We start from the raw sequence: 55778 nt of genomic DNA, 5'->3' as shown, positions 1-55778 counted from the left end.
GGGCGCCGAACAAACAGGTGAAGAGGCTCAGGCGCAGCAGCGCCGGATGCCAGAAGAAGCGGTACAGATCAAACCCGGACAGAAACCGGTCGAGCGCCCAGGCCACTGCCGCAGCGATGAAAAACATCAGGGTCATGGTCGGCATGTACACGCCGTGGAAAGCGATTTCACGAGGCATGGTCAGGTCCTTGCGGGGCAGCGAGCGCTGCCAGCGGTGATTGCGGGTCGAGCAACGAGGTACGGATGAAATGCAGGTAACTCTTCACCCGACGCAGGGCCGAGGTGTCGAAGTGCGGGGCGAAGGGTTCGTCAGTGGCCTGGACGCGGCTGATGGCGTGGTCGACCGCCACCAGACTGCGCTCCAGATTGCTTTGACTCGGTTGCAGAAACAGCCGCACCAATGAACGTCCCATCACCCGGATCGCCTGTCGCCATGGTTGAGATTCGGCATAGGCCGGGTGCACCGGGAGCATCGCCTGTTCCTTGCGCAACTCGATGATCGCGTGGCCGACTTCCAGCACCACGAACATCCAGCGCAGCAGATCGCGTTGCACCTGAGGCTGCCCGGCGGCCAGACCATACGCCTGATGCACCAGATCACGGGTGCTGCTTTCAAAACTCGACGCCAGTCCCTTGAGTTTGCCGCTGATGGCGAACACCACTTGCCCGCGCAAGTCCTGCTCCAGACGCCGCCACAACCAGCGACTGTTGGGCGGCAGAATGATTGCCCCCGCCGCCGCGCACACCAGCATGCCCATGACCATGGCGGTGTAGTCGTTGATGAAGGTGTAGGGGTTGTAGACCGTCAGGTTATCCGGCACCGAACCGGTGCTGAAAAAGATCAGCAAACCCAGGCCGACACCGGCGTACTGCGGCCGTGAGGTGAGGAATGAACCGAGCACGATCACCGGCGCCAGCATCACGCACAACAGTGGGAAACCGTCGATCCGCGGGAAGATGAAAAACATCTCGACGAAGCCGATCAGCGCACCGAGCAACGTCCCGCAGGCCATCTGGAACGCCATGCGTTTGGGGTTTGGCGTGGCCGCCGAGAGACCGACCGTGGCGGCAGCGATCAAGGTCATGGTCGCGCCGCTCGGCCACGCAGTGGCGACCCAGTAACTGCCCAGCACAATCAGAATGAACGAGGCCCGAATGCCCGCCGCGGTCGACGCCAGCCAGTTGGTTTTCGGGGTGTAGGGCTCATCCCATTGCTCGCGTTCGTGGCGGTGCTCGGCCAGCGACGCGTGGGTCTGTGCATAACTGTGCACGTCGTCGACGAAGCGGTAGAGCAACTCGTATGCGGTGTGGAAATCCAGCTGCTCGGCGTCGCTCGGTTCGCTCTTCTGAAAACTCGCCCGCAAGCTGCGCACCCGCGCCGGCAGCCCTTCTTTATAGGCGGCCAATTGCGCTGCCAGACGCGCTGCGTCGGCATGCGTCAGCGCGCGACCCGAGAAGCCATCGAGCACTTCGGCCAGGTCCTGCAATCCAGGTTTGATCGCCGCCACTACCTGTTCGGTGCCACTGCTGCGCAAGCGTTCGAGCAATTGGTGCAAGGCGTTGAACCGGGTGGTGATGCCCATGAATTCGCTGTTCAGCCGACTGAGCCGACCATTGCGCCGACGCATGTGCGGGTCTTCGAACACGGTGACGCTGCGCAAGCCTTCCAGGCCCACGGCTTCGGCGATAAACCGCACGTTGCCGGCTTCGAAAGCCTCGCGTTGGCTGCGCCCGCGCAAGCCATCGGTCACAAACAGCGCAAACACTCCGAAGCGCTGATACAAGGCGTTGCGCATTGCGGCACTGGCGGTTTGCGGGAGAATCGCGGCGCTGACCAGGGTCGAGCAGAGAATCCCCAGGGAGATTTCCAGCACCCGCCAGACCGCCGCCATGAACGCGCCGTCCGGGTGCGCCAGCGCCGGCAAGCCGACCATCGCTGCGGTGTAGCCGGCGAGCACAAAACCATAGGCGCGGAAGTTGCGATAACGCGCCGCGCCGGCCGTGCAGATGCCGACCCAGATCGCCAAAGCACCGAGGAACAGTTCGGTGTTCTGCGCGAACAAGGCTATCAGCGCGACCATCACCGCCGAGCCGGCCAACGTGCCGAGGAAGCGATAAAAGCTCTTGGCGAACACCTGACCGCTCTGCGGTTGCATGACGATGAACACGGTGATCATCGCCGTGCGCGGTTGCGGCAGTTCCAGGCGCATGGCCAGCCAGAGGGTCAGGAACGCGGCGATCAGCACCTTGAAGATGTAGACCCAGGTCACGCCGTCACTGCGTGCCCAATCGAAAAAACCCCGGCGCCATTCAAGGGAATACAGCCAGCGCAAAGGTGCGGGCAAGGGAGTCATGAAATCCTGCTCAGTGAAATTAAGTCCAGACTCAGGACCTGTGGGAGCGAGCCTGCTCGCGAAGGCAGTGTGTCAGGCGACATGGATGCTGACTGATACTCCCTCTTCGCGAGCAGGCTCGCTCCCACAGGGTTTGCGTTCAATTCACGATGCTCATGAGAAGAGCCGGGGTTTTCGGTGCCTGGACTTTGCTGTCGGGCGGCACATCGTTACCCGCACCGAGCCCGCCGCCAAGGGCGGTGACCAGTTCGGCATGGGCACTCAAACGCGCGGCCTGAACCTGTTGTTGCACTTGCTGCTGCTTGAACAGCAGGCTCTGGGCATTCAGCACGTTGAGGTAATCGGTGAGCCCGCGCTGGTAGGCGATCATCGCGATGTCGTAGGTTTTCTGCGCTGCGGCCACCGACTCGGCAGCAAAGGCTTGCTGCTTGTCCATGGACTCGCGGCGGATCAACTGGTCGGAGATGCTCTTGAGCGCATTGACCAGGGTCTGGTTGTACTTGGCCACGGCAATGTCATAGCCGGCCGAGGCTTCGCCCAGTTCCGAGCGCAAACGCCCACCGTCGAAGATCGGCAGGGAGATCGCCGGCCCGACGTTGTAGTTGAGCTTCTTGCCGGTCAGGAACTCCAGCGCCCCGCCGCCGGTCGCCATGTAACCGAGGCTGCCGACCAGATCGACGTTGGGGTAGAAACCGGCGTGCGCCACGTCGATCCCGCGCGCCTGGGCCGCGACTTGCCAGCGACTGGCGACCACGTCCGGGCGTTGGCCGAGTAATTGCGCCGGCAACGCCGAAGGCAGTTTCAGTGCAGCGCCCAGAGACAGCGTCGGACGCTGCAAGCGTGCACCCTCCCCCGGGCCTTTTCCTGCCAGCGCGGCGAGTTGATTGCGGCTTAGGGCAATTTCTTCGTCCAGTGCGTCCAGTTGCCGATGAGTTTCGGGCAGCGGGGTTTGTGCCTGGCTGACTTCGAAATGAGTGCCGATGCCGCCGTCCAGACGCTTTTGCGCGAGGTCGAGAATCTGCTGTTGCTGCTTGAGGGTCGCGGTCACGATGTCCCGTTGCGCGTAATGCAGCGACAACTGGATGTAGGCGCGCACCACATTGTTCTGCAATTCAAGCTGAGCCATGCGCGCTTCGGCGGCGCTAATGTGGGCCATGTCGACGGCGCGTTCGGTAGCATTGCTTTCGCGGCCCCAAAGGTCGAGGGCGTAGCTGAAACCGAGCGCGGCGTTGTTGTCCCAGGTGGTGGTGTTGGCCAGCTCACCCGGACCGTAGAACTGGTCGGTCGGCCAGTTATGGTGCTTGAGCGTGGACTGGCCATTGACCTGCAACGACTCGGCCGACTCGGCAACACCGGCCATGGACTTGGCCTGACGCACACGGGCAGCGGCCATGGCCATGCTCGGGCTGCCTTGCACGGCGAGGTCGACCCAGTGATTGAGTTGCGGGTCGCCATAGACCTGCCACCACTGCGCAGTGGGCCAGTGAGCGTCTTTGGCGGCGCTTTGAATGGCCTCGTCGGTGGCCAATGTATTGGCGTCGAATGCGTTGCCCTGTGGGGCAATACCTCCGGTTCCGATGCAGCCGCTGATTGCTAACGATAAAGCCCAAACACTGAGAGTCTTCAGCTCTCTGCTGATGCGACGCGGCACTGCTGCAAATTCCTGGAAATAGGGGGAGGCACGAGGTCTTGTAGACACTGACTTATCTGTGGGAGCGAGCCTGCTCGCGATGCAAACAACTCGGTGCATCAGGTACACCACACCGATGCCATCGCGAGCGGGCTCGCTCCCACACATTGGTAACGGCGCAATTCTAGGGGGCGGCCCCAATGGCGATAAGCCGGGAATCCTGTGAATCTTTGTTACCGTTCACGAGATAATCCCTTGGTCGGGGTCACAGCATTCCGTAACTTCGTGTCACAATTTGTCATCGCACCCGAGAGCACCCCATGGACACTTTGCAAAACATGCGCGCCTTCAGCTGTGTCGCCGAAGCCGGCAGCTTCACTGCCGCTGCCGTGCAGCTGGATACCACGACGGCCAACGTCTCGCGCGCGGTCTCCAACCTGGAAGCCCACCTGCAAACCCGTTTGCTCAACCGCACCACCCGTCGCATCGCCCTGACCGAGGCCGGTAAACGTTATTTGCTGCGCTGCGAGCAGATCCTCGCCTATGTCGAGGAAGCCGAAGCCGAGGCCAGCGATGCCCATGCGCGCCCGGCCGGGCAACTCAAGGTGCACACCATGACCGGAATCGGTCAGCACTTCGTGATCGATGCCATCGCTCGCTATCGCAAGTCCCATCCGGACGTGACCTTCGACCTGACCATGGCCAACCGCGTACCGGATTTGCTGGACGAGGGTTACGACGTATCGATCGTGCTGGCCAGCGAACTGCCGGACTCGGGTTTCGTTTCGCAACGGCTGGGCATCACCTACAGCATCGTTTGTGCATCGCCGGCCTACGTGAAGGCCAACGGCTGCGCGCAGAAGCCCAGCGACCTGCTGAACCATGCCTGCCTGCGTCTGGTCAGCCCGGTGATTCCGCTGGAGAAATGGCTGTTCGATGGCCCGGAAGGCCAGGAAATGGTCACCATCAACAGCTCGCCGTTTCTGGTGAACTCCGCCGACGCGATGAAAACCGCGATCATCAGCGGCATGGGCGTCGGTGTGCTGCCCGTCTACGCGGCCATCGAAGGCCTGCGCAACGGTAGCCTGGTGCGAGTCATGCCCAACTACCGCTCGCAAGAGCTGAACCTGTACGCCATCTACCCGTCGCGCCAGTACCTGGATGCGAAGATCAAGACCTGGGTCGAGTACCTGCGCGGCTCGCTGCCGGAGATTCTCGCGGCGCATCAGGCGGAATTGGCGGCGTATGAGTTGAGCGGGAGCCTGGGTGGGGCACGGTTGGCCAATTGACAACACCTGACTTGATCGTTCCCACGCTCTGCGTGGGAATGCAGCCCGTGACGCTCCGCGTCACTGGACGCGGAGCGTCCCTAGAGGCATTCCCACGCGGGAGCGTGGGAACGATCACAGGTCTCGCGTAAACGTTGTCAGGAATGTTAGCGTGCTTGGCATTCTCCTCCGCCTGACGAGCCTTCCTGCGATGAAAAAGACCGTACTTGCCTTCAGCCGTGTCTCGCCCGAAATGGTCGAGTTCTTGCGACACGACTTCGATGTGATCGTGCCCAACCCCAAGCTGGGTGACATCAATGCACAGTTCAACGAAGCCCTGCCCCACGCTCACGGCTTGATCGGCGTTGGTCGCAAGCTCGGTCGGGCCCAATTGGAGAACGCCAGCAAACTCGAAGTGGTGTCCAGTGTCTCGGTCGGCTACGACAACTACGACCTGGCCTACTTCAACGAACGCGGGATCATGCTCACCAACACCCCGGACGTGCTGACCGAAAGCACCGCCGACCTGGCCTTTGCCTTGCTGATGAGTAGTGCCCGACGCGTCGCCGAGCTGGACGCCTGGACCAAGGCCGGGCAATGGCAGGCCACGGTCGGCGCGCCGCTGTTTGGTTGCGACGTGCATGGCAAGACCCTGGGCATCGTCGGCATGGGCAACATTGGAGCAGCCATCGCCCGACGCGGTCGTCTGGGCTTCAACATGCCGATTCTGTACAGCGGCAACAGCCGCAAAGCCAACCTCGAACAGGAACTCGGCGCGCAGTTTCGCAGCCTTGATCAGTTGCTGGCCGAAGCCGATTTCGTCTGCCTGGTGGTGCCGCTCAGCGACAAGACCCGGCACCTGATCAGCCACCGCGAACTGGCGCTGATGAAGCCGAGCGCGATTCTGGTGAATATTTCCCGTGGCCCGGTGGTCGATGAACCGGCGCTGATCGAGGCCTTGCAAAACAACCGGATTCGCGGGGCGGGACTGGATGTCTACGAGAAGGAACCGCTGGTCGAGTCGCCGCTGTTCCAGCTGAAGAACGCCGTGACCTTGCCGCACATCGGTTCGGCCACCCATGAAACCCGCGAAGCCATGGCCCACCGCGCCTTGGCCAACCTGCGCAGCGCGTTGCTGGGCGAGCGGCCGCAGGATCTGGTGAATCCGCAGGTGTGGAAGGGTTGATAGAAACAGGGCGCGTTCTAGCTGAACGCGTCCTGTCCCCCGTTACGACAACGCATCACGTCATTCGATGACATCAAAGTACTTGAAATTAGACGGTGTCGTTTCATTCACGAAGTACAGTGCAAATGCCGTTTCGCCAATCAATCGTTTGATCGTGTCTTCAGGCACCAGCGCCTCGACGTTCTTCTCTTCGTTCAGCGTAAATTGGTCTTCATAATCGACAATTCCGGGGGTAGCACTCCCCAGATAAAAAAGGACTGTGTCGCCGGGCTTGAATTCGTCATAACCAAGCTCCACCCAAAGGCCATCCTTCGAAACACGCGCATGACTCAATTTGCCATTAGCATCCAGCAACTTGATAACTGGCGCCGGCGGCAAAGCCTCGCTCGAATGATCCTGATTATTTAAAGATTTACGAATATTCGCGATGATTGCAGTTTGAGCTTTATTCATGGTAACTCCACCCCAGGTATTATCGAGACACCCTCCAGAATCCAGACCACGCTAAACAGAACACACCCAGGTGTCTACTGTCACATCTGACAGTAGACAAACCTGAAATAACAGTGGCCACCCGAGCCCTCAAACTACGACAGGACACAACTTGCAATTCAGTCCCCTGCCTGTCATTTTTTTTGCGTTATAAACTCCTGCCCGGACAGCCTGCACAGTGCAGGCCCCGGATGTGGAGAGTACGCGACATGATAAATTTCACGACGGCCTGCCTGATCAGGCGCAGTAAGTTGGCCCTGGTTTTAATGGCGGGAGGATTTGGTCTGCTTATTGTATTCAGCAATGTGACTGACTACGCCTCCAACTACGAATTTGTTGGGCATATCCTCAGCATGGACACGACCCGCCCCAACGAAGCCCTGCGCTATCGCGCCATCACTTCCCCCATGCTGCACCATAGAATCTACTGGATGATCATCACCCTGGAGACAACCTACACCGCCTGTTGTTTATTGGGGGCCTATCAGCTTTACACAAAACTCAATGCGCCACGCAAGGAATTCCACGAGGCAAAAAAATACGGAATTGTCGGTTTGATGATCGGCATCTTCGTGTATTACTTCTGCATACAAGTGATCGCCAATGAATGGTTCGACATGGACACTTCCGCAGAATGGAATGCCATGGCATGGACCCGAAGCATTATCGGCTACATGATGACGGCGCTTATTTATCTGTCACTGAAAACCGATAATTAACAACCGCCGCCTGTATGAACCTGATCAAGCAAAGTGCAACTTGATCGATCACGCCAACTTGCCACTTCCTACGGCCACCCGCGCCTTGGGTTTGCGAAACACCAACACGTTACCCAACATGACCAGCACCAACCCGGCCAAAGCCGGTGTAGTCCATTGATAGCCTTCGGCAAAGGCCGACACGTTCAAAGCCACTACCGGGAACAGCACCGTGCAATACGCCGCACGTTCAGGGCCCATGCGCCCGACCAGGGTCAGGTACGCAGTGAAACCAATCACCGAGCCCGGAATCACCAGATACAACAACGAGCCGATGTAACGAGTATTCCATTCAATGTCGAAGGGAATACCTTTGACCAGGCAGTACATCGACAGCATCGCGGCGCCATAGGCCATGCCCCAGGCATTGGTGGTCAGCGGCTTGAGGCCGGCTTTCTGTTGCAGGCTCGAGAGCATGTTGCCGGCCGAGAAACACAGTGTGCCCAGCAGCGCCAGACCCAGGCCAAGCAAGGTTTGCGGGCTGGCGGTATGGCCGACCAGTTCCGGCCAGAACAACAAGCCCAGCCCGATCAACCCCAGCGCGCCGCCCATCAGCACATTGCGGGCCACTTTCTGACCGAAGAACACCCGTGCATTCAGCGCATTCCACAGCGTGGCGGTGGAGAACACCACGGCGACCAGACCGCTGGGAATCCACTGGCTGGCGGTGAGGAAGCACATGAAATTGATGCAGAACAAGCACAACCCCTGGGCCAGGCAGATCAGATGACCGCGCCGGTTCATCACTTGCAGGCGTCGGCTGAGCAGTAACATCACGAACAGCACCAGCGATGCCAGGCCGAAGCGATAAACGATCGACACCGGAATCGCCACCACCCCCAGTTGCAATTTCAAGGCGATCCAGGTGGTGCCCCAGATCAGCACCGTTAGCAGGTATAGCGAGAGATTCATATCGGCAACTCCTGAAGATGGCCTTCAGTCTGTTCCCGAGGCAGGCCGTGCGCTTGCATAAACTTGCGCTTTTGTCAGGCGACGGGCTGGCAGCGTCGAGGTGACGGAGTAGGATGCAAGGCGTTGGAGAGAGCCGATCATGCCCGCACTGGAAACCCTGCAAGTCTTTCAAGCCCTCAACCGCTCGCCGAATGCTCGCCTTGAGCACAGCGCCGAGCTCGGTGACGGCATGGCTGCAGCCTTGTGGAGCAACCATCACGACGCCCAGGACTATGAAGCGCCCGGTCATCACACCCTCTCCTGCTACATCGCCGGTGGCACCGGGACCTTTCGCCGCGAACAGCCCGGCACCAAAGGCGGCCCGGACAAACTCTGCATCCTGCCCGCCGAGCACCAGTCGGCCTGGGTGATCAACGGTGAAATCCGTCTGGCTCACCTGTACTTCAGCCCCGAGCAATTTGCCCTCGGCTGCATCACCCTGCTCGACCGTGAACCGCGTGAACTGCAATTGCAGGAAAGCACCTTTCTCGAAGACCCGGTGCAAGCCCGACGTTTCCGTCAGTTGATTGAATTGAACTGGGACGAGCCCGGCGAACGCCTGCTGACCAGCAGCCTCGCGCATGAAATGCTCAGCCACACGTTGCTCAGCCAGGTCGGCCTGCGCCAGGGTTTGCGCCTCAAGGGTGGGCTGGCGGCACATCAGCGTCGACAGCTGATCGAGTACATCGACCAGCAATTGGCCGAACCGATCAGCCTCGGTCAGTTGGCCGGCTTGTGCGCCTTGTCGGAGTACCACTTCGCACGGATGTTTCGCGAAAGCTTCGGCCTGCCGCCGCATCAGTACCTGTTGGCCCGCCGCCTGACTCACGCCCGACATTTGCTGCGCAGCACCTCACAGCCGCTTGGGGAGATTGCCCTCGCCTGCGGCTTTGCCAGCGCCAGCCATTTCACCAACCGCTTTCGTCAGGCCATGAACGGCACGCCCGGCGAATACCGCCAGGCGTTTTTGCGGTAACACTGCCTCCACGCAATGCCCCTACGGAGCCAAGGTAGTGACCGAGAAGGTGTTGGCGTGAAACAGCGGATCCGGCTTGGGTTGTGCCTTGCTCGGCGCAGGCTGGGTGAAGTCCATCGCTGGCAGGTAAACCTTTTTGCTCAGCGGATCGAAGGCCATGTTGTAAGCCATCGGCAACGTGCTGACGCTGGCCTGCGCCTGGTAATGATCGGCGTCGAGCTGCTGGAAGAGGCTCAGGTTGGCATCAACTCCGCTGGGGATCAGCAATCGTCGATTGTCCGCATCATAGACCAGGGCGTTGACGTCGCGGGTGATCGGCAGACGGGCCTTCAACGCACCGCTCTGAAGATCGGCGACGACCAGTTGCGGTTTTTCGCCTCGGCACGCAATGAACAAGCGTCCGCGCTCGGCATCCTGCGCCAGGGCACTGGGTCGCGCGCAGCCGTCGAATTGCCAGGTGTCGAGGACTTCAAAACTGCTCGCCGAGAAACGAGCGACCTTGCCCTCATCACGCATTGGCAGGAAGAAACTGCCGTCGCCCTTGACCAGCAACGGATCGATTTTCTTTACGTCCAGTTCATGCGCGACGGTGATGCGCTCCTGCTTCGGATCGAACACAAACAAGGTCGAACGATCAGCACGCCGGCCGCTGACGATAATCACCTGACCCGTGCGCGGTTCATACACCGCGCTGTTGAGGTTGCTCTGGGCCACCGGGATACGCTTGAGCAGTTTGAGTGTGGATAACTCGACCACGCCCAGGCTGCCGTCGGTGTTGAGCACAAACACCCGGTTCAATGTCGGCACGAACACCACGCCGTTGGCGCCCGCTGAGTCGTCGATGGTTTTCAGCAGACGTTGCTGCTCGACATCGAACACGCTCAGGCCGTTTTCCCGGCGGGCCAGAAACAGATAAGGCCGCGTCGGGTCGAGGGCGACAAAACCCCAGCTGTCTCCCGAGCCGGGCAAGCTCACCTGCTGCTCGCGATGGTAAACCCGGGCATCCGGTTCCGGCGTGGCAAACGCCGCGCCGTTGAATGCCAGCGCCAAAACAGCAATCTTCAAGGCTTTCATCAGAACTCCAGGGTGCTGGACAGCGAGATCTGGCGCGAATCGCCCATCGACACAAAGAACCGGCTGACGGCCGAGGTGTAGTAGGTGCGGTCGAAGAGGTTTTTCACGTTGAGCTGGAACTTGACCTTCTGCCCGTCGAGTTTGGTGTCGTAGGTGGCGAAGGCATCGGCCACCGTGTAGCTCGGCAGGTCGAAGTCGTTCACCGCGTTACCGGCCCGCTCGCCGACATACCGGGCGCCCGCGCCCATCCGCAACTGGTCGCCACCGACGATGCTGCCGAAGTCATAGACCGCCGACAGTGAGCCGGTATTTTTCGCCACGTTTTGCAGTCGCTTGCCTTTGTAGGTAGGGTCTTCGGTGACCTCGGCGTCGGTGTAGGCGTAGCTGCCGATCATGCTCCAGCGCTCGCTCAACTGACCGGTCAGGTCCACTTCCAGGCCACGGGAACGCACTTCTCCGGCCGCACTATAGGTGGTGACCAGCGGGTTCTCGGAGTTGGCCACCAGCACGTTGCGTTTCTTGATGTCGAACAGCGCAATATTGCCGGTCACGCGGCCCGGAATGTCGAGCTTGGCGCCCAGCTCCCACGACTTGGCTTCTTCCGGTGCGAAGCTGCCATCAAGCACGACCGTACTGCCACTCAATGGCGCGATGGTCGAGTTCGGTTTGAAGGATTCGGTGTAGCTGCCGTAAAACGACAGCTCATCGGTATAGCGATACACCAGGCCGGCGCGCGGCACCCACTTCTGGCCGTTGCTGTCGGTGTTGGCCTTGAACGGACGACCCTTGCCGGCGTACTGGTCATACTCCTGGAAGCGTCCTCCGGCCACCAGAATCCACTGGTCGTTCAGGTGGATCGAGTCCTGTAGAAAGACCGAATCGCTGCGCAGCAGATCGGTCTGATTGCTGTCCGCAGCGCTGACCGTGGTGCCCGCCACTTCACGACCGTAGACCGGGTCCAGATAGCTGAAGGACGGGAACAGGCTCTTCTGCCGGATCAGGTCGGCGCGGTAGATCTTGCGGTATTCGTCATCCACGCCGAACACCAGATCGTGTTGCATGCCGGCCACATCGACCTTGCCTTCGAGGCTGGCGGTGGTGAAGCGGTCGGTGGTCAGGGCGCCCTTGGTGCCATCCATGCTGCGGGTCAGCGTGCCTTTTTCCGGGTCGATGGCGGTGATACGAACCTGGCTGGCGTCGTAGGTTTCGCGGTTCCAGCTGTAGCCGAAGTGGGCTTTCCAGTTGTCATTGAGCTCGTGGTCGGCTTCGAAATGGTACAGGTCCGAACGGCCTTCCATATTGTTGAACGACTCGTCGAGACGACGGCCACGCGGGATGTCCAACGGATGATTGGTACGCGGGTCAATGGCCGTGCCACGGTCGAACGGTGCGAGGAACTCGCGGTGCTCGTAGGCGAACAACAGCTTGGTGCTCTCGCCGAACCAGGCCAGGGACGGCGCGACCAACGTCTCGCGATGCGTGCCGAAATTGCGCCAGTAGTCTTCATCTTCGTGGTCCAGCACCATTCGGTAGGCCAAACCGGAGTCGCCCAGTGGCCCGGTGCTGTCGAGGCTGCCACCGCTGCCGTTCTTGCCGTTGCCATAGCTCGAGCCACGCACGGTCAAGGCGTTGTATTGCGTCAGTTCGGGCTTTTTGCTGACCGTGTTCACCACGCCGCCCGGGTCCTGAATGCCGTAGAGCAACGAGGCCGGCCCCTTCAAGACTTCAACCCGATCCACCGAGGCGTTCAGGCCACGGCCCTGCACGATTGGCATGCCGTCGCGCATGATCGAGCCGTTGCGGTTGTCACCGAACCCGCGAGTCATCACCGAATCCTGAGTGCTGCCCAGCGTGTTGCCCTGGGTAATGCCGCTGACATTGGCCAGCGCATCGTCCAGATTGCGCGGCACCTGGTCACGCAGCACTTGGGCCGGGACCACGTTGATGGTCTGGGGGATTTCCTGGAGCGAGACCGATGAACGTGCCACTGAGGTGGTGGACGGCGGCTGATAGCTCATCGGTTGCTCAACCGCCGAGGTGATGGTAGTCGCGCCGAGATTCAGCGCGCCTTCAGTGGGCTGTGGTTCAAGGGCCAGGGTATGGGCGTCGGTCTGGCGAAAGGTAAAACCGGACTTGCTCAACAAGCGCTGCATGGCTTGCTCGGCGCTCATCTCACCCTTGATGGCCGGTGCGCTGAGACCGTAGGGCGCTTCATCGGTGTAAACCACGCTGATGCCGGTGACGCGGCTGAAGTCGCTCAAGGCCTGGGGCAAAGGTTTGGCGGCGATATTGAAGCTGAACAGCGCGCTGTGTTGCTCGCTGGACTGCGCGGCGCACGCCACGCTCAACGGCAACAAGGCCAACACCGAAACGGTCAGCGCAGAAGCGCCAAACCACTGTTTAACCGAACCGCCTGCCGCCGATTTTGCCCTGGACTTCATTGCTCGTGACCTGTGTGTAGAAATGCTGCGGATGCGAATGAATCGCACTTTCACCACTACACGGATGTCACTCGGGTTTACCTCATACCTTTTTTGAAATTATTTTCGCCTGCTGCCGATCGCTCCCATGCTCGCGTGGGAATGCAGCCCGGGACGCTCTGCGTCCCAAGTGCCGAACGCGGAGCGTCCGTTGAGGCATTCCTTTGCTGCGCGTGGGAACGATCATGACCCGTAACAGCGCTATTTCACCTTCACGATGCGCCCTGCACTCTTCGCAGAACCAACGGGTTTGCCTTGTTGATCCATGCGGTGCAGGTAGTCGATCAGGCTATCCAGGTCCGTCACTTCCAAATCGCTACGGTTGATTCCCTGTTTGAAAAGACTGAAGCGATCGCCACCGTCGGCCAGGAAGCTGTTCAGCACCAGGCGATAATTGCGCTCGGGCTGCACCGGCTTACCGTTAAGACGAATACTGCCGGGGATCACCCGACTGTCCAGCGGGCGTGTGGAATCCCAGCGATAACTGAAGCCGCTGGAAACCTGCAGCGCATCAAAATTGCCTTCAGTCTTCCATTGCTGATTGAGCAATTGTTCGAGTTTCCGCCCCTTCAGGTCGAAGGCGATCAGGGTGTTGTTAAACGGCTGCACCGTCGCCACCTGCCCATAATTCAGGCGTTTGAGACCTGGCTCCAAGGCCAGGTCGCCACGAATGCCGCCCCTGTTCATAAAGGCGATCTGTGCGCCATGCGCTGCGCCAGCCGCCAGTTGAGCGTCGGCGATCAAGTCACCCAACGGCGCCTCCCCCGCCACATTGGCACGTCGAGTGATCGGTGAAGCCGCGATGGCGCCGACAGGTTTGAGCAGCACGTTATTGCTGCGTGCTTCAACTTCCCGCTGCAAGGCGAGCATCTGTGGATCGGCTGGATACTGCGCCGGATCGGCCAACAGGTTAGTCGCGTGAACGCCCGTGACCCGATGCTGACCGGGAGTCACATCGAGTGTCAGGCGGGTCATCAGATGCCCATACGAACTGCCCTGAGTCACCAGCAGAGGACCGACCTTGCACAGATAACCTTGATGGGAATGCCCGGAGATCAACACATCGACCGCCGGATCGAGCCGCTTGGCCACATCGACGATAGCGCCACTCAGTTGGCTGCAGTCCTGTTTGTCGTAAGGTTCGGGGGTTGAACCGCCCTGGTGCACTACTGCGACAATCGCATTGACGCCCTGGCGGTTGAGTTCCGGGATCAGCCGATTGATCGAGTCGGCTTCGTCCTCGGTACGCAAACCCTGCAGGCCCTTGGCACTGACCACAGAGGCAACATCGCGCAGTACCGCGCCGACAAAGGCGATCTTCTGGCCTTTGACCTCCTCGATCCGGTACGGCGGCAACAGGGTTTTGCCGGTATCGGTGTCGATCAGGTTCGCCGCCAGGTACGGGAAACCGCTGCCGGGATAGCGAGCGCGAAACTGGCAGGCCTTGGTCGGACGAATCGATTCGCAGCCGCCATTGAGCAGGCGCAGGAACTCCGCCTTGCCGTTGTCCAGCTCATGATTGCCGATGGCGCTGAGTTTCATGTCCATGTACCGCAGCGCTTCGAGCGTCGGTTCGTCGGCCCACATCGCCGACAGCGGTGGACTGCCACCCACCAGGTCACCGGCACCGATGAACAACAGCTGCGGATCGTCCTTGCGCAGTTGCGTCAGCATCCCGCCGAGGGTCGCAATGCCCCCGGCCTTGAGCATGCGCACACCGTCAGCGGCCGCGCTGTCGCGAACCGAATACGGGTTGGCCTGCAAATAACCGTGCAGGTCGTTGATCGCCACGATGTTCACGGCAACCGGGGGCGCTGGCGGCTGAACATGAGTGCAACCGCCCAGCGCGGTAATAGCCAGGGCAACTGCACTGAGCAGCCTTGGCAGGGAATAACGTGTCATGGGGGTCATCCTTGTTCGCTAATCGAAATCTGTAGAAGTGTGACGATCAGGCCAATTGCAGCTGGCCGTGTATCGCTTGCGGCACTTCAACTTGCTTTAGCGTAGTACCCATCCCTGCACGCAGCAGGAGGATTTTCCGGTGATCGGTCATGCGCTCGACCCTCAGCGCAGAATAATCACCCGTCCCAACAGATTGTGCTGCTCGAACCCCAACACTCCTTGCAGGGAATCGAGCACTGCTTGCGGGTCTTTGCTTGGAAAACTGCCACTGATCCGTCGTGCGGCCAGGTCGTCGTTGAGCACCACGATCCGTTCCGGGTAATAGCGGTCGAGGTCTTTCACCACATCGGCCAAGGGTGACTTGTAGTAATTGAGCCAACCCTGACGCCACGCCAGTTGCGCTTCACTGTCGACGGCGTGGAGTTTTGCCGCGCGGCCAGCGCCATAGGCCACTTGCTGGCCAGCCGTCAGCACCTGCTGCCCGGCGCCCTTGACCGGCGTGACAGCGACGCGCCCAGAGAGCACCGTCACCTGCGCGCCTGCCGGTTGCAATCGCACTTCGAACTGCGTCCCGAGCACCCGCGCCTCGCCCTGTTCAGCGTCGACCACAAAAGGCTCGCCGGTATGGCTCACGTTGAAAAAGGCCGCACCGCGACGCAGCCGAACATGCCGTTCACCGTGGCTGAAATCCACGGCAATGGCGCTGTCGGCATCGAGGATGACTCGGGATTGATCGGCCAAGGTCACGTTGAGCACTTCACCCGGTGCCGAGACGTAGTTCGCCGTTAAATCATCGAACCAACGCGACGGCTGCCAGCCGGCGCCTATCGAAACCATCAGCAGCAAGCAGGCGGCCATGGCCAAACCGCCAGACCAGCGCCGCACGCCGGAACGCCTGGAGCGGTGCATTGCATTGAGGTAACCCTGCAAGGCAAAGGCCTCTTCCTCGGCCAGAATGCGAGCCGGCTCTTTGCTCAATTCCCAGACCGCTCGCGCCCGGGCGTAGGCTTCGGCATGCGCCGGATCGGCCTGCAACCAGCGGCTGAACGTGGCGTGATCGCCGCTGCTCGGTTGGTCGTGCAACAGGCTCAGCCAGGCCAGCGCGACCTGCTCCTGAGCCGGCGTCGGAGTGACGTTGGCGGTGTGATTCACGGGGCTGTCCCTGGCGTGCGTGATTCAGGTTCTCGCAGACTGGCCTTGCAGGCTTCGAGGGCGCGCATCATATGTTTTTCCACGGCACTTTGGGAAAGCCCCATGGCCTTGGCGATTTCGGCGTACTTGCGCCCGTGAATGCGGTTGAGCAAAAAAATCTGCCGGGTACGTTCAGGCAAACCGCGCAACGCCGCCTCGACATGGCGCAGGTCGTTGCCAGCTTCCAGCGCTGCTTGTGGCTCGACGCTGAGGTTGTGCTGTTGCTCCGGCAACCAGCCTTCGTTGAGCCTGACTCGCGCACCTTCGCTGCGCAGATGATCGATAGCAATGTTGCCGGCGCAGCGCAGCAGGTAAGTGCTGAGCTCTTCGACGTGCACCAACGGTCGGCGCCAGAAACGTAAAAACAGGTCCTGCACCAGATCGGCGGCAGTCGCCCGACAGCCCACGCGCCGACTGACCAACGCTTCCATTTGCGGCCGCTGGGACAAGAATACCTGCAGAAAATATGCGCGACTGTCCGGGCTGTCGGAGCAGTCGATGTTCTGGGATTCGGGTGGAGTATTGATCATCAAAGGTCGACTCAACGTGGTCCATGCCCTACGCAGGGTCAACGGTGCGCCAATATTAATGATAAATATTCTCATGTGCAAAAGACTCTGATCAGAGCCCGCTCCTCAGTCGGTCTGAGCTGATTGACGAATGCAGTGATTTGCGACACGGGAGCCAGGCTGCTCCCGTGCGATGGGTGACAACATGGGTCAATACGCGGGGTCAGAAACAGGCGGTTTTCAACGCGGGGGGATCCAACTGGTCACGAAACGCCAGGTAGTGCTTGAGCACCTGGATCGGCGCCTCGATTTGCGGGTAATGACCAATTCCGTGTAGCAATACCGTGTCCGGATTGGGGATCAGTTGGCGGTAGCGTTCGACCATGTGGGCACCCGACACCGGGTCGACTTCGCCATCGATCACCCGCATCGCAACGGTGCCTGCTTGCATGGCCTTGACCCACCTGTCCCGCTGTATGCGGCGTTGCGGGATATAGTTGATCAGCTTGTGCATGATCCGCGTGCCACGATTGTTGTCGATCAGGCTCCAGAAATCATCCAGTTCGCTTTCACTTGGACGGGTCCGGGGACCAAAGATCTGCCGGAAACTCTTGACCAGCCCATCCCGACTGAACGCCCGTCCGATCATCCAGCCCAACGGACTGAGCAACAGTTTTTGCATCAACACCGGCTGATGGGTTTCGGGAAACAGGCCACCATTGAGGAATACACAACTGCCAATCTCGACACGCGCTTCACTATGCCGGGCCAACAACTCCTGAGCCACGCTGTCACCGTAATCATGCGCCAGCAGGTGCACAGGCTGCCGGACACCCAGATATTCCAGCAATGCCTGCTGCAAATCGGCCTGCTCCAACAGGCAATATTCATGGTCCAGTGGCTTGGCCGAGTCGCCAAAACCGAGCATGTCGCAGGCGATCACCCGATACCGCTGGGTCAAGGGTTGCCAAAGGTAATGCCAGTCCCAACTGGCGGTGGGGAATCCGTGAATCAGCAACAAGGGCTCACCCTGCCCGGCCACCCAATAGCGAATGGTCTGGCCACGGAACACAAAGCTCTGGCCGCGCTTGCGCCAGACGCACAGAGGGATCTCGGCGAGCGGCATCAGAGTCTGTAACCAGGAGCTTGTTGATCGAGTTTACGCAGCAGCGCCGGCCAGGCCAGCGCGCCGCCCATCCCTTGAGCACTTTTGGTCACGCCGGCAATCATCGCCTTGGCGCCTGCAAGGATCTGCGGTTCGATGGCAATCAGTTCAGCCCCACCGCTCTGCGCCAGCACCTGGATATCGCAGGCGCGCTGGAAGGTGAACATCATCAAAAAGGTGTCGGCAATGCTGCTGCCACAGGTCAGTAGTCCGTGGTTGTGCAACATCAGAAAATTGTTTTCACCGAGGTCGGCTTGCAGGCGCGCCTTTTCCTCGTGGTTGAGTGCGACACCTTCATAGGCGTGATACGCCAGGCTGGAGAGCACAAACAGTGATTGCTGGCTGATGGGCAATACGCCCTGCTTCTGTGCGGAAACCGCCACACCGGCCGCCGTGTGGGTATGCAGCACACACGCCACGTCGTGACGCACTTCATGCACGGCGCTGTGAATGGTGTAACCGGCGGGATTGATCTCGTAGGGGCTGTCCATCAGCTTGTTACCGGCCTGATCGACTTTCACCAGGCTCGACGCGGTAATTTCGTGAAACATCATTCCGAACGGATTGATCAAAAAATCGTCAGTCCCCGGCACTTTGGCGGAGATGTGAGTAAAGATCAGATCGTCCCACCCCTGCAGCGCCACCAGCCGATAGCAGGCCGCCAGATCGACACGGGTTTGCCACTCGGCGGCGCTAACCTGGTCTTGCACATCGGATGTCGATTGAACGGGGGTTACGCTCACGGCAAGGACCTCTGGTTCTTATTATTTTGTGGGGGTAAACGCAGTCTAGTCAGCTGTCGGGATTCGTGTAGTTGCATTCGCAGCCAGCTTACTGACCCAACGAGTCAGCAAGCCTTCGGCCGCTAAAAGACGTGAGCGATGTCACAACCCGCGGATCAATAGCGGCGCCGCAAGCAGGTGCATGTGTCCGGTCAGCCGCGCAGCGCGCTGATCAGTTCCGCCAGCCAAGGTTCGGCGTCAGTTTCCGGGGTCACGCTTTCGCTGGCGTCCAGACGCAGCATGGGCAGCACTTCGCGCACGCCCAATTCACCGAACAGCTCACGCATTTGTTCACCGCCACCACAGAAAGTATCGCCGTAGCTGGCATCCCCCAGGCCAATCACCGCTCCCGGCAAACCGCGCCAGGCAGCGGGCAGTTGATCGCGAATCATCGAATACAGCGGTTGCAGGTTGTCCGGCAACTCGCCCATACCCGTGGTCGAGGTTACGACCAGGAAGGCTTCGGGAGCGAACGCCTGGACATCGGCCAGGGTTGCACGCGGGTTGTGCCAGGTTTCAAAACCTGCAGCCTTGAGAAGGTTGGCCGCATGCCGGGCAACTTCTTCAGCCGTGCCGTACACCGAGCCGGAAAGAATGGCGACTTTCATCAATCTGATCCTGAAGCAGAATAAAAGCCCGGATATTAACAGCTGAGGCAAAAAAGCTGCGATTGCCTCGCAATTAGGTCTGATGGCCAGTGGACAGTCCACAGCCATGTCATAGAATGCAGCTCATCATTCGATGCAGAAAGGACTCTCTGATGATCAATGCCCAGCTGATGCAATTGGCAATCAACGCTTCAAACGATGGAATCGTCATCGCGGAAAGGGAAGGCGAAGACAACATCCTGATTTACGTTAACCCCGCCTTCGAAAAACTGACCGGCTATAGCGCTGAAGAAATCCTGTATCAGGACTGTCGCTTTCTCCAGTCCGGGGACCGCGACCAGGCTGCACTCAACCTGATCCGCGAAACGTTGAAGGGTGGAAAATCCTGCCGGGAAATACTGCGCAACTATCGCAAGGACGGCACACATTTCTGGAATGAGCTGTCGCTTTCAACCGTCTACAACGAAAATGACAAGCAGACTTACTTTATCGGCGTGCAGAAAGACGTCACCCTTCAGGTCAAGACGCAACAACGGGTTAACCAACTGGAAGCCCAACTGGCCGAAGTTCAAGCGGAACTACAGGCACTCAAAGCGACAAACGGTCAAAACAAGCTGTCGAATTAATGGTCATTAACTACAATCACCAATGACTTTGTAATTATCTCTTTCGAGCAAACCATGCATCGCGATGCCCTCCTGACTCAGGACGAACTGGATTTCATCCAGACCATGCAGCACAACCCGCAGCTCAACGTGCGCGATGCAACGTCGAGCCTGCTGGTTAATGGGGGCTCGCAAATCCGCGACTTGTTGACACGCCTGGCGGCCAATGAGCAGGTGACCATCCAGGCACACTTCGAAAATCAGCAAATGACCTTCCCGCTGCACCTGGTGGAGGATGAGTTTCATGCGCTGCATTTGCGCCTGGGCGTACCGAGCATCTACGAGGACGGACCGATGGTTCGCCCCTGGCGCCTGGCGCTTGAAGAACCCGTAGCCCTGGAGAACGCCAAAGGCCAAGCCGGCACGCTGTGGGTGCACGAAGTGTCGTTCAAGGGAGTCTTGCTGGAGGTACGCAACCGTACCAAGCCGCCGAAAAGTTTCGCACTGTGGTTCAGCCCTTCAGGCTACGAACGCATTGCATTGCGCGGGACTTTCGAGCGAGAAACCGAACAGGGCTATTACGCCTATCGGCTCAACCAAAGCGACAAGGATGAAACCGAGCGCCTGCGTCAGTACATTCTTCAGCAACATCGCCTGACACACCCTGCGTTGCACATCTGAGCGTCAGGTATCGAGCGTTCCCGCGAGAAACTGCTGCAAACGTTGCTGCATCAGTCCCCCTTCACGTCCAATACAGCCAATCGACGATCCGACCAGGCTCTCTTGTGCCAGATCCGCCGAATCACCAGCGAGCATCAGGCGGCAATCCAGGCCCATCGCCAAGCGATTCACACGACGGATAAAGTCAGGTGTAGGCGCTTGATTGGAGAACAGCACCAACGCGTGCGGCTTGATCCTTTCACAGACCAGAGTCAGTTCATCAAAAGGCTGCCCCAGTGCCAACAGCCTGATTCCCACCTGCGCACTGCCCATATACAAAGCCGCCAATAGCAACTCAAGCTTGCGGCACCGCCCATCAATAGCAGAAACGACTACCCGCAACGGCTGCGTCCCCCGCAACAAAAATAGCCGCTGAAGAACTCTGGTACGTAGAAACCCGTCCAGCATCACCCACTCGCTGGTTTCTCCGAACAGATCGTGATGCTGGAGTAACTGTATCCACAGCGGCATCAAAATGTCCTGGAACACCACGGTCAGGGAATACGTGGAAAATACCTGCCCATAAATCCGTCCCAATTCCACATCGTCGAAATTATTGAGCGCCGCTTTGATCTGCGTTTGCCACTGAACATAGTCAGCCTGAACTGACTCGTCCGCAATGATACTTGGCGATGCTTGTACTTCGCTGGTCTTCGCCAGAATCCTGCCCACCTTGCTGACTGCCACGCCCCGTCCGATCCAGCCAAGAATGCCGTTGACCCGTTCAATATCGGTCATGGAATACAGCCGATGCCCACTTTCGGTGCGTGTCGGCTGAATCAACCCATATCGCCGCTCCCACGCGCGCAAGGTCACCGGATTGACGCCCGTCAGGCGTGACACTTCACGAATCGGGAACAGTTGCTCCAGCTTCTCCAGACGAGAAAATTGCAAGGGCTGGGGAGGTTCAGTAGTAGTCGTCATGAGTTGTGGGACGTCCGTGTCAGATTGGATCCCATTTATCTCTCATCATCTTCCTACATTGCAAGAGGCGTATATCCGACAAACATCTCTGACGTACTTGGCAAAACCGGGAATAATTTTTGCTTACGTTTTAAACGCGGCCCTTTACCCCGGTGCTGTGTTTTGTACGCCTCCTACCCGGAACCGCGTGCTTGTCCTAAGGAGATACACAATGTCTACCTCACCCGTCACCCTGATGGTTGCACGTCGCGTTGCCAACGGGCGTTATCAGGACCTGATCGCCTGGTTGCGCGAAGGCGAACAACTGGCCACTGATTTTCCTGGTTATCTCGGCTCTGGCGTGCTCGCACCGCCGCCCGGCGATGACGAATTCCAGATTATTTTCCGCTTCGCCGATGAGCAAACCCTGCATGCCTGGGAGCATTCCGTCTCGCGCACGGCGTGGCTGGCACGTGGTAGCGAGTTGTTTGCCAACCCTTCCGAGCATCGGGTCAGCGGCATCGACGGTTGGTTCGGTGCAGTCGGGCAACGTCCACCTCGCTGGAAACAGGCCGTGGCGATCTGGCTGGCATTTTTCCCGGTCTCGCTACTGTTCAACTTTGTACTCGGGCCGCTGCTGGGCGACATAAGCCTGCTGCCCCGAGTGTTCGTCAGCACCCTGGCCCTGACGCCTTTGATGGTCTACTTCTTCATCCCGCTGTCGACCCACCTGCTGGCCGGCTGGTTGAACAACACACCGGGGCGGCCATTGCCCACGGCACCGTCCACCCAGAATCGTTAAAAGATCGCAGCCCGCGGCAGCTCCTACGAGGGGTGCTTTGGAGCTGCCGGGGCCGGCGATCTTTTCAGGCCATTACGCAAGCTGTCGCTGGTATAGTTTTGCCATACCCGCGATGCGAGCCATCCATGACCTCTTCCTCAGCTCCGATCCTCATTACCGGCGCCAGCCAACGTGTCGGGCTGCACTGCGCGCAGCGGCTGCTGGAAGAAGGTCACCGCGTGATCATCAGCTACCGCAGCGAACGCCCGGGCGTGCAAACGCTGCGCGACCTTGGCGCGATTGCACTGTTTGCCGACTTCTCCAGCGAAGCCGGGATCCTGGCATTCATCACGCAACTCAAAGCCCATACCCAGAGCTTACGGGCGATTGTGCATAACGCTTCCGCCTGGCTGGCCGAAACCCCTGACACCGAAGTGGCCGCGTTCACCCAGATGTTCAGTGTGCACATGCTTGCGCCCTATCTGATCAACCTGCATTGTGCCGACTTGCTGGAGCGCTCCAGCCCCGCCGACATTGTGCATATCAGCGACGATGTCACGCGCAAGGGCAGCAGCAAGCACATTGCCTACTGCGCCACCAAAGCCGGGCTCGACAGCCTGACCTTGTCCTTTGCCGCGAAATTCGCCCCGAAAATCAAGGTCAACGGTATCGCGCCAGCCCTGCTACTGTTTAACCCCGACGACGACGCGGCGTACCGCGCCAAGGCCCTGGCCAAGTCTGCGCTGGGTATCGAACCCGGCAGCGAGGTTGTCTACCAGAGCCTGCGCTACTTGCTGGACAACCCTTATGTCACCGGCACGACCCTGACCGTCAACGGCGGACGGCACGTCAAGTAGGCCGCCCCCGCGAGGATGTTCCATGACGTTATCCCTGCCCCAGAACTCCCTCTCCCAGAGCTACCGCGAGATCCTTATCGGCCTGGGCGAAGACCCCGACCGCGAAGGTTTGCTGGATACTCCGGCCCGAGCGGCCAAGGCCATGCAATACCTGTGTCATGGTTACGAGCAGAGCGTCGACGAGATCGTCAATGGCGCGCTGTTCGCCTCTGACAACGATGAAATGGTGATCGTCGACGACATCGAGCTCTACTCACTCTGCGAACATCACCTGCTGCCCTTCATCGGCAAGGCCCATGTGGCTTATATTCCTACCGGCAAGGTATTGGGTCTATCGAAGATCGCGCGAATCGTCGACATGTTCGCCCGGCGTTTGCAGATCCAGGAAAACCTCACCCGGGAAATCGCCGAGGCGGTGCAACGCGTCACCCAGGCCGCCGGTGTTGCGGTAGTGATCGAGGCCCAGCACATGTGCATGATGATGCGCGGCGTCGAGAAACAGAATTCGACCATGAACACCTCGGTGATGCTCGGCGCCTTCCGCGAGTCGAGCAACACCCGTCAGGAGTTCCTGCAATTGATTGGACGGAGCAAGTAGCAATGCCACAACTTCAACCAGGAATGGCCCGCATTCGGGTCAAGGACCTGTGTCTACGGACCTTCATCGGAATCAATGAGGACGAAATCCTCAACAAGCAGGATGTGCTGATCAACCTGACCATCCTCTATGCCGCGCAAGACGCCGTGCGCGACAACGATATCGATCATGCGCTCAATTACCGCACCATTACCAAGGCGATCATCGCCCATGTGGAAGGCAACCGGTTCGCCCTGCTCGAACGCCTGACCCAGGAGATACTCGATCTGATCATGGCCAACCAAAGCGTGCTTTACGCCGAAGTCGAAGTCGACAAACCCCACGCCCTGCGTTTCGCCGAGTCGGTATCGATTACCCTCGCCGCGAGTCGCTGACCGTGTCTGGCGCATAAACCGCCAGGCTTTTATTATCCGCGCCACGATTTGATAGCACCGAGCCCATCATGACCGAACAACAACGCCTGGAACTTGAAGCTGCTGCTTTCCGCCGACTGGTCGCGCACCTGGACAGTCGCAAGGATGTGCAGAACATCGACCTGATGAACCTCTCGGGTTTCTGCCGCAACTGCCTGTCCAAGTGGTACAAGGCCGCCGCCGACGAACGCCAGATCGAGGTCAGCCTCGATGACGCCCGCGAAGTGGTTTACGGCATGCCGTACGCCGAGTGGAAAGCCCAATACCAGCAAGAAGCCAGCGCCGACCAACAAGCGGCGTTCGCCAAAGGAAAAACCCATGACTGATCTGAACACCCTGCGCGCCAGCCTCAAGAGCGGCGAACATGCCTTCGCCGATACCCTGGCGTTCATCGCCGCTGGCTATGATTACCAGCCACAAGCCTTCAACAATGGTGGCGTGGAAAACGCCGCTGGGCAAAACGAAGGCTCGTGCAAGACCCTGGGCCTGGCGCTGCTGGAAGGCTTGAGCGATGAAGAAGCGCTGCTGGCGTTTGGTGAGCATTACCGCTCGGTGGTTGCGACGCCTGAAGGCAGCGATCACGGCAATATCCGGGCGTTGATCGCTCACGGCTTGGCCGGCGTGAAATTCACGCAGCAGCCACTGACCCGCCGCTAACAGGCGATTGACTCGATCACTGTGGCGAGGGAGCTTGCTCCCGCTCGAGCGCGAAGCGGTCGCAAATCAGACGGTTCATTGCATCTGACAGAACTCGTTCGCAGATTTTACGACTGCTGCGCAGCCGAACGGGAGCAAGCTCCCTCGCCACAAAAGCTCATTCGCCACACTGCCGTGCTGATCGACAGGCACAAAAAACCGGCCGAGGCCGGTTTTTTTCATTTCAACGATTTCAGTGCGAAGCGTTCTGCAGGTCGTCCAGGTAACGCTCTGCATCCAGGGCCGCCATGCAACCAGCACCGGCCGAGGTGATCGCCTGACGGTAAACGTGGTCAGCCACGTCGCCGGCAGCAAAGATGCCTTCAAGGCTGGTCGCCGTCGCGTTGCCTTCACGACCGCCCTGCACCACCAGATAACCGTCTTTCAAGGTCAGTTGGCCTTCGAACAGCGAAGTGTTCGGCGTGTGGCCGATGGCGATGAACACACCGTCGACTTTCAGCTCGTCGAAGCTGCCGTCGTTGTTCTTCAAACGAGCGCCGGTTACGCCCATGTTGTCGCCCAGCACTTCGTCCAGAGTCGAGTTCAGCTTGAGGACGATCTTGCCTTCGGCAACTCGTGCGTGCAGCTTGTCGATCAGGATTTTCTCGGCACGGAAGGTTTCGCGACGGTGAATCAGGGTCACTTTGCTGGCGATGTTGGCCAGGTACAGCGCCTCTTCAACAGCGGTGTTACCGCCGCCGACCACGGCCACTTCACGGTTGCGGTAGAAGAAACCATCGCAGGTTGCGCAGGCCGATACGCCTTTGCCCATGAAGGTTTCTTCCGACGGCAGGCCCAGGTAACGGGCGCTGGCGCCGGTCGCGATGATCAGTGCGTCGCAGGTGTAAGTGGCGCTATCACCCGTCAGGGTGTACGGCTTGGCGGCGAAGTCGACGGCGTTGATGTGATCGAAAACGATTTCGGTCTCAAAGCGCTCGGCGTGCTCTTTCATCCGCTCCATCAGTGCCGGGCCGGTCAGGCCGTGCACGTCACCTGGCCAGTTGTCGACTTCGGTGGTGGTGGTCAGTTGACCGCCAGCCTGCATGCCCGTGATCAGCAACGGCTTGAGGTTGGCGCGGGCAGCATAGACCGCAGCGCTGTAACCGGCAGGGCCGGAACCGAGAATAATCACTCGCGAATGACGTACATCAGACATGACTCACTCCTATCGACCGGCCGGTACCACCTGGCGCGGAATGCCGGATGACCGGCTGGAATTAAAAAAGGACTGTGCAAGCACTTGGGGAAGCGCCGTAGTTGGACAGCCCTGAAAAATAGTGGGTGCAGCGTATCGAGGAGGCGAAGATTAAGGAAATACGGAATAACAATCCAGCTCATAGGCGGTCTCTATCCCCAGGAGGCTGATTTAAAGACGCCTTTGTTACAGTTAATGTCGATGTCATTACCGCACTTTCGCCTGTGTGGCAAAGCCGGTAAGGTCGGCGCGTTTTCTCATTGCTCGGAGCACGTTATGCCCGCCCCTGTTCTGTCCGGCCCGCAATACCTGCGCGAAGGCCTGAAGCTGGTCTTGAGTCCTGGCCTGCGTTTGTTTGTGTTGTTGCCGCTGGCCATCAACCTGGTGCTGTTCGTCGGATTGATTTACTTCGCCGGCCATCAGTTCAGCCTGTGGGTCGACACCCTGATGCCTTCACTGCCGAGCTGGCTGAGTTTTCTCAGCTATGTACTTTGGCCGCTGTTCGTCGTTCTGGTGGCGCTGATGGTGTTTTTCACCTTCACCATGATCGCCAACGTGATCGCCGCGCCCTTCAACGGTTTTCTCGCAGAGAAAGTCGAAGTGGTGGTGCGTGGCACTGACGACTTCCCGACCTTCAGTTGGGGCGAACTGATCGCGATGATCCCGCGCACGTTCGCCCGGGAAATGCGCAAACTCGGCTACTTCCTGCCCAGGGCCCTCGCGTTGCTGATCCTTTCATTTATCCCGGTGGTCAACCTGGTCGCTGCACCGCTGTGGTTACTGTTCGGCGTATGGATGATGGCGATCCAGTACATCGATTACCCGGCGGATAACCACAAACTCGGCTGGAACGAGATGCTCGCCTGGCTGCGCCAAAAACGCTGGCAGAGCATGAGCTTCGGCGGCATCGTTTATCTGGCGCTGCTGATTCCGCTGGTCAACGTCCTGATGATGCCGGCAGCGGTGGCTGGTGCGACGTTGTTTTGGGTGCGTGAGCGTGGCGCCGAGGCGCTGGAGAAGAGCGCCGCCTGAGCAAAACCGCGGCCCCGGAAAGCGCAAATTCAACATCGGCGCCGCACGATCATGCAGGTGGAGGGAAACGGCAGATAATCAATCTGCCGTGCTGTGCGCAATGCACTGAGTGTTACTTGGTCACGCGGAATTCACGCTGCTGATTTCTTTCAGTAGCCGGCGTCAAACATCCGGTATCCATTGATCAATAGCCAGCCTCAAATATCAGGTATCCAATAAGTCGTGTGCTCACCCACATTGAAAACCTTCAAGTAATCAAGGAAGAGCCACCACCTCAACTTATGGAAATCCGGTTCAATGACAACGTCCATCCACAGCCCCGTCGCAGCCTCGTTGACCACCCCCGAAGATCAACACAAACAATTTCCCTGGCCCCACCTGAGTCCGGCCGTACGGCACGCTGCACCTGATGTCGGTTTAGTCTACGAAATCAGCGCGAGTACACGCATCCTCATCGACAATGAGAGCCTGCGTCCTTTGGCGACACGGTTGGCATTCGGCTTCGCCGGTGCCGCTGAACTCACACAGCCGCCCGCCATTGTGCTTGCATCAGGGAATGCCCCCCAGCCTGGTGATGTAGAGCTGACACAGTCTGCCCCAGGTACCGCTGATGTTCCGATTCCCGCCAAAGGTAAACCCGAGACCTACCGGATCGATATCACCAACACCCTCCGCGTCACCGCGAAAACCCTGGAAGCCATGGCCCTGGCATTGACGACCCTGCATAAAGCAGCACGGGTTTCGACCCGTCTTGACCCAGGGGTTGTCATTGATACACCGGCTTATAAGGAGCGCTCGGTGCTGATTGATGTGGGCCGCAAGTATTACAGCCCTGAATGGATGATAAACCTGCTGCACGAGATGGCCTGGAACCAGCTCAACACCCTGTATTTACACCTCACCGACGATCAGGGGGTACGGGTCGTCTTCCCTTCTGCCCCGGACACCGCCAGCCCCGATGCCTGGAGCGCAGAGGACCTCAAGAAAATCCTCGATGCAGCAGCCGCCCTTCACATTGAGGTCGTCCCGGGGATGGAATGGCCTGGGCATATGAAGTGGATTCTGCAAAACAGGCGGGAGTTTCAGCTTAAGCTCTCGAACAACACGATCGTGCCAGAAGCGCTCGATTTCAGCATCCCGGCCGCTCGCGAATTTCTCATGGCGCTTGTCAGCGACCTTCTCGATATGTTTCCGGATTGCACCCGTTACAATTTGGAGGCCGACGAGTACTTCCTCACTCCGGTCGCTCCGCACAACACGCCACAACTGGCTCGGTACGCGCAGGAAGATTCCGGGCCGTCCAACGCAGACTCACGGGATGGTGTAAGGAAATTCGTCAACGAAGTCGCGAGCTTTGTGAAGCAAAAAGGCAAGGTTGCGCGAATGTGGAACGATGCAGTCGTTGAAAAAGATCAAAAGATTTCTGTGGATAAAAACGTTGTAATCAAGTGCTGGAGTATCTGGGGCAGCAAGCGCAACGAGAAGAATGTGCAAGCGTTGATCGATGACGGGTACCGCGTGCTAAATGCCCACGGTGACTTTTATTTCGTCATTAAGCCAGGCTGGGAAAACCTTTTTGATCGCCTGCACTCACCCCACGGTCTTTATGATCACTGGCGCCCCAACATTTTCATGGACGATGCGGGGTCTGGGCATACCGTCATAGATCCAGCCCATCCCGCCGTGCTGGGGGGAGGCATACAGATATGGGCCGACGAGGCGGCGCACATGTCACCTGAAAAGGTCTGGTCGCATCTGATTCAGTGGATGTTGCCACTGGGGCAGCGCGCATGGGGTTCACCGAACGCCACTCCAACCTATAAATCCCTATCACTGATCGCTCGTTCGGTTCGCTTTGCCCCACCACGCCCTTGATACCTCGGTGGCCAGCTAGAGACTCAGCGCAGCCGAACACGCTCATCGTAATAAATCCATCATCGCACTGACACAACGGCGACATGGCCTCAGCCGACAATGAGGTCATGACGACAGCTCTGCATATCACACTGATCACCGAAACCTTCCCCCCGGAAATCAACGGCGTGGCCAATACCCTTGGCCGCTTGTGTGAAGGCCTGCGCGCGCGCGGGCACCTGGTAGAACTGGTGCGACCGCGCCAGGGCAGCGATCAAACCCGCCTCAGCGACGATGAACTGCTGCTCTGCCGCGGCTGGCCGCTGCCGGGCTATCCGGGGCTGCAATGGGGCCAGTCGTCGATGCACAAGTTGCTCAGGCGCTGGCAGCGTCATCGCCCGGACGTGCTCTACATCGCCACCGAAGGACCGCTGGGGTTGTCGGCCTTGCGCGCAGCACGGCGGCTGGGTATCTCAGTGGTGAGCGGGTTTCACACCAACTTCCAGCAGTATTCCAGCCAGTACGGTCTCGGACTGTTGACCCGGTTACTGACGCATTACCTGCGCTGGTTCCATAACCGTTCCAAACTGACCCTGGTGCCCAGTGCCAGCCAGCGAATGGAGTTGGAGCGTCGGCACTTCGAGCGCCTGGCGCTACTGTCTCGTGGCGTTGACAGCCAACTGTTCCACCCGGCTAAACGGCTGGGTTCGCTGCGTGAAAGCTGGGGGCTGGATAACAATGACATCGCGCTGATTCACGTCGGCCGGCTCGCTCAGGAAAAAAACCTCGGTCTGCTCAAACGTTGCTACCAGGCCTTGCAGTCTACTTATCCACAACGACGAATAAAGCTGATCGTGATCGGTGATGGCCCGCAGCGTGCGCTGCTGGAAAAGGAACTGCCTGACGCGATCTTCTGTGGTTCGCAGCGCGGCGAAGCCCTGGCGTGTCACTACGCGTCCGGGGACCTGTTTCTGTTTCCGAGCCTGACCGAAACCTTTGGCAACGTGGTACTGGAAGCCCTGGCCTCCGGATTGGGTGTGGTGGCCTACGATCAGGCCGCTGCGGCTCAACACATTCGCCATGGTTACAACGGCGTATTGGCGATGCCGGGGGACGAAGAAGCGTTTTGCGATGCCGCCCGTTGGTTGCTGGAAGAAGCAGAAACCTTGCGCTGTATACGACTCAACGCGCGTCAGCACGCCAGTCGGCAGGGGTGGGGGGCAATCGTCGAGCAGTTTGAAGGGCAATTGCGCCGGGCTTGCGAAGTGCAGACTGGGGCACAGCCTTTGATAGCCATGCCCCATTCGATCAATCCAGCCTCATCAACGCCTCACGACTGAACGGCAGGATATCCTGCTCGCGACCTTCGCGGACTTTCTGCGCCCAGTCCGGGTCGACCAGCAAGGCGCGCCCCACGGCCACCAGGTCGAACTCTTCGTTGTTCAAACGCTCCAGCAGGTTCTCCAGGCTGGCCGGTTGCGCGACTTTGTCGGTGTTGACCATGAACTGCAGGAACTCACCGTCCAGCCCCACGCTGCCCACAGTGATCGTCGGCTTGCCCGTCAGTTTGCGGGTCCAGCCTGCCAGGTTCAGCTCGGAACCGTCGAACTCCGGCTCCCAGAAACGCCGCGTCGAGCAATGGAAGATATCCACGCCGGCATCGGACAGCGGCTGAAGAAACTCGCCCAACGCCTCCGGGGTTTGTACCAGACGTGCGGTGTAGTCCTGCTGCTTCCACTGCGAGTAACGGAAGATGATCGGGTAGTTCGCACCGACTGCCGCACGCACAGCCTGGATCAGCTCGATGGCAAAGCGCGAACGATTGGCCAGACTGCCACCGTATTCGTCGGTGCGCTGATTGCTGCCTTCCCAGAAGAACTGGTCGACCAGATAGCCGTGGGCGCCGTGAATCTCCACACCGTCCATGCCGATGCTCTGCGCGTCTTTGGCGGCCTGGGCGAAGGCTGCGATCACGTCCTGAATGTCTTGTTGGGTCATGCCGTGAACCACGACCTGACCGTCCTTGAGTTTTTCCGATGGCCCGTAGCCCGAAACGCTCGCATCCGGCTCGGTGCCGATGCGCCGTACGCTGCCGACGTGCCACAACTGCGGAACGATCTTGCCGCCTTCGGCGTGCACCGCATCAACGACTTTTTTCCAGCCGGCCAGTGCCGCTTCGCCGTAAAAGTGCGGGACGTTCGGGTAACCGTTGGAAGCCTTGTGGCCAACCGTGGTGCCCTCGGTGATGATCAGACCTACACCTGCCGCAGCGCGGCGGCGGTAGTACTCGATGACATTCGAATCCGGCACGCCGCCCGGGGAAAACGAACGGGTCATCGGCGCCATGACCACACGGGTCGGCAGTTCCAGGGCACCGAGATTAAACGGTTTGAACAAGGCTTTGACTGGCATGCGGCACTCCATAGAGAGGCGAGGTTTATGACGGCGATAATATGGAGTGGGCAAGGCCTTGCGAAGCACTATTGATTGCAGTGATTAAGGATTAAAAGAAAGGAGAAACGAAAAGATCGCAGGCTACGCCAGCTCCTACAGATAGCGTTGATCCGTAGGAGCTGGCGTAGCCTGCGATCTTTTGATGTTCAGACCAGGGCTTTTTCGATCGCCTGAACGATCGTCGGATCATCCGGCGCAGTACGTGGCGAGAAACGCGCCAGCACGCGACCATCTTTGCCGAGGAGGAATTTCTCGAAGTTCCAGGTGATGTCACCCGGGAATTCTGCGCCTTCGCCCGCCAACAACCGGTACAGCTGATGACGGTCGTGACCGTTGACTTCCAGCTTGCTGGACAGCGGGAAGGTCACGCCGTAGTTGAGGCTGCAGAACTCTTTGATCTCGTTTTCAGTGCCCGGCTCTTGCCCGGCAAACTGGTTGCACGGCAAACCCAGTACACTGAAACCTTTGCCCTTGTATTGCTGGTAGAGGTTTTCCAGAGCAGCGTACTGTGGGGTCAAACCACACTTGGAGGCGACGTTGACCACCAGCACGACGTGCCCTTTGAAGGGCGCCAGAGGCAACTCCTGGCCATCCAAAGCTTTCAATGTAAGGTCGTGAAAAGCACTCATGACGAACTCCAATTTTCCCGTGTTCTTCTCGAAACAGCCACTTGGCGATGTCGTCAAGGACAGCCGCGGACTAAAAAGGCGCCCCTCGGGCGCCTCTCCAGTTCTCGAAGCTTAGCGCAGAAAATCAGTGGTGATGGCCACCTTCGCCATGGACGTGACCATGAGCGATTTCTTCCTGGCTGGCATCACGGATGTCGATGATCTTGACCTGGAAGTTCAAACGCTGGCCGGCCAACGGGTGGTTGCCATCAACAGTCACGTCGTCGCCGTCCAGATCACGGATGGTGACGATTTGCATCTGGCCGTCTGGCGCGGAAGCGTGGAACTGCATGCCCACTTCCAGTTCGTCGACGCCTTCGAACATGCTGCGGCTCAGGGTGCTGACCAGTTCGGCAGCGTATTCACCGTAGGCATCTTCAGGTTCTACGGCAACTGTCAGTTCGTCACCGACTGCTTTACCTTCCAGGGCTTTTTCCAGGCCCGGGATGATGTTACCTGCGCCTTGCAGGTACACCAGCGGTGCGCCGCCGGCGGAGCTGTCGATGACCTCACCAGCGTCGTTGGTCAGGGTATAGTCGATGGAGACAGCCTTATTGGCGGCGATCAGCATGGGGCGAGACCTTTTGCATAAGAATATAGAAAGACCCAGTTTAGCGAAGCAAACGCCCGAAAGCGAACAGAACCCGGACGGACGGGTCGCTTCGGCAGGGTCGACGATCCAGGGCTTCCATCAGGACGAGGATGGACACTGGGTTGTCGAGCTTTCCTGCGGCCATACCCAGCATCTGCGCCACCAGCCACCCTGGCAATCACGAACCTGGGTGCTGGACCCTGCCAAGCGTATTGAAAAAATAGGCCAACCCTTTGATTGCGGTTGGTGCGCTCAGGGCTCGGTTAGCGATAACCTTGACGTCTGATGTCGGCAGACAGCCAGATATAGGCCGTCGCCATTGCCATGCACCTCCAGAGAATCCGCATGCAAACTTTTTTTATCGCGCCCACCGATTTTGGTGTGGGTCTGACCTCTATCAGCCTCGGGCTGGTGCGTACCCTTGAGCGAGCCGGACTGAAAGTCGGGTTCTTCAAACCGATTGCCCAGCCACACCCTGGCGACACCGGCCCTGAACGTTCCACCGAACTGGTGGCCCGCACCCACGGCCTGAAGCCGCCACAGCCGCTGGGCCTGGCTCACGTCGAGCGGATGCTCGGCGACGGTCAGCTGGATGAGCTGCTGGAAGAAATCATCACCCTGTACCAGCAAGCCGCCATCGGCAAAGACGTGCTGGTCGTCGAAGGCATGGTCCCGACCCGCAGCGCCAGCTACGCCGCGCGGGTCAACCTGCACTTGGCGAAAAGCCTGGACGCCGAGGTGATTCTGGTTTCGGCACCGGAAAACGAAGTGCTCACCGAATTGTCTGGCCGGGTCGAGTTGCAAGCGCAATTGTTTGGCGGTCCAAAAGACCCGAAAGTGCTCGGCGTGATTCTCAACAAGGTCAAAACCGATGAAAGCATGGAGGCTTTCGCCGCACGCCTGAAGGAACACTCGCCCTTGCTGCGCAGCGGCGACTTCCGGCTGCTTGGCTGCATTCCGTTCCAGCCGGAACTGAACGCCCCGCGCACCCGTGACGTCGCGGACTTGATGGGCGCTCAGGTGCTCAATGCCGGCGACTATGAAACCCGGCGCATGAGCAAGATCATCATTTGCGCCCGCACCATGCGCAACACGGTCGAACTGCTCAAGCCCGGTGTGCTGGTGGTAACCCCTGGCGATCGCGACGACATCATCCTCGCCGTCAGCCTCGCGGCGATCAATGGCGTGCCGCTGGCCGGGCTGCTGCTGACCAGCGGCACCCTGCCCGACCCACGGATCATGGACCTCTGTCGAGGCGCTTTGCAGGCCGGTCTGCCCGTGTTGTCGGTGAGCACCGGCTCCTACGAAACCGCCAACCAGTTGAACAGTTTGAACAAGGAAATCCCGATCGACGACCGCGAGCGTGCGGAGATCATCACCGATTTCGTCGCCAGCCACCTCGACGCCAACTGGCTGCACCAGCGCTGCGGCACGCCGCGTGAAATGCGCCTGTCGCCGGCGGTGTTCCGCTATCAACTGATCCAGCGCGCCCAGGCTGCCAACAAGCGCATCGTCCTGCCAGAAGGCAGCGAACCGTTGACGGTACAGGCGGCGGCGATCTGCCAGGCCCGCGGTATTGCTCGCTGCGTGTTGCTGGCCAAACCCGAAGACGTACAAGCAGTCGCACGCGCCCAGGGCATCGAGTTGCCTGAAGGCCTGGAAATTCTCGATCCGGACCTGATCCGTCAGCGTTATGTCGAACCGATGGTCGCGTTGCGCAAGACCAAAAGCCTCAACGCTCCAATGGCCGAGCAGCAGCTGGAAGACACCGTGGTGATCGGCACCATGATGCTCGCACTGGATGAAGTCGACGGACTGGTGTCCGGGGTCATCCACTCCACCGCCAATACCATTCGCCCGGCATTGCAACTGATCAAGACCGCACCCGGCTGCACGTTGGTATCGTCGGTGTTTTTCATGCTGTTCCCGGAGGAAGTGCTGGTCTACGGCGACTGCATCATGAACCCGCACCCGAGCGCCAGTGAACTGGCTGAGATTGCCCTGCAAAGCGCCGACTCTGCCGCCGCGTTCGGGATCACGCCACGGGTGGCGATGCTCAGTTACTCCAGCGGCGAATCGGCCAGTGGCGAAGAAGTCGAGAAAGTCCGCGAGGCCACTTTGCTCGCCCACGAAGCGCAGAACGCGCTGCTGATCGACGGGCCTTTGCAGTACGACGCCGCGGCCAACGAAGACGTAGCCCGGCAACTGGCGCCGAACAGTCAGGTAGCCGGTCGGGCGACCGTGTTCATTTTCCCCGACCTGAACACTGGCAACACCACTCACAAAGCCGTGCAACGCAGCGCCGACTGCGTCAGCCTCGGACCGATGCTGCAAGGCCTGCGCAAACCGGTAAATGACTTGCCGCGCGGCGCTCAGGTCGACGACATCGTCTACACCATTGCCCTGACTGCGATTCAAGCTGCCAACCGACCTATGGATGTTTAAATGCTGGACTCTCTACCTGCACCCTTGCGAGGCGTGATCGCCTCGCTGTTGTTGGCGCTGAACACGATCGTCTGCTGCACACCGCTGTTTGTCGTAGCCATCTTCAAATTGCTGCTGCCCTTCCCGACTGCACAGCGCTTCACCGACTGGCTGATGAGCCACATCCATGAAGCCTGGATCAGCAACAACAAGGCCTGGATGGACTTGCTCGGGCACACGCGCTGGACGCTCAGCGGGCTCGAAGGCCTGGACTATCAGCACTCGTACCTGATCACCAGCAACCACCAGAGCTGGGTCGACATCATGGTGTTGCAGTACGTGCTCAACCGCCGGATTCGCCCGCTGAAGTTCTTCCTCAAGCAAGAGCTGATCTGGGTGCCGGTGATCGGCTTGGCCTGGTGGGCGCTGGGCTTCCCGTTCATGAAGCGTTACTCCAAGGCCTATCTGGAAAAGCACCCGGAGAAGAAAGGCAAAGACCTGGAAACCACTCGCAAGACCTGCGACAAGTTCCGCAATAACCCGGTGGGGATTTTCAACTTCGTCGAAGGCACGCGCTTTACCGAAGGCAAGCATGCACAGCAGCAATCGCCGTTCCGCCACCTGCTCAAGCCCAAGGCGGGTGGTATCGCGTTTGTGCTGGACGCGATGGGCGAGCAACTGGAAGCCATCGTCAACGTGACCATTCACTACCCGGCCGGGCGCCCCGGTTATTGGGACCTGCTGTGTGGCAACGTGAAAGACGTGGTGGTGCACTTTCAGGAACTGAAGATCCCGCCGCAGTTCATCGGCAGGAACTACGACCAGGATGGCGTGTACCGCCTGGAGTTCCAGGGCTGGATCAACCAGTTGTGGGAAGACAAGGATGCGTTGCTTGAGCAGATGCATCGCGAGTATCCCGCTAAAAAATAGGCTGTCTGTCAGGGCCCCATCGCGAGCAGGCTCGCTCCCACACGGAATCTCTATGGAATACAAATTTTGTATTCACCAAAGATCAACTGTGGGAGCGAGCCTGCTCGCGATGGGGCCCGACCAGACACAAAAAAAGCCCGCAGATGATTGCTCATCTGCGGGCTTTTTATTGGCAGCTAACGCTTAGATCGCACCACGTTTACGCAGCAGGTCCAGCACTTGCTTGACGCTTTCTTCCAGCGACAGCGTCTGCGTGTCGACCACAAGGTCGGCGTCCAGCGGTACGTCGTACGGGAAGGAATCGCCTGGGATGTTGTCGCCACCCGCGGCGTACAGCCCTTGCGGATCACGCGCAGCACAGACCATCGGCGACGCTTGTACGTAAACGGTCAGCAAACGGTCACCGCCGATCAGCGCCTTGGCCTGTTCACGGCCTTCGGCGTCCGGTGCGACGAACGCCGCCAGGGTCAGCAAACCGGCTTCGTTGAACTGACGTGCGACGTGAGCCGCACGACGCCAGTTCTCGGTACGCCCGGCACGATCCTGCGGCAGACCTTTGTTCAGGTCGTGACGCAGGTTCTGCCCATCGAGCACAAACACCGCACGGCCCATGTCGAACAGTTTGCGTTCAACCGCATAGGCCAAGGTGCTTTTGCCCGCGCCCGAGAGGCCGCTGAACAGCATGGTCGCCGGTTGCTGGCCGAAGCGCTGGGCACGCTCTTCGGTGGCTACATGGGCCAATTTTCCATGGTGCGTGGAGCTGCCATGAACCAAAGGCTGGGCGACGATCATACCGGCGCCGACCGTGCCGTTGGTCAAGCGGTCGATGATGATGAACGAACCGGTGGTGCGGTTGCTTTCATAACCGTCGAGGGCAATCGGCGCGTCGAGGCTGATCTTGACCTTACCGATCTCGTTCAGCTGCAAGGCGCTGGCCGGGCCTTCTTCCAGAGTGTTCACGTCGACCTTGTTGACGATGCTGGCGATCGAGCCCGGCACGTAACTGGTGGCGCGCTTGATGTCGTATTTCTTGCCCGGCAGCATCGGCTCTTCAGCCATCCACACCAGCATCGCTTCGAAGCTGTCGGTGACCGGCGGCACGTTGTCGGCATGCACCAGCAAGTCGCCACGGGAGATGTCGATTTCGTCTTCCATGGTCAGCGTTACTGCCTGACCAGGACCTGCGTGTTCCAGTTCACCTTCGAAAGTGACGATGGATTTCACGCGGCTGCTCTTGCCCGATGGCAGCACCACGACTTCGTCACCCTTCTTGACGATACCGCTGGCCAGGGTGCCGGCGAAACCGCGGAAGTTCAGGTTCGGCCGGTTGACGTACTGCACCGGGAAACGCAGATCGGTGAAGTTACGGTCGCCCGCGACTTCCACGGTTTCAAGGATCTCCATCAGCGACTGGCCGGTGTACCACGGCGAGCGCTCGGACTTGTTCACCACGTTGTCGCCCTTCAGCGCCGACATCGGCACGAAGTGCATGCTGGTGGGCTTCATCTTCAAGCCTTCAGCGAACTTCAGGTAATCGGCCTTGATCGACTCGAATACGCCCTGATCGAAGTCCTTGAGGTCCATCTTGTTGATGGCGACGACGATGTGCTTGATGCCCAGCAACGAGGCAATGAAGCTGTGGCGACGGGTCTGGGTCTGCACGCCGTAACGGGCGTCGACCAGGATGATTGCCAGGTCACAGGTGGATGCACCGGTGGCCATGTTGCGGGTGTACTGCTCATGGCCAGGGGTGTCGGCAATGATGAATTTGCGCTTGGCGGTGGAGAAATAGCGGTACGCGACATCGATGGTGATGCCTTGTTCACGCTCGGCCTGCAGGCCATCGACCAGCAACGCCAGGTCGATATCGTCACCGGTGGTGCCGACTTTTTTCGAGTCGCGGGTAATGGCTTCCAGATGGTCTTCGTAGATCATCTTGGAGTCGTGCAGCAGGCGCCCGATCAGGGTGCTCTTGCCGTCGTCAACGTTACCGCAAGTCAGAAAGCGCAGCAGCTCTTTACGTTCGTGCTGGCCCAGGTAGGCGAGGATGTCCTCGCTGATCAAATCAGATTGATGCGACATGACAGCCCCTTAGAAATAACCTTGACGTTTTTTGTCTTCCATCGAGCCGGCGCCATCGTGATCGATGACCCGGCCCTGGCGCTCGGAAGTTCGCGTCAGGAGCATTTCCTGAATGATGTCCGTAAGGCTTTCGGCCTCGGACTCCACCGCGCCCGTCAACGGGTAGCAGCCAAGGGTACGGAAACGCACTTTCTTTTTGACGATGCGGGCTTTGTCTTCGTCGCTCAGGTGCTCGAGGATGCGCTCGTCGTCGATCATGATCAGCGTGCCGTTCTTCTCGATGACCTCGCGCTCGGCGGCGAAGTACAGCGGGACGATCGGGATGCCTTCAAGGTAGATGTACTGCCAGATGTCCAGCTCGGTCCAGTTCGACAGCGGGAACACGCGGATCGATTCGCCTTTGTTGACCTTGCCGTTGTAGACGTTCCACAGCTCCGGGCGCTGGTTTTTCGGATCCCAGCGGTGCTTGCTGTCGCGGAACGAGTACACGCGCTCTTTGGCGCGGGATTTCTCTTCATCGCGGCGCGCACCACCGAAGGCTGCGTCGAAGCCGTACTTGTCCAAAGCCTGCTTCAGGCCTTCGGTCTTCATGATGTCGGTGTGCTTGGCACTGCCGTGGGTGAAGGGATTGATCCCTTGAGCCACGCCTTCCGGGTTGACGTAGGTAATCAGGTCAAGGCCCAGCTCTGCGACCATCTTGTCGCGGAAGCTGTACATCTCCTGAAATTTCCATTGGGTGTCGACGTGCATCACCGGAAACGGCAGCTTGCCCGGGAAGAACGCCTTGCGTGCCAGATGCAGCATCACGGCGGAGTCTTTACCGATGGAGTACAGCATCACCGGGTTGTCGAACTCGGCGGCCACCTCGCGGATGATGTGGATGCTTTCCGCCTCCAGCTGTTTCAGATGCGTCAGTTTGTCGACCATGGCTACTCACGAAAGCTTTCTTATGAACGGCCAGCGGGCCGTGTTCGAGCGGCGAATGCTAGCACAGCGACCTCTTCTAATCAGGACGCCGACTAGATCGAAAGAGCATATGAATATACCTGCTCGTTCGGGCGGTGTACGAGGTCCTGTGGGAGCGAGCTTGCTCGCGAAAGCGGTGTTTCAGTCGACATCCATGGTGAATGTCAGTCCGTAATCGCGAGCAAGCTCGCTCCCACATTGAATGTCTGCGTCAAATCGGATTCGGGCAATCGATGAAAATGTGTTCAAGGGCAAACCGCCGAGCCAGATAATCCCCCAACGCCTGTACGCCGAAGCGTTCGGTGGCGTGATGACCGGCGGCGATGAAGCTGATGTCGTTTTCCCGGGCGCTATGGAAGGTTTGCTCGGACGCCTCACCGCTCAGGTACAGGTCGACACCGGCCTGCACCGCCTGATCGATATAGCCCTGGCCACCGCCCGTGCACCAGCCGACGCGTCGGACCATTTTGCTGCCCTCGATCAGCAACGGCTCGCGGCCCATGACCTCTTGCACGTGACGGGCAAAGTCGCGCGCGGTCATAGGTTCGGCGAGCGAACCGACCAGCCCGACCACTTTGAGGTTTTCCGGGTCCAGCGGGCCTTCGACGGTAATGTCCAGTTGGCGAGCCAATTGCACGTTGTTGCCCACTTCCGGGTGCAAATCCAGCGGCAAGTGATAAGCCAGGAGGCTGATATCGTGCTTGAGTAGGGTTTTGAGCCTACGCTGCTTCATACCGGTGATGCAGGGGTTTTCACCTTTCCAGAAGTAGCCGTGGTGTACCAGCACCAGATCGGCCTTGGCTTCGACCGCTGCATCGAGCAACGCCTGGCTGGCCGTGACGCCGCTGACGATACGCATGACCTGCGGCCGACCTTCGACTTGCAGGCCATTGGGGCAATAGTCGGCAATCCGCGAACTGGCAAGGTAACGATCCGCTTCTTCTACCAGGGTGCTCAGGGCGACGGCCATAAAAGACTCCTAAATATCCCGTTCAGAGGCGCGCGCGGCCTCGTATAATGCGCGACATTATGGGCCACAGGCGGCCCTCCGTAACCTCCCAGGATTTGTTCAATGCTCAAGGGTCTGCGTTTTTTTGGCTGGCCGCTGCTGGCCGGCGTGCTTATCGCGTTGTTGATCATCCAGCGTTACCCGCAATGGGTCGGGCTGCCAAGTCTGGATGTGAATCTGCAGCAAGCCCCACAAACCACTCAGACCCAACAGGGGCCGGTGTCTTACGCCGATGCCGTGGTCATTGCCGCACCGGCAGTGGTCAACCTCTACACCACCAAAGTGGTCAACAAAACCAGCCATCCGTTGTTTGAAGACCCGCAATTCCGGCGTTTCTTCGGCGACAACGCGCCCAAGCAGAAGCGCATGGAGTCGAGCCTCGGTTCCGGGGTGATCATGAGCCCGGAAGGTTATTTGCTGACCAATAACCACGTGACCGCCGGCGCCGACCAAATCGTCGTCGCGCTCAAGGATGGTCGTGAAACCCTGGCTCGCGTGATCGGCAGCGACCCGGAAACCGACCTCGCGGTGCTGAAAATCGATTTGAAGAACCTGCCGTCGATCACCGTCGGCCGCTCGGAAAACATCCGCGTCGGCGATGTCGCGCTGGCCATCGGCAACCCGTTTGGCGTCGGCCAGACCGTGACCATGGGCATCATCAGCGCCACCGGGCGCAATCAGTTGGGCCTGAATAACTACGAAGACTTCATCCAGACCGACGCCGCGATCAACCCGGGTAACTCCGGCGGTGCGCTGGTAGACGCCAACGGCAACCTTACCGGGATCAACACCGCGATTTTCTCCAAGTCCGGCGGCTCACAAGGCATTGGTTTCGCGATTCCGATCAAGCTGGCGATGGAAGTCATGAAGTCGATCATCGAACACGGTCAGGTGATTCGCGGCTGGTTGGGGATTGAAGTGCAGCCATTGAGCCAGGAACTGGCGGAATCGTATGGCCTGTCCGGGCGTCCGGGGATTGTCGTCGCGGGGATTTTCCGCGACGGCCCGGCACAAAAAGCCGGTCTGCAATTGGGCGATGTGATCCTCAGCATTGATGGCGAACCAGCCGGCGATGGCCGCCGTTCGATGAACCAGGTGGCGCGGATCAAACCGACTGACAAGGTCACCATTCAGGTCATGCGCAACGGCAAGGAGCTCAAGCTGACTGCAGAAATCGGCCTGCGTCCGCCACCCGCCCCCGTCAAAGAGCAAGAGTAAGCGGGTAGGATCTGCCGAAGGCAGCGATCTTTTAGCGCCTTCGGCAATTCCAAAAATCTCTGCTGGCACAGACAAACACTAAAAGCATACATTCTCATTAGGCATGTTATATTGTTTCAATATCGCTATTGGAACGACCGCATGCCGTCTCGTAAATTTGCTCCTCTGGCAGGCCTGGCACTGAGCCTGCTGGGGGATCCGGTGTTCGCCGAAGACCCACAACCGCTTGAACTGGACGCCATCAGCGTCACCTCCGATTACGAGTCTGCCACCGGCCCGGTGAACGGCTATCGCGCCACGCGATCATCCAGCGCGACCAAAACCGACAGCGCAATCCGCGATATCCCGCAATCCATCAGCGTGATTCCTGCCAGCGTGCTCAAGGACCTGGGCAGCCACAATGTCGAGCGCGCGCTGGAGTTTGCCGGTGGCGTATCGAAACAGAACAACTTTGGCGGCCTGACGCTGTATGAGTACAGCGTGCGCGGCTTCACCACCTCGGAGTTCTACAAGGACGGCTTCAGCGCGAACCGCGGTTACCCGAGCACCCCGGACGCCGCGAACGTCGAGCGCATCGAAGTGCTCAAAGGCCCCGCCGCCAGTCTTTACGGTCGCGGTGATCCTGGCGGTACGGTGAACATCGTCACCAAGAAACCGCAGCCCGAAGCCTTCAGCACCTTGCAGACCAGCGCCGGCAGTTGGGATCGTTACCGCACCGCGCTGGACCTCAACACCCCGCTCGACCCGCAAGGCAATGTGTTGTCGCGGGTCAATCTGGCGGTCGAGGACAACCACAGCTTTCGTGATCACGTCGACAGCCAGCGGGTGTTCGTTGCACCGTCGCTCAGTTGGCAACTCAACCCGGACACCAGCCTGCTGCTGGAAAGCGAATTTGTCCGGCACAGCTCGACCTTCGACCGAGGCATCGTCGCGCCGAACAACAGCTGGAGCGGCGTCTCGCGCTCGACCTTCCTCGGTGAACCTGATGACGGCAACATCGACAACCACAACAATCTGTTGCAGGCGACCCTCGAACACCACCTCAACGACGCCTGGAAACTGCGCCTGGCCAGTCATTACAAAGAAGGCAAACTCTGGGGCTTTGCCTCGGAAGCCCGCCCGCTGAACGCCGATCAACACACGGCCAACCGCCGTTACCGTGAGCGCGACAACCGTTGGCACGACAGCATCACTCAGCTCGAACTGCGCGGCCTGTTCGACATCGGCAGCTGGCAGCATGAACTGCTGATTGGTAGCGAGTACGAAAACTTCCGCAAGAATGAACGGGTCACCACCCTCGCTGGTGGCCCTTACGCGATCGATATCTACGACCCGGTTTACGGTCAGCCCAAACCCGACGGCAAGCGCTCGGGCCCGGACTTTTTCGAGCAGGTCGAAAGTCAGGCACTCAACCTTCAGGACCAGATCGTTTTCAGCGACCGCTTGCGCGGCATGCTCGGGGCACGCTTCGAACACTTCGAGCAAACCATCGACGATCACGCCCTCAACAATCGTAGCCGACAGAATCACGACGCCCTGACCCAACGCGCCGGCCTGCTCTATCAACTGACGCCACAGCATGGGCTGTTCGCCAACGCCTCGACCTCGTTCAAACCCAACAACGGCCTGGATGCCACAGGCAAATCCTTCGATCCGGAAGAAGGCGTTGGCTACGAGGTCGGAATCAAGAGCGAGCTGTTCGATGAGCGCCTGAGCAGCACCCTCGCCGCCTTTCATATCGAAAAAGAAAACGTCCTCGCCCTCGACCCCGCCACCGATAGTAACCGCGCCATGGGCAAGGCCCGCAGCCAGGGTTTCGATCTGCAAGTGAGCGGGCAGCTCACTGACGCTGTGCGAGTGATCGGTGCGTTTGCGTACATCGACGCCGAGGTTACCCAAGGCGACAAAGCCATTGCTACCGGCAGCCGGATTCTCGGCGTGGCCAAGCACAGCGGCAGTTTGCTGGGCGTTTATGAATTTCAGGAAGGTCTGCTGCGTGGCTCGGATGTCGGCGCGGCCTACACCTATGTTGGTGATCGCTCGGGCGAAGCCGGCAGCGACTTCGAACTGCCGGCCTACCACACCGTCGACCTGCTGGCCCATTACAAGGCCAGTGAAAACGTCACGTTGGGGCTGAACCTGAACAACCTTTTCGACGAGAAATACTTCGAGCGCTCCTACAGCAACTACTGGGTCAACCCCGGCGAGCCGCGCAATTTCACCGTCAGCCTGACACTCAACCTGTAAAAGGAAGTCACCATGCAACACCTCAAACCCGCAGCGCTCAGCCTGCTGCTCGGCCTGCTGTTTACCGGCCAAGCCTCGGCCCATGGTCTGTGGACCGAACAACGCCGTGGCAACATCGAAGTGATCTACGGCCACGGCGCCGAAGACAATGCCTTCAAGGCGCAGAAAATCAGCGGCGCCTGGGCCTACGACATCGGCGGCAAAATGATCCCGGTTACCGTAGAACGCCTGGCCGATCACGCGCGCCTGCAACCGCTCAAATCGCCAGCGGTGCTGGCCGTGGCGCTGGACAATGGCATGTGGTCGCAGACCGCCGACAAAAAGTGGATCAATCAGGGGCGCAGCAAAGTGCCGGGTGCCATCGAGTCGACCCAGACGTTCAAGTACAGCCTGGCGATTTATCAGCCAGGAGCGAAGCTACCGAAACTCGATCAGATCAAACTGCTGATTTTGCCGGAAGTTGATCCGCTGACTGTTGGCCCGGGCAAATCATTGCCGGTGCGGGTGTTGCTCGATGGCAAACCGGCGGCGGGGATCAAGTTGATTGGCGACTATCGCAATGCGCCGAACACCTTGAGTACGGAAACCGATGCTGAAGGCCGGGCTCAGGTGCTGGTGCGCAATGAAGGGTTGAATGTGATTACCGCGCAGGTGGAAATCCCGTTGAAGGACAATCCGGATGTGGCGTCGCGAGGGGTGTTCAGTTCGTTGACGTTCCTCGGCGAACTGCATCACGAGTAAGCCGCAGCTCTCAAGCAACACCAAACCCTGTGGGAGCGTGGCTTGCCCGCGATGGGAACACCGCGGTCCAACAGGCTCACCGCGTTATCGTTCTTCGCGGGCAAGCCACGCTCCCACAGGGTGACCAGCAATTCAGAGATCGCCGAGGCCGTCGATCAACGCCTGGTTCTGCTCTGGCGTACCGATGCTGATGCGCAGGAACTGGGCAATCCGTTCCTGCTTGAAGTGCCGGACGATCACGCCTTGCTCGCGTAACTTCGCTGCCAGGCCTGCCGCGTCATGCTGCGGGTGACGGGCGAAGATGAAGTTCGCTGCCGACGGCAACACCTCAAAACCCTTGTCCTGCAATTGCTTGACTACCCACTCACGACTGTCGATCACCAGTTGGCAGGTCTTGTCGAAGTGCTCGCGATCGGCAAACGCCGCTGCCGCACCCACAATCGCCAGGCGATCCAGAGGATAGGAGTTGAAGCTGTTCTTGATCCGCTCCAGCGCCTCGATCAGGTCCGGATGCCCCACCGCCAGGCCCACGCGCAAACCGGCCAGCGAGCGCGACTTGGAGAGGGTCTGAGTCACCAGCAGGTTCGGGTAACGGTCGACCAGGCTGATTGCGGTTTCGCCGCCAAAATCGACATAGGCTTCGTCGACCACCACCACCGAATCAGGGCTGGCCTTGAGGATTTGCTCCACGGCGTCCAGCGCCAACAGGCAACCGGTCGGTGCATTCGGGTTGGGGAAAATGATCCCGCCGTTCGGCTTGGCGTAGTCCGCAACGCGGATCTGGAACTGCTCGTCCAGCGGCACCGCGTCGAATGGAATGCCATACAAGCCGCAATACACCGGATAAAAGCTGTAGCTGATGTCCGGGAACAGCAGCGGTTTATCGTGTTGCAATAAACCGTGAAAGATGTGCGCCAGGACTTCATCGGAACCATTGCCGAGAAACACCTGATTGCCCTGTACGCCGTAATACTCAGCCACTGCCTGCTTGAGCAGGTCGCTGTTGGGGTCCGGGTACAGACGCAGGTTGTCGTTCAGTTCGGTTTGCATCGCCGCCAATGCTTTGGGCGATGGACCATAAGGGTTTTCGTTGGTGTTGAGCTTGACCAGCTTCGCCAGCTTCGGCTGCTCACCCGGTACGTACGGCACCAGATCCTTGACGAATGGACTCCAGAATTTACTCATGCTTGTTCCCCCTGCCCTTCAATAAAGAGTTCGTCAACGATGCGGTATTCGGCGCTGCGGGCGTGAGCGGTCAGCGACTCGCCACGGGCCAGCACGGAAGCGGTCTTGCCCAGTTCGGAGGCACCCTGCTCGGAGCAGAAGATGATCGACGAACGTTTCTGGAAGTCATACACACCCAGCGGCGAGGAGAAACGCGCGGTGCCGGAAGTCGGCAGCACGTGGTTGGGACCGGCGCAGTAATCGCCCAAGGCCTCGGACGTGTGGCGGCCCATGAAGATCGCACCGGCGTGGCGGATCTGCGGCAACCAGGCTTGCGGATCGGCCACCGACAGTTCCAGGTGTTCCGGCGCAATGCGGTTGGCCACGTCGATGGCTTGCTGCATGTCGCGAACCTGAATCAGCGCGCCACGGCCATTGATCGAGGTTTCGATGATGTCAGCGCGTTCCATGGTCGGCAGCAGTTTGGCGATGCTTGCAGCAACCTTGTCGAGGAACCCGGCGTCGGGGCTGACCAGAATTGCCTGAGCGTCTTCGTCGTGCTCGGCCTGGGAGAACAGGTCCATGGCGATCCAGTCCGGATCAGTCTGACCGTCGCACACCACGAGGATTTCCGATGGGCCGGCAATCATGTCGATACCGACCTGGCCAAACACGTGGCGCTTGGCGGTGGCGACATAGATGTTGCCCGGGCCGACGACTTTGTCGACCTTCGGCACGCTTTCTGTGCCGTAGGCCAGCGCGGCAACCGCTTGCGCGCCGCCGATGGTGAACACCCGGTCGACGCCAGCGATACACGCGGCGGCCAGTACCAGTTCATTGATCTCACCACGTGGCGTCGGTACAACCATGACCACTTCGGTCACGCCGGCCACCTTGGCCGGAATCGCGTTCATCAACACCGACGACGGATAAGAAGCCTTGCCGCCCGGCACGTACAAACCGGCGCGATCCAGCGGCGTGACCTTCTGGCCCAGCACCGTGCCGTCGGCTTCGGTGTAGCTCCAGGAGTCCTGCTTCTGTTTTTCGTGGTAGCTGCGCACCCGCGCCGCGGCTTTTTCCAGCGCTTCGCGCTGAGGCACGGTGATCCGGGTCAGTGCCAGTTCCAGGCGCTCGCGCGGCAGGATCAGGTCGGCCATCGACGCCACTTGCAGGCCGTCGAACTTCTGGGTGAATTCAACCAGCGCCGCGTCGCCGCGCTCACGCACAGCCTTGATGATGTCCAGCACCCGCTGATTGACCGAGTCGTCAGACACACTTTCCCAGCTCAGCAGATGATCCAGATGATGTGCGAAATCCGGGTCAGCAGCGTTGAGTCGGCGAATTGCAGTCGGTGCGGTCATAGCGAGAGCCTCATAGGATTGGCGAAAACTCAGGTACCCGAAGCTACCATCGATCCGCTTGGGCACCTGAGAATTCTGGCTATGAGGCGGATAGACGGGCGCGACGGAGCGTCGCGCAGGTGAATCAGCCGCGGTGTCGAGACTCCACTGCCTTGCGCAGGGTGTCGATCAACGCCTGGATACGGGCGTGCTGCATTTTCATCGAAGCTTTGTTGACGATCAGCCGGGAGCTGATGGCAGCAATGAAATCCTGTGGCTCCAGGCCATTGGCCCGCAGCGTGTTACCGGTATCGACCACGTCGATGATCTTGTCCGCCAGACCGATCAGCGGTGCCAGCTCCATCGAGCCATATAGCTTGATGATGTCGACCTGACGGCCCTGCTCGGCGTAATAACGCTTGGCGACGTTGACGAACTTGGTGGCGATGCGCAGGCGGCCCTTGGGCTCGACCGCGCCGATTTTACCGGCAGTCATCAGCTTGCATTGGGCAATTTGCAGATCCAGTGGCTCGTACAGGCCCTGGCCGCCGTATTCCATCAGCACATCTTTACCGGCGACGCCCAGGTCAGCGGCACCATGCTCGACGTAGGTCGGCACATCGGTGGCGCGCACGATCAGCAAGCGCACATCGGCCTGGGTCGTGGGGATGATCAGCTTGCGGCTCTTGTCCGGATTCTCGGTCGGCACGATGCCCGCTTCAGCCAGAAGCGGCAGGGTGTCGTCAAGGATGCGGCCCTTGGACAGTGCGATGGTCAACATGGGAAACGTCAGTCCTTATCAAGGTACTCATGCCCGGTCGCAAACGGCGCCGGACACACATCGAGGATAAAATACCCCCGACTTCAACAAATCAACGGGCACGTCCCTGCGCCCATGAAGCAGAAACTAGCCCGGTACGCGGCGGATTTTCGCGCCGAGCATCTGCAGTTTCTCTTCGATGCACTCGTAACCACGGTCGATGTGGTAGATGCGATCGATCAGCGTGTCGCCTTCGGCGATCAGCGCCGAAATCACCAGGCTGGCCGAAGCCCGCAGGTCGGTGGCCATGACTGGCGCGCCCTTGAGCTTTTCGATGCCGGTGACGATCGCGGTATTACCTTCGACCTGGATGTGAGCGCCCATGCGGTGCAGCTCGTAGACGTGCATGAAGCGGTTTTCGAAGATCGTCTCGATCACAGCGCCCGTGCCTTCGGCAATCGCGTTGAGGGAGATGAACTGCGCTTGCATGTCAGTCGGGAACGCCGGGTACGGAGCGGTACGCACGTTGACGGCTTTCGGCCGCTTGCCGTGCATGTTCAGCTCGATCCAGTCTTCGCCGGTAGTGATTTCGGCACCCGCTTCCTTGAGTTTTTCCAGAACGGCTTCAAGGATGGTCGGATCGGTGTCCTTGACCTTTACGCGACCGCCAGTCACGGCAGCAGCCACCAGGTAAGTACCGGTTTCGATACGGTCCGGCATCACTTTGTAAGTGGTGGTGTGCAGACGTTCGACGCCGTCGATGGTAATGGTGTCGGTGCCAGCACCGGAAACCTTCGCGCCCATGGCGTTCAGGAAGTTCGCCAGGTCGACGACTTCAGGCTCGCGAGCAGCGTTAGCCAGAACGCTGCGGCCCTTGGCCAGGGCGGCCGCCATCATGATGTTCTCGGTACCGGTCACGCTGACGGTATCGAAGAAGAAGTTTGCACCGCGCAGGCCGCCTTCTGGCGCCTTCGCCTTGATATAACCGCCTTCCACGTCAATGGTTGCGCCCATGGCCTCAAGGCCACGGATGTGCAGGTCAACCGGACGCGAACCGATGGCGCAACCGCCAGGCAGTGCGACTTCAGCTTCACCGAAACGCGCGACCATCGGGCCCAGAACCAGAATCGACGCACGCATGGTTTTAACCAGTTCGTACGGAGCGATCAGGGTCTTGATGGTGCGCGGGTCGATTTCGACGCTGAGTTTTTCGTCGATCACAGGCTCAATGCCCATGCGACCGAACAGCTCGATCATGGTGGTGATGTCGTGCAGGTGCGGCAGGTTGGCAACCGTAACCGGGCCATCGCACAGCAGCGTTGCAGCCAGAATCGGCAGGGCAGAGTTCTTTGCCCCGGAGATGCGGATTTCGCCATCAAGACGAACGCCGCCGGTAATAATCAATTTATCCATAAGAATCTCGACGCCCTTGGGCTCAGGTGCGCTCGGCCCAGGCCGCGCTGCTGAAAAATTTCATAGTGACCGCATGGATGCTGCCATCGGTGATCCATGGGTTCAAATGGGCATAGATCTGCTGCTGACGCTTGACCGGGCTCAATGCCGCCAGTTCATCGCTAATCACATTCAGCTGAAAGTTGCAGCCTTCGCCCTCAACTTCTACCTGTACTGATAAAAGAGTCTCGGACAGCTTTCCTTCAAGAAAGCTCTTCACTTCGTTGGCCTGCATGCTCAACCTCAATCGGCGCCCTGTGCGCGCGGGTCGGACATCATACAAAAAAGCCCCGCGCCTGCGAACCCCGCATAGCAGGACTCTGACGGGGGGCTTCTTTATAGATGATAGTTAGGGGTGTGCCAACAGCTCGGTCAATTCGCTGACCTGAGCGATTTCACGCATGTCGTCAGGCAATGCACGGATGCTCAGCGCCTTGCCCGCCGCTTGCGCGTCACGCATGAAACACAGCAACAACGACAAACCGACACTGCTGGACTTTTGCACACCCGAGCAATCAAGTACCAAGGCTGGCGCGGTGCTCGACTTGATCAAGGCCTGGCCCTGCTTGCGCAAGGCCGGCCCGGTACGGTAATCGAGTACGCCGCTGAGCATCAGCTCACCGGCCTCGCCCATGCTGACAGCCGACTCACTCATTGAACGGACTTCTTCTGAGTCGTTTCTGCGTCGGTCTTTTCCTTGGCTTTGGCGACTTCACCGGCCCAACCATTGATGGTCGCGTCCAGGTTATTGCCATTGCGCTGCATCGCGTCGCTGAACTGATCACGGAACAGCTTGCCGATGTTGATGCCGTTGATGATCACGTTACGCAGCTTCCACTCGCCGTTGATCTTTTCGAGTGTGTAGGACACAGGATAGATCGCGCCATTGCTGCCTTTGACCGTCATGCCAACGCTGGTACGGTCTCCCGATTCATCCTTGGCCGCATCAACGGTAATGCCCTGATTGTTGTACTCAAGCAAAGCATTGCCATAGAACTGAAAGAGCCCGCGCTTGAAGTTATCTTCAAAGGTTTTCATTTGCGCAGGTGTGGCATTGCGCGAGTACTTGACCGTCATGATGCTCTTGGAGATGCCCTCGGCATCCACCACGGGCCCGACGATGGTGTTCAAGGCATCGTAAAAACCGTTCGGATCCTGCTTGTACTTCGCTTTATTGGCCGACAGATCGGCGAGCAACCGATTGGTGGTGTCCTGCACGATTTCGTGCGCGGACTGCGCAGCCACGGCGTTACCCATGAACGGCAAGACCGCCAGTAATACCAACAGGCCACGTCGCAAGGTTGAGATCATGAAAAAACTCCTTATTTGGCGTCTTTGCTAACGGTATTGAGCAGGAATTTACCGATCAGGTCTTCGAGCACCAGCGACGACTGCGTGTCATGGATGGTCCCGCCATCCTTGAGCAGGGCCTGTTCCCCGCCCACGCTGATACCGATGTATTTCTCACCCAACAGGCCTGCCGTGAGGATAGATGCAGTGGAGTCGGTCGGCAGATTATCTACCCGCTTTTCCAGCTGCATGGTCACTCGTCCGGTGAAGCTGTCGCGATCCAGATCGATTGCCGTGACCTTGCCGATGGTCACACCGGCCATGGTCACTTTTGATCTGACCGTCAAACCGGCGATATTGTCGAAGTACGCATAAAGTTTATAGCTGTCGGTGCTCGTAACAGGGGACAGTCCACTGACCCGCAGGGCAAGCAACACTAAAGCCAGGATGCCAGCCAGCAAGAAAAGGCCGACACCGATTTCCAGGGTGCGGTTTTGCATCAGAAATCTCCAAACATCAAGGCAGTCAAAATAAAGTCCAGGCCGAGGATGGCCAATGAGGCATACACCACGGTTTTGGTGGTGGCACGACTGATCCCTTCCGAAGTGGGTTCACAGTCATAGCCTTGGAATACGGCGATCCAGGTCACGACAAAGGCAAAGACAATGCTTTTAATGATGCCATTGAATACGTCACCGTCGAACGTCACGCTGTTTTGCATGTTCGACCAGTAGGAGCCCTCATACACACCCAACCAGTCGACAGCCACCCAGGAACCGCCCCAGATACCGACCACACTGAAAATCATCGCCAGCACTGGAAGGGAAATGAAGCCGGCCCACAGACGGGGGGCAATGATGTACTTGAGCGGGTCGACGCCAATCATTTCCAGACTGGACAACTGCTCGGTGGACTTCATGTTGCCGATCTCGGCGGTCAACGCAGAACCGGCACGCCCGGCGAACAGCAACGCGGTCACCACTGGCCCCAGTTCACGCAACAGCGTCAGTGCAACCATCTGCCCGACCGCCTGCTCCGAACCGTAGCTGGACAAAATGTTGAAGCCTTGCAGCGCCAGCACCATCCCGATGAATATCCCGGAGACCACGATGATCACCAGGGACATCACGCCAACCGAGTGCAACTGCTTGACCAGCAAGCCAAATGCGCCACTGACACCACCACGTCCCAACAGCACGTGAAACAGGAACAGCGATGAACGACCGAGCACCGCGACGCTGTCGATGCCGGTCTGGCCGAATCGACGAACTCTTTCTATTAGTGAAGTCTTGCGCATCAGCGCTTCCCCAGAAGATCTGCGCGGTAATCCGTCGCTGGAAAGTGGAACGGCACCGGCCCGTCTGGATCACCCTTCATGAATTGGTGAATCCGCGGATTATCGGAATTCATCAGTTCATCGGGAGTCCCCTGCCCCAACACCTGCCCATCGCCTACAACATACAGGTAGTCGGCAATACTCGCGGTTTCGGCCAGATCATGGGAAACCACGATGCTGGTGATGCCCAAGGCGTCGTTCAGCAGACGGATCAGGCGCACCAGAACGCCCATGGCGATTGGGTCCTGACCGACAAAAGGCTCGTCGTACATCAGAATTTGCGGATCGAGGGCAATGGCCCGTGCCAGCGCGACACGGCGCTTCATGCCGCCGGACAACTCATCGGGCATCAGGTCGATAGCACCGCGCAACCCCACCGCCTGCAATTTGAGCAAGACGATGTCACGGATCATTTCATCCGGAAGCTTGGTGTGAACACGCAGCGGAAAGGCGATGTTTTCGAAAACATCGAGGTCCGTGAACAGCGCGCCACTCTGAAACAGCACGCCCATATGCTTGCGCGCATCGAACAGGTCGCTACGAGACAGCGTGGGCAAATTTTGCCCGTTGACCCACACTTCGCCACTTGAAGGGCGCAACTGTGCGCCCATCAGGCGCAGCAGTGTGGTTTTTCCGCAACCGGAAGGTCCCATGATGCCGGTGACCTTACCGCGCGGAATGCGAATATCGACATTATTGAAAATGCTGCGCGCGCCGCGCTTGAAGGACACTCCCTTCAGCTCGACCGCGTAGGCGTTATCGGCACTCATCTAAACTCCTTGCGATGCAAGCCTCTCACTCGGACGCCGGGCTCCCTGCCGAGAGCACACAACATCCTGGGCAGGCCGAACTGGCGACGAACTATATCACTGCTAATGCAAAGCGCCCAAGGCCGAAGCCTGCGGTGTTCAGCATCAAGACAGGCAAAAAGACCCAAGTTTCAGCGTTTGCGGGAGTCGCCTGAATAAAGCACGACGAACTAACGTGAGGGATTTGCTCATTACCGCTATAATCGCCGCCTTTTCATCAGGCTATACGATTTCTGACATGAGCCAATCCAGCGACCTGATTCAATCAGCACAACGCACCATCCGCCTCGAGCTTGAAGCCGTAGAAGGCTTGCTGCCCCACATCGACGCAGATTTCGTACGCGCTTGCGAGATGATTCTGGCCAGCAAAGGCCGCGTGGTCGTGGTCGGCATGGGCAAATCCGGGCACATCGGCAACAAGATTGCCGCCACCCTCGCCAGCACCGGCACCACGGCTTTTTTCGTACACCCGGCTGAAGCCAGTCACGGCGACATGGGCATGATCACTCGCGACGACATCATCCTCGCGCTGTCGAACTCCGGCTCCACCAACGAAATCGTCACGCTGCTGCCGCTGATCAAGCGTCTGGGCATCAAACTGATCAGCCTGACCGGCAATCCTGATTCGCCGTTGGCCAAGGCTGCCGAGGTGAACCTCAATGTTCATGTCGAGCACGAAGCGTGCCCGCTGAACCTGGCACCGACCTCCTCCACTACGGCGGCGCTGGTCATGGGCGATGCCCTGGCCGTTGCCTTGCTGGAAGCCCGCGGCTTCACTGCCGAGGATTTCGCGTTTTCACACCCAGGCGGCGCTCTGGGTCGCCGGTTGTTGCTGAAAGTTGAAAACGTCATGCACGCGGGCCAGGAGCTGCCACAAGTAGTGCGCGGCACACTGCTCAAAGACGCGTTGATGGAAATGACCCGCAAGGGCCTGGGCATGACCGTGGTACTGGAAGCTGACGGCAAACTCGCCGGCATTTTCACGGACGGCGACCTGCGCCGCACTCTGGACCGGACCATCGACATCCATCAAGCCACCATTGACGACGTCATGACGCCTCATGGCAAGACTGCGCGCGCCGAAATGCTCGCCGCCGAAGCCCTGAAAATCATGGAAGACCACAAAATCAACGCACTGGTGGTGGTCGACAGCGAGGACCGTCCGGTGGGCGCCTTGAACATGCACGATTTGCTGCGTGCGGGAGTAATGTAATGAGCGCGGATCTGCTGCAACGCGGCAAAAACATCAAGCTCGCGGTCTTCGACGTCGATGGCGTGCTGACCGACGGCCGCCTGTACTTTCTCGAAGACGGCAGCGAATTCAAGACCTTCAACACTCTCGACGGCCAGGGCATCAAAATGCTGATGGCCTCCGGCGTGACGACCGCCATCATCAGCGGACGCAAGACCCCGGTGGTCGAGCGACGCGCCAAAAACCTTGGTATTCCTCACTTGTATCAAGGCCGCGAGGACAAACTGGTGGTGCTCGACGAGCTTCTGGCGCAACTGGGCCTAAGCTATGAACAGGTTGCCTACTTGGGCGACGACCTGCCGGATCTGCCGGTGATTCGCCGCGTAGGCCTGGGCATGGCAGTGGCCAACGCCGCCAGCTTCGTCCGCGAAAACGCTCACGGCATCACTCAGGCCCGTGGCGGCGAAGGTGCCGCTCGCGAGTTCTGCGAGCTGATCCTGCGCGCCCAGGGCAACCTTGAAGCGGCTAATGCCGCGTACCTGTGAGCCACTTATGCTGAGCAAGAAAATTCGCAACATAGTGTTTTTCGGGGTCATTGCCGCATTGTTCGCAGCCGTTGGCTACTGGAATATCAGCCCGGAACGCTTTCTCGACAAGCCGGTAGCGCACGTCGACGAGAGCCAGATCGACTACTACGCCATCAACGCCCACAGCGTGCAGTACCTGCCCGATGGTAAATTGCAGTACGACCTGACGTCCGACAAAGTCGAGCACGTCAAAGCGACCGACATCACCCTGCTGACCAACCCCGACCTGAACATGTATCGGGGCACCGCGTTCCCCTGGCACGTCCAGAGCGAGCGTGGCGAGGTCAATTCAGGCGGCACGGAAGTCGAATTGATCGACTCGGTACGTATCGCACGCACGGACGAGCAGAACCGCCCGATGCTGATTACCAGTAGTCGTATGACTGTATTCCCGCAACAGCAATATGCGCAGACCCAGCAAGCCGTTAGAATCGACGGCGCTGGTGGTGTATCGACTGGTAACGGAATGAAAGCGTATTTGAAAGACAGCAGGATACACCTGCTATCGAACGTAAGAGGACAGTATGAGGCTCGTTAAAACTCTCCCTATTTTGCTCAGTCTGGGCGCAGCACTGGGAAGCGTGAGCGCCTGGGCTCTGCCGAACGATAGCCAGCAACCCATTCGCATTCAGGCTGACGATGCTCAGCTGGACGACAAGAATGGCGTGGCCACCTACAAAGGTGACGTGATCATTACCCAGGGCTCGATGATCATCAAAGGCAACACTGTGACCATCACCCGCACCAAGGCCGGCGATATCGATGTCGTGACCTCGGTGGGCAACCTGGCGTATTTCGAACAGTTGCAGAAAGTAGGCGATCCGCAGCCGGTCAAGGGCTATGGGGTGACTATCCAGTACCACGCCGCGCAAAACCGCATCGTACTGATCGACCGCGCCAAGGTGATCAACGAAGGCAACACCACCGAAGGCGAGAAAATCGTCTACGACACCGTCAAGCAGGTTGCTAACGCAGGCCGCGCTACCGGTGCCTCGGTAACCGCGCCGCGCCCACGGGTCGATATGGTTATCCAGCCGAAAAAGAAAACCGACGAGCAGAAGGCCCAGTAATGGCAACTCTGAAAGCCCAGCATCTGGCCAAGAGCTACAAGAGCCGCCAGGTCGTGCGTGACGTCAGCCTGTCGATCGACAGCGGCCAGATCGTCGGCCTGCTTGGCCCGAACGGTGCCGGCAAGACAACCTGCTTCTACATGATCGTGGGCCTGGTCCAGGCCGATCAGGGGCGCGTACTGATCGACGATCTGGACGTCAGCCACCAGCCAATGCACGGTCGTGCGCGAGCGGGTATCGGCTATCTGCCACAAGAAGCGTCGATCTTCCGCAAACTTTCGGTCGCCGACAACATCATGGCCATCCTCGAGACCCGCAAGGAACTCGACAAGGCCGGTCGTCGCAAAGAGCTGGAAAGCCTGTTGCAGGAATTCCACATCAACCACATCCGCGACAACCTCGGCATGAGCCTTTCCGGTGGCGAACGTCGCCGTGTGGAAATCGCTCGCGCCCTGGCCACGGCACCG

The 55778-nt window shown here is 59.2% G+C and carries 57 protein-coding genes (2 of these 57 cut by a window edge); 26 read left to right on the top strand and 31 right to left on the bottom strand.

Going from position 1 to position 55778, the window contains the following annotated elements; all coding sequences use genetic code 11:
* The 3 genes from BK658_RS13230 to BK658_RS13215 form a co-directional block, all read right to left on the bottom strand.
* A protein-coding gene (locus BK658_RS13230; RefSeq protein WP_019691945.1) for a DUF1656 domain-containing protein crosses the window boundary here: on the bottom strand, positions 1-178 show its 5' portion. It extends 23 nt beyond the left edge of the window; only the first 178 of its 201 coding nucleotides appear in the window; its start codon is at positions 176-178; its stop codon lies beyond the left edge, outside the window.
* A complete protein-coding gene (locus tag BK658_RS13225) occupies positions 168-2354 on the bottom strand; it encodes an FUSC family protein (RefSeq protein WP_123582667.1) in 2187 nt (728 codons plus the stop codon). The genes BK658_RS13230 and BK658_RS13225 overlap by 11 nt, the downstream gene beginning before the upstream one ends.
* A 139-nt stretch (positions 2355-2493) precedes the next feature.
* Positions 2494-4005 (bottom strand): efflux transporter outer membrane subunit, encoded by a 1512-nt coding sequence (locus BK658_RS13215; RefSeq protein ID WP_123582666.1) that lies wholly within the window; start codon positions 4003-4005, stop codon positions 2494-2496.
* Positions 4006-4304: 299 nt separating this feature from the next.
* Between BK658_RS13215 and BK658_RS13210 the strand changes: the two genes are divergently transcribed.
* Together BK658_RS13210 and BK658_RS13205 are read left to right on the top strand one after the other, a co-directional pair.
* Positions 4305-5273 (top strand): LysR family transcriptional regulator, encoded by a 969-nt coding sequence (locus tag BK658_RS13210; protein ID WP_123582665.1) that lies wholly within the window; start codon positions 4305-4307, stop codon positions 5271-5273.
* A 190-nt stretch (positions 5274-5463) separates the two neighbouring features.
* A complete protein-coding gene (locus BK658_RS13205) occupies positions 5464-6438 on the top strand; it encodes a 2-hydroxyacid dehydrogenase (RefSeq protein ID WP_123582683.1) in 975 nt (324 codons plus the stop codon).
* Between the two features lie 60 nt (positions 6439-6498).
* Here the strand turns inward: BK658_RS13205 and BK658_RS13200 are convergent, their stop codons facing one another.
* The gene (locus BK658_RS13200; RefSeq protein WP_123582664.1) at positions 6499-6891 is read right to left on the bottom strand and encodes a hypothetical protein; all 393 of its coding nucleotides are present in this window, start codon (positions 6889-6891) and stop codon (positions 6499-6501) included.
* A 248-nt stretch (positions 6892-7139) separates the two neighbouring features.
* Between BK658_RS13200 and BK658_RS13195 the strand changes: the two genes are divergently transcribed.
* Positions 7140-7649 carry a DUF2165 family protein gene (locus BK658_RS13195; RefSeq protein ID WP_123582663.1) on the top strand — a complete coding sequence of 170 codons (510 nt, stop codon included), beginning with the start codon at positions 7140-7142 and terminating at the stop codon, positions 7647-7649.
* A gap of 48 nt (positions 7650-7697) precedes the next feature.
* Here the strand turns inward: BK658_RS13195 and BK658_RS13190 are convergent, their stop codons facing one another.
* The gene (locus tag BK658_RS13190; protein WP_123582662.1) at positions 7698-8600 is read right to left on the bottom strand and encodes a DMT family transporter; all 903 of its coding nucleotides are present in this window, start codon (positions 8598-8600) and stop codon (positions 7698-7700) included.
* 139 nt (positions 8601-8739) lie between these two features.
* Between BK658_RS13190 and BK658_RS13185 the strand changes: the two genes are divergently transcribed.
* On the top strand, positions 8740-9615 hold the full coding sequence (locus BK658_RS13185; RefSeq protein ID WP_123582661.1) for a helix-turn-helix domain-containing protein: 876 nt from the start codon (positions 8740-8742) through the stop codon (positions 9613-9615).
* Positions 9616-9636: 21 nt separating this feature from the next.
* On the opposite strand, the gene BK658_RS13180 is transcribed toward BK658_RS13185, so the two are convergent.
* The 8 genes from BK658_RS13180 to BK658_RS13140 all read right to left on the bottom strand — a co-directional run bounded on the left by BK658_RS13180 (position 9637) and on the right by BK658_RS13140 (position 19326).
* A complete protein-coding gene (locus BK658_RS13180) occupies positions 9637-10689 on the bottom strand; it encodes a WD40 repeat domain-containing protein (protein ID WP_123582660.1) in 1053 nt (350 codons plus the stop codon).
* A complete protein-coding gene (locus BK658_RS13175; RefSeq protein WP_123582659.1) occupies positions 10689-13130 on the bottom strand; it encodes a TonB-dependent siderophore receptor in 2442 nt (813 codons plus the stop codon). The genes BK658_RS13180 and BK658_RS13175 overlap by 1 nt, the downstream gene beginning before the upstream one ends.
* A 240-nt stretch (positions 13131-13370) precedes the next feature.
* Positions 13371-15071, bottom strand: coding sequence for a bifunctional metallophosphatase/5'-nucleotidase (locus BK658_RS13170; protein WP_123582658.1), 1701 nt, complete (start codon positions 15069-15071; stop codon positions 13371-13373).
* 162 nt (positions 15072-15233) lie between these two features.
* Complete coding sequence (locus BK658_RS13160) at positions 15234-16223, bottom strand: FecR family protein (RefSeq protein ID WP_123582657.1); 990 nt, start codon at positions 16221-16223, stop codon at positions 15234-15236.
* Positions 16220-16795, bottom strand: coding sequence for an RNA polymerase sigma factor (locus tag BK658_RS13155; RefSeq protein WP_185019819.1), 576 nt, complete (start codon positions 16793-16795; stop codon positions 16220-16222). The genes BK658_RS13160 and BK658_RS13155 overlap by 4 nt, the downstream gene beginning before the upstream one ends.
* 199 nt (positions 16796-16994) lie before the next feature.
* Positions 16995-17897 carry an alpha/beta fold hydrolase gene (locus BK658_RS13150; protein ID WP_123582655.1) on the bottom strand — a complete coding sequence of 301 codons (903 nt, stop codon included), beginning with the start codon at positions 17895-17897 and terminating at the stop codon, positions 16995-16997.
* A complete protein-coding gene (locus tag BK658_RS13145) occupies positions 17897-18679 on the bottom strand; it encodes a class II aldolase/adducin family protein (protein ID WP_123582654.1) in 783 nt (260 codons plus the stop codon). The genes BK658_RS13150 and BK658_RS13145 overlap by 1 nt, the downstream gene beginning before the upstream one ends.
* 191 nt (positions 18680-18870) lie before the next feature.
* Complete coding sequence (locus BK658_RS13140) at positions 18871-19326, bottom strand: flavodoxin (protein ID WP_123582653.1); 456 nt, start codon at positions 19324-19326, stop codon at positions 18871-18873.
* A gap of 152 nt (positions 19327-19478) precedes the next feature.
* Here BK658_RS13140 and BK658_RS13135 point away from each other — a divergent pair, with 152 nt between their 5' ends.
* The gene (locus BK658_RS13135; RefSeq protein WP_123582652.1) at positions 19479-19952 is read left to right on the top strand and encodes a PAS domain-containing protein; all 474 of its coding nucleotides are present in this window, start codon (positions 19479-19481) and stop codon (positions 19950-19952) included.
* A 54-nt stretch (positions 19953-20006) separates the two neighbouring features.
* Entirely contained in the window at positions 20007-20612 is a 606-nt protein-coding gene (locus BK658_RS13130) for a hypothetical protein (RefSeq protein ID WP_123582651.1), read from the top strand.
* 3 nt (positions 20613-20615) lie between these two features.
* Here the strand turns inward: BK658_RS13130 and BK658_RS13125 are convergent, their stop codons facing one another.
* On the bottom strand, positions 20616-21575 hold the full coding sequence (locus BK658_RS13125) for a MerR family transcriptional regulator (protein WP_123582650.1): 960 nt from the start codon (positions 21573-21575) through the stop codon (positions 20616-20618).
* Positions 21576-21786: 211 nt separating this feature from the next.
* On the opposite strand from BK658_RS13125, the gene BK658_RS13120 reads away from it, so the two are divergent.
* From BK658_RS13120 to BK658_RS13095, 6 genes are all read left to right on the top strand, one after another.
* Positions 21787-22356, top strand: a complete 570-nt coding sequence (locus tag BK658_RS13120) for an antibiotic biosynthesis monooxygenase (RefSeq protein WP_123582649.1) — start codon at positions 21787-21789, stop codon at positions 22354-22356.
* Positions 22357-22481: 125 nt separating this feature from the next.
* Positions 22482-23192, top strand: a complete 711-nt coding sequence (gene folM / locus BK658_RS13115) for a dihydromonapterin reductase (protein ID WP_123582648.1) — start codon at positions 22482-22484, stop codon at positions 23190-23192.
* Positions 23193-23214: 22 nt separating this feature from the next.
* Positions 23215-23790 carry a GTP cyclohydrolase I FolE gene (gene folE, locus BK658_RS13110; protein WP_123582647.1) on the top strand — a complete coding sequence of 192 codons (576 nt, stop codon included), beginning with the start codon at positions 23215-23217 and terminating at the stop codon, positions 23788-23790.
* Positions 23791-23792: 2 nt separating this feature from the next.
* Positions 23793-24164, top strand: coding sequence for a dihydroneopterin triphosphate 2'-epimerase (folX, locus tag BK658_RS13105; protein WP_054593958.1), 372 nt, complete (start codon positions 23793-23795; stop codon positions 24162-24164).
* Positions 24165-24232: 68 nt separating this feature from the next.
* On the top strand, positions 24233-24529 hold the full coding sequence (locus BK658_RS13100) for a DUF1244 domain-containing protein (RefSeq protein WP_054593959.1): 297 nt from the start codon (positions 24233-24235) through the stop codon (positions 24527-24529).
* Positions 24522-24860, top strand: a complete 339-nt coding sequence (locus BK658_RS13095; protein ID WP_123582646.1) for a HopJ type III effector protein — start codon at positions 24522-24524, stop codon at positions 24858-24860. The genes BK658_RS13100 and BK658_RS13095 overlap by 8 nt, the downstream gene beginning before the upstream one ends.
* Positions 24861-25092: 232 nt before the next feature.
* On the opposite strand, the gene trxB is transcribed toward BK658_RS13095, so the two are convergent.
* Positions 25093-26055 (bottom strand): thioredoxin-disulfide reductase, encoded by a 963-nt coding sequence (trxB, locus tag BK658_RS13090; protein ID WP_123582645.1) that lies wholly within the window; start codon positions 26053-26055, stop codon positions 25093-25095.
* 315 nt (positions 26056-26370) lie between these two features.
* Between trxB and cysZ the strand changes: the two genes are divergently transcribed.
* From cysZ to BK658_RS13070, 3 genes are all read left to right on the top strand, one after another.
* Positions 26371-27126, top strand: a complete 756-nt coding sequence (gene cysZ, locus BK658_RS13080) for a sulfate transporter CysZ (protein ID WP_123582644.1) — start codon at positions 26371-26373, stop codon at positions 27124-27126.
* 297 nt (positions 27127-27423) lie between these two features.
* Positions 27424-29001, top strand: a complete 1578-nt coding sequence (locus BK658_RS13075; protein WP_123582643.1) for a family 20 glycosylhydrolase — start codon at positions 27424-27426, stop codon at positions 28999-29001.
* An 83-nt stretch (positions 29002-29084) separates the two neighbouring features.
* Complete coding sequence (locus tag BK658_RS13070) at positions 29085-30320, top strand: glycosyltransferase family 4 protein (RefSeq protein WP_404943179.1); 1236 nt, start codon at positions 29085-29087, stop codon at positions 30318-30320.
* Here the strand turns inward: BK658_RS13070 and BK658_RS13065 are convergent.
* From BK658_RS13065 to BK658_RS13055, 3 genes are all read right to left on the bottom strand, one after another.
* A complete protein-coding gene (locus tag BK658_RS13065) occupies positions 30289-31392 on the bottom strand; it encodes an NADH:flavin oxidoreductase (protein ID WP_123582641.1) in 1104 nt (367 codons plus the stop codon). The genes BK658_RS13070 and BK658_RS13065 overlap by 32 nt on opposite strands.
* A 188-nt stretch (positions 31393-31580) precedes the next feature.
* Positions 31581-32063, bottom strand: coding sequence for a glutathione peroxidase (locus BK658_RS13060; RefSeq protein WP_123582640.1), 483 nt, complete (start codon positions 32061-32063; stop codon positions 31581-31583).
* Between the two features lie 124 nt (positions 32064-32187).
* Positions 32188-32673, bottom strand: a complete 486-nt coding sequence (locus tag BK658_RS13055; RefSeq protein WP_007901600.1) for an FKBP-type peptidyl-prolyl cis-trans isomerase — start codon at positions 32671-32673, stop codon at positions 32188-32190.
* On the opposite strand from BK658_RS13055, the gene BK658_RS13050 reads away from it, so the two are divergent.
* The 3 genes from BK658_RS13050 to BK658_RS13040 are packed head-to-tail and all read left to right on the top strand — an operon-like array spanning position 32642 to position 36048.
* Positions 32642-32980 carry a DUF3565 domain-containing protein gene (locus BK658_RS13050; RefSeq protein ID WP_081013853.1) on the top strand — a complete coding sequence of 113 codons (339 nt, stop codon included), beginning with the start codon at positions 32642-32644 and terminating at the stop codon, positions 32978-32980. The genes BK658_RS13055 and BK658_RS13050 overlap by 32 nt on opposite strands.
* 59 nt (positions 32981-33039) lie before the next feature.
* Positions 33040-35139, top strand: a complete 2100-nt coding sequence (pta, locus tag BK658_RS13045; protein WP_123582639.1) for a phosphate acetyltransferase — start codon at positions 33040-33042, stop codon at positions 35137-35139.
* Positions 35140-36048, top strand: coding sequence for an acyltransferase (locus tag BK658_RS13040; protein WP_123582638.1), 909 nt, complete (start codon positions 35140-35142; stop codon positions 36046-36048).
* A 183-nt stretch (positions 36049-36231) separates the two neighbouring features.
* On the opposite strand, the gene cysN is transcribed toward BK658_RS13040, so the two are convergent.
* From cysN to BK658_RS13020, 3 genes are all read right to left on the bottom strand, one after another.
* A complete protein-coding gene (gene cysN, locus BK658_RS13035; RefSeq protein ID WP_123582637.1) occupies positions 36232-38130 on the bottom strand; it encodes a sulfate adenylyltransferase subunit CysN in 1899 nt (632 codons plus the stop codon).
* Between the two features lie 9 nt (positions 38131-38139).
* Entirely contained in the window at positions 38140-39057 is a 918-nt protein-coding gene (gene cysD / locus BK658_RS13030; protein WP_019691910.1) for a sulfate adenylyltransferase subunit CysD, read from the bottom strand.
* Positions 39058-39307: 250 nt separating this feature from the next.
* Positions 39308-40066: a Nif3-like dinuclear metal center hexameric protein gene (locus tag BK658_RS13020; protein ID WP_123582635.1), complete on the bottom strand. Its 759-nt coding sequence runs from the start codon at positions 40064-40066 to the stop codon at positions 39308-39310.
* A 102-nt stretch (positions 40067-40168) separates the two neighbouring features.
* Here BK658_RS13020 and algW point away from each other — a divergent pair, with 102 nt between their 5' ends.
* From algW to BK658_RS13005, 3 genes are all read left to right on the top strand, one after another.
* Positions 40169-41323 (top strand): Do family serine endopeptidase AlgW, encoded by a 1155-nt coding sequence (gene algW, locus BK658_RS13015; protein ID WP_123582634.1) that lies wholly within the window; start codon positions 40169-40171, stop codon positions 41321-41323.
* A 141-nt stretch (positions 41324-41464) separates the two neighbouring features.
* A complete protein-coding gene (locus BK658_RS13010; protein WP_123582633.1) occupies positions 41465-43570 on the top strand; it encodes a TonB-dependent siderophore receptor in 2106 nt (701 codons plus the stop codon).
* Between the two features lie 12 nt (positions 43571-43582).
* Positions 43583-44311: a DUF4198 domain-containing protein gene (locus BK658_RS13005; protein WP_123582632.1), complete on the top strand. Its 729-nt coding sequence runs from the start codon at positions 43583-43585 to the stop codon at positions 44309-44311.
* Between the two features lie 132 nt (positions 44312-44443).
* Here BK658_RS13005 and hisC read toward each other — a convergent pair whose 3' ends face one another.
* The 10 genes from hisC to BK658_RS12955 form a co-directional block, all read right to left on the bottom strand.
* Positions 44444-45496 carry a histidinol-phosphate transaminase gene (gene hisC, locus BK658_RS13000; RefSeq protein ID WP_123582631.1) on the bottom strand — a complete coding sequence of 351 codons (1053 nt, stop codon included), beginning with the start codon at positions 45494-45496 and terminating at the stop codon, positions 44444-44446.
* A complete protein-coding gene (gene hisD / locus BK658_RS12995) occupies positions 45493-46836 on the bottom strand; it encodes a histidinol dehydrogenase (protein WP_123582630.1) in 1344 nt (447 codons plus the stop codon). The genes hisC and hisD overlap by 4 nt, the downstream gene beginning before the upstream one ends.
* A 124-nt stretch (positions 46837-46960) precedes the next feature.
* Complete coding sequence (gene hisG / locus BK658_RS12990) at positions 46961-47596, bottom strand: ATP phosphoribosyltransferase (RefSeq protein ID WP_071551796.1); 636 nt, start codon at positions 47594-47596, stop codon at positions 46961-46963.
* Positions 47597-47722: 126 nt separating this feature from the next.
* Entirely contained in the window at positions 47723-48988 is a 1266-nt protein-coding gene (gene murA / locus BK658_RS12985; protein ID WP_019691905.1) for a UDP-N-acetylglucosamine 1-carboxyvinyltransferase, read from the bottom strand.
* A 22-nt stretch (positions 48989-49010) separates the two neighbouring features.
* Positions 49011-49262 (bottom strand): BolA family protein, encoded by a 252-nt coding sequence (locus BK658_RS12980; protein WP_019691904.1) that lies wholly within the window; start codon positions 49260-49262, stop codon positions 49011-49013.
* A 114-nt stretch (positions 49263-49376) separates the two neighbouring features.
* Complete coding sequence (locus BK658_RS12975) at positions 49377-49682, bottom strand: STAS domain-containing protein (protein ID WP_019691903.1); 306 nt, start codon at positions 49680-49682, stop codon at positions 49377-49379.
* Positions 49679-50338: an MlaC/ttg2D family ABC transporter substrate-binding protein gene (locus BK658_RS12970; protein WP_123582629.1), complete on the bottom strand. Its 660-nt coding sequence runs from the start codon at positions 50336-50338 to the stop codon at positions 49679-49681. The genes BK658_RS12975 and BK658_RS12970 overlap by 4 nt, the downstream gene beginning before the upstream one ends.
* Before the next feature lie 11 nt (positions 50339-50349).
* A complete protein-coding gene (gene mlaD, locus BK658_RS12965) occupies positions 50350-50817 on the bottom strand; it encodes an outer membrane lipid asymmetry maintenance protein MlaD (protein WP_123582628.1) in 468 nt (155 codons plus the stop codon).
* A complete protein-coding gene (mlaE, locus tag BK658_RS12960; protein WP_123582627.1) occupies positions 50817-51614 on the bottom strand; it encodes a lipid asymmetry maintenance ABC transporter permease subunit MlaE in 798 nt (265 codons plus the stop codon). Before mlaE ends, mlaD begins: the two co-directional genes overlap by 1 nt.
* Entirely contained in the window at positions 51614-52423 is an 810-nt protein-coding gene (locus BK658_RS12955) for an ATP-binding cassette domain-containing protein (protein ID WP_054593989.1), read from the bottom strand. Before BK658_RS12955 ends, mlaE begins: the two co-directional genes overlap by 1 nt.
* 277 nt (positions 52424-52700) lie before the next feature.
* Between BK658_RS12955 and BK658_RS12950 the strand changes: the two genes are divergently transcribed.
* The 5 genes in view from BK658_RS12950 to lptB are tightly spaced (at most 7 nt apart) and all read left to right on the top strand, a layout consistent with a single transcriptional unit that may run on beyond the window.
* Complete coding sequence (locus BK658_RS12950; protein ID WP_123582626.1) at positions 52701-53675, top strand: KpsF/GutQ family sugar-phosphate isomerase; 975 nt, start codon at positions 52701-52703, stop codon at positions 53673-53675.
* Positions 53675-54199: a KdsC family phosphatase gene (locus BK658_RS12945; protein ID WP_123582625.1), complete on the top strand. Its 525-nt coding sequence runs from the start codon at positions 53675-53677 to the stop codon at positions 54197-54199. Before BK658_RS12950 ends, BK658_RS12945 begins: the two co-directional genes overlap by 1 nt.
* Before the next feature lie 7 nt (positions 54200-54206).
* On the top strand, positions 54207-54779 hold the full coding sequence (lptC, locus tag BK658_RS12940; protein ID WP_123582624.1) for an LPS export ABC transporter periplasmic protein LptC: 573 nt from the start codon (positions 54207-54209) through the stop codon (positions 54777-54779).
* On the top strand, positions 54766-55311 hold the full coding sequence (gene lptA, locus BK658_RS12935; RefSeq protein ID WP_123424279.1) for a lipopolysaccharide transport periplasmic protein LptA: 546 nt from the start codon (positions 54766-54768) through the stop codon (positions 55309-55311). The genes lptC and lptA overlap by 14 nt, the downstream gene beginning before the upstream one ends.
* Positions 55311-55778: the 5' portion of an LPS export ABC transporter ATP-binding protein gene (gene lptB, locus BK658_RS12930; RefSeq protein WP_019691895.1), read on the top strand. 258 nt of this gene lie beyond the right edge of the window; only the first 468 of its 726 coding nucleotides appear in the window; it begins with the start codon at positions 55311-55313; the stop codon falls past the right edge of the window. The genes lptA and lptB overlap by 1 nt, the downstream gene beginning before the upstream one ends.

It is taken from the genome of Pseudomonas brassicacearum (genome assembly GCF_003732175.1).
GTDB classification, from domain to species: Bacteria; Pseudomonadota; Gammaproteobacteria; order Pseudomonadales; family Pseudomonadaceae; genus Aquipseudomonas; species Aquipseudomonas brassicacearum_G.
Note: the sequence above shows the minus strand (reverse complement) of the source record. Positions and strands in the feature narration are given on the sequence as shown.

What these genes read in the sequence shown, in the direction of transcription:
- hisD (WP_123582630.1), bottom strand. Translation starts at nt 46,836, where the DNA reads ATGACCGCACCGACTGCAATTCGCCGACTCAACGCTGCTGACCCGGAT.
- BK658_RS13055 (WP_007901600.1), bottom strand. Translation starts at nt 32,673, where the DNA reads ATGCTGATCGCCGCCAATAAGGCTGTCTCCATCGACTATACCCTGACC.
- folM (WP_123582648.1), top strand. Translation starts at nt 22,482, where the DNA reads ATGACCTCTTCCTCAGCTCCGATCCTCATTACCGGCGCCAGCCAACGT.
- BK658_RS12950 (WP_123582626.1), top strand. Translation starts at nt 52,701, where the DNA reads ATGAGCCAATCCAGCGACCTGATTCAATCAGCACAACGCACCATCCGC.
- BK658_RS13150 (WP_123582655.1), bottom strand. Translation starts at nt 17,897, where the DNA reads ATGCCGCTCGCCGAGATCCCTCTGTGCGTCTGGCGCAAGCGCGGCCAG.
- BK658_RS13140 (WP_123582653.1), bottom strand. Translation starts at nt 19,326, where the DNA reads ATGAAAGTCGCCATTCTTTCCGGCTCGGTGTACGGCACGGCTGAAGAA.
- BK658_RS13175 (WP_123582659.1), bottom strand. Translation starts at nt 13,130, where the DNA reads ATGAAGTCCAGGGCAAAATCGGCGGCAGGCGGTTCGGTTAAACAGTGG.
- BK658_RS13210 (WP_123582665.1), top strand. Translation starts at nt 4,305, where the DNA reads ATGGACACTTTGCAAAACATGCGCGCCTTCAGCTGTGTCGCCGAAGCC.
- cysN (WP_123582637.1), bottom strand. Translation starts at nt 38,130, where the DNA reads ATGTCGCATCAATCTGATTTGATCAGCGAGGACATCCTCGCCTACCTG.
- BK658_RS13095 (WP_123582646.1), top strand. Translation starts at nt 24,522, where the DNA reads ATGACTGATCTGAACACCCTGCGCGCCAGCCTCAAGAGCGGCGAACAT.
- mlaE (WP_123582627.1), bottom strand. Translation starts at nt 51,614, where the DNA reads ATGCGCAAGACTTCACTAATAGAAAGAGTTCGTCGATTCGGCCAGACC.
- BK658_RS13040 (WP_123582638.1), top strand. Translation starts at nt 35,140, where the DNA reads ATGCTGGACTCTCTACCTGCACCCTTGCGAGGCGTGATCGCCTCGCTG.
- lptC (WP_123582624.1), top strand. Translation starts at nt 54,207, where the DNA reads ATGCTGAGCAAGAAAATTCGCAACATAGTGTTTTTCGGGGTCATTGCC.
- BK658_RS12970 (WP_123582629.1), bottom strand. Translation starts at nt 50,338, where the DNA reads ATGATCTCAACCTTGCGACGTGGCCTGTTGGTATTACTGGCGGTCTTG.
- lptA (WP_123424279.1), top strand. Translation starts at nt 54,766, where the DNA reads ATGAGGCTCGTTAAAACTCTCCCTATTTTGCTCAGTCTGGGCGCAGCA.
- BK658_RS12955 (WP_054593989.1), bottom strand. Translation starts at nt 52,423, where the DNA reads ATGAGTGCCGATAACGCCTACGCGGTCGAGCTGAAGGGAGTGTCCTTC.
- BK658_RS13225 (WP_123582667.1), bottom strand. Translation starts at nt 2,354, where the DNA reads ATGACTCCCTTGCCCGCACCTTTGCGCTGGCTGTATTCCCTTGAATGG.
- BK658_RS13120 (WP_123582649.1), top strand. Translation starts at nt 21,787, where the DNA reads ATGTCTACCTCACCCGTCACCCTGATGGTTGCACGTCGCGTTGCCAAC.
- BK658_RS13200 (WP_123582664.1), bottom strand. Translation starts at nt 6,891, where the DNA reads ATGAATAAAGCTCAAACTGCAATCATCGCGAATATTCGTAAATCTTTA.
- BK658_RS13125 (WP_123582650.1), bottom strand. Translation starts at nt 21,575, where the DNA reads ATGACGACTACTACTGAACCTCCCCAGCCCTTGCAATTTTCTCGTCTG.
- BK658_RS12975 (WP_019691903.1), bottom strand. Translation starts at nt 49,682, where the DNA reads ATGAGTGAGTCGGCTGTCAGCATGGGCGAGGCCGGTGAGCTGATGCTC.
- pta (WP_123582639.1), top strand. Translation starts at nt 33,040, where the DNA reads ATGCAAACTTTTTTTATCGCGCCCACCGATTTTGGTGTGGGTCTGACC.
- hisG (WP_071551796.1), bottom strand. Translation starts at nt 47,596, where the DNA reads ATGTTGACCATCGCACTGTCCAAGGGCCGCATCCTTGACGACACCCTG.
- BK658_RS13020 (WP_123582635.1), bottom strand. Translation starts at nt 40,066, where the DNA reads ATGGCCGTCGCCCTGAGCACCCTGGTAGAAGAAGCGGATCGTTACCTT.
- BK658_RS13060 (WP_123582640.1), bottom strand. Translation starts at nt 32,063, where the DNA reads ATGAGTGCTTTTCACGACCTTACATTGAAAGCTTTGGATGGCCAGGAG.
- BK658_RS13070 (WP_404943179.1), top strand. Translation starts at nt 29,085, where the DNA reads ATGGCCTCAGCCGACAATGAGGTCATGACGACAGCTCTGCATATCACA.
- BK658_RS13075 (WP_123582643.1), top strand. Translation starts at nt 27,424, where the DNA reads ATGACAACGTCCATCCACAGCCCCGTCGCAGCCTCGTTGACCACCCCC.
- BK658_RS13050 (WP_081013853.1), top strand. Translation starts at nt 32,642, where the DNA reads ATGGAGACAGCCTTATTGGCGGCGATCAGCATGGGGCGAGACCTTTTG.
- folX (WP_054593958.1), top strand. Translation starts at nt 23,793, where the DNA reads ATGCCACAACTTCAACCAGGAATGGCCCGCATTCGGGTCAAGGACCTG.
- BK658_RS13100 (WP_054593959.1), top strand. Translation starts at nt 24,233, where the DNA reads ATGACCGAACAACAACGCCTGGAACTTGAAGCTGCTGCTTTCCGCCGA.
- cysD (WP_019691910.1), bottom strand. Translation starts at nt 39,057, where the DNA reads ATGGTCGACAAACTGACGCATCTGAAACAGCTGGAGGCGGAAAGCATC.
- BK658_RS13180 (WP_123582660.1), bottom strand. Translation starts at nt 10,689, where the DNA reads ATGAAAGCCTTGAAGATTGCTGTTTTGGCGCTGGCATTCAACGGCGCG.
- BK658_RS13195 (WP_123582663.1), top strand. Translation starts at nt 7,140, where the DNA reads ATGATAAATTTCACGACGGCCTGCCTGATCAGGCGCAGTAAGTTGGCC.
- BK658_RS13130 (WP_123582651.1), top strand. Translation starts at nt 20,007, where the DNA reads ATGCATCGCGATGCCCTCCTGACTCAGGACGAACTGGATTTCATCCAG.
- BK658_RS12945 (WP_123582625.1), top strand. Translation starts at nt 53,675, where the DNA reads ATGAGCGCGGATCTGCTGCAACGCGGCAAAAACATCAAGCTCGCGGTC.
- algW (WP_123582634.1), top strand. Translation starts at nt 40,169, where the DNA reads ATGCTCAAGGGTCTGCGTTTTTTTGGCTGGCCGCTGCTGGCCGGCGTG.
- BK658_RS13185 (WP_123582661.1), top strand. Translation starts at nt 8,740, where the DNA reads ATGCCCGCACTGGAAACCCTGCAAGTCTTTCAAGCCCTCAACCGCTCG.
- cysZ (WP_123582644.1), top strand. Translation starts at nt 26,371, where the DNA reads ATGCCCGCCCCTGTTCTGTCCGGCCCGCAATACCTGCGCGAAGGCCTG.
- BK658_RS12980 (WP_019691904.1), bottom strand. Translation starts at nt 49,262, where the DNA reads ATGCAGGCCAACGAAGTGAAGAGCTTTCTTGAAGGAAAGCTGTCCGAG.
- murA (WP_019691905.1), bottom strand. Translation starts at nt 48,988, where the DNA reads ATGGATAAATTGATTATTACCGGCGGCGTTCGTCTTGATGGCGAAATC.
- hisC (WP_123582631.1), bottom strand. Translation starts at nt 45,496, where the DNA reads ATGAGTAAATTCTGGAGTCCATTCGTCAAGGATCTGGTGCCGTACGTA.
- BK658_RS13205 (WP_123582683.1), top strand. Translation starts at nt 5,464, where the DNA reads ATGAAAAAGACCGTACTTGCCTTCAGCCGTGTCTCGCCCGAAATGGTC.
- BK658_RS13065 (WP_123582641.1), bottom strand. Translation starts at nt 31,392, where the DNA reads ATGCCAGTCAAAGCCTTGTTCAAACCGTTTAATCTCGGTGCCCTGGAA.
- trxB (WP_123582645.1), bottom strand. Translation starts at nt 26,055, where the DNA reads ATGTCTGATGTACGTCATTCGCGAGTGATTATTCTCGGTTCCGGCCCT.
- mlaD (WP_123582628.1), bottom strand. Translation starts at nt 50,817, where the DNA reads ATGCAAAACCGCACCCTGGAAATCGGTGTCGGCCTTTTCTTGCTGGCT.
- BK658_RS13005 (WP_123582632.1), top strand. Translation starts at nt 43,583, where the DNA reads ATGCAACACCTCAAACCCGCAGCGCTCAGCCTGCTGCTCGGCCTGCTG.
- BK658_RS13010 (WP_123582633.1), top strand. Translation starts at nt 41,465, where the DNA reads ATGCCGTCTCGTAAATTTGCTCCTCTGGCAGGCCTGGCACTGAGCCTG.
- BK658_RS13170 (WP_123582658.1), bottom strand. Translation starts at nt 15,071, where the DNA reads ATGACACGTTATTCCCTGCCAAGGCTGCTCAGTGCAGTTGCCCTGGCT.
- BK658_RS13135 (WP_123582652.1), top strand. Translation starts at nt 19,479, where the DNA reads ATGATCAATGCCCAGCTGATGCAATTGGCAATCAACGCTTCAAACGAT.
- BK658_RS13190 (WP_123582662.1), bottom strand. Translation starts at nt 8,600, where the DNA reads ATGAATCTCTCGCTATACCTGCTAACGGTGCTGATCTGGGGCACCACC.
- folE (WP_123582647.1), top strand. Translation starts at nt 23,215, where the DNA reads ATGACGTTATCCCTGCCCCAGAACTCCCTCTCCCAGAGCTACCGCGAG.